The sequence below is a fragment of the Clostridium tunisiense TJ genome, assembly GCF_000300195.1.
Classification (GTDB): Bacteria; Bacillota; Clostridia; order Clostridiales; family Clostridiaceae; genus Clostridium_J; species Clostridium_J tunisiense.
In genome coordinates this window covers 1-57,671 of the sequence record NZ_AMQH01000014.1, presented here as the reverse complement: position 1 = coordinate 57,671, position 57,671 = coordinate 1, and the positions used below count along the sequence as shown (strand labels likewise).

Annotated in this window: 54 protein-coding genes, 3 tRNA genes and 1 pseudogene (1 of these 58 running past the window's edge); 46 read left to right on the top strand and 12 right to left on the bottom strand. The window is 30.6% G+C overall.

The features are described 5' to 3' along the window. The 3 genes from C661_RS0115385 to C661_RS0115375 all read left to right on the top strand — a co-directional run. A protein-coding gene (locus C661_RS0115385; protein WP_017416239.1) for a PDDEXK family nuclease crosses the window boundary here: on the top strand, positions 1 to 60 show its final stretch. 945 nt of this gene lie to the left of the window's left edge; 60 of the gene's 1,005 nt are visible here — the last part of the coding sequence; its start codon lies beyond the left edge, outside the window; the stop codon is at positions 58 to 60. Between the two features lie 264 nt (positions 61 to 324). Continuing rightward, the gene (locus C661_RS0115380) at positions 325 to 588 is read left to right on the top strand and encodes a hypothetical protein (RefSeq protein WP_017416238.1); all 264 of its coding nucleotides are present in this window, start codon (positions 325 to 327) and stop codon (positions 586 to 588) included. 16 nt (positions 589 to 604) lie between these two features. After that, a complete protein-coding gene (locus C661_RS0115375; RefSeq protein ID WP_017416237.1) occupies positions 605 to 2,881 on the top strand; it encodes a putative GTPase in 2,277 nt (758 codons plus the stop codon). Between the two features lie 97 nt (positions 2,882 to 2,978). Here the strand turns inward: C661_RS0115375 and C661_RS22855 are convergent, their stop codons facing one another. Both C661_RS22855 and C661_RS23725 read right to left on the bottom strand, forming a co-directional pair. Further along, a complete protein-coding gene (locus tag C661_RS22855; RefSeq protein WP_017416236.1) occupies positions 2,979 to 3,284 on the bottom strand; it encodes a hypothetical protein in 306 nt (101 codons plus the stop codon). Beyond that, positions 3,259 to 3,423, bottom strand: coding sequence for a hypothetical protein (locus C661_RS23725; protein ID WP_017416235.1), 165 nt, complete (start codon positions 3,421 to 3,423; stop codon positions 3,259 to 3,261). The genes C661_RS22855 and C661_RS23725 overlap by 26 nt, the downstream gene beginning before the upstream one ends. A gap of 319 nt (positions 3,424 to 3,742) precedes the next feature. Here C661_RS23725 and C661_RS0115360 point away from each other — a divergent pair, with 319 nt between their 5' ends. The 4 genes from C661_RS0115360 (at position 3,743) to C661_RS0115335 (ending at position 7,337) form a co-directional block, all read left to right on the top strand. After that, the gene (locus tag C661_RS0115360) at positions 3,743 to 5,221 is read left to right on the top strand and encodes a hypothetical protein (RefSeq protein WP_017416233.1); all 1,479 of its coding nucleotides are present in this window, start codon (positions 3,743 to 3,745) and stop codon (positions 5,219 to 5,221) included. A 265-nt stretch (positions 5,222 to 5,486) separates the two neighbouring features. After that, positions 5,487 to 5,723, top strand: a complete 237-nt coding sequence (locus tag C661_RS0115350; protein ID WP_017416231.1) for a hypothetical protein — start codon at positions 5,487 to 5,489, stop codon at positions 5,721 to 5,723. 366 nt (positions 5,724 to 6,089) lie between these two features. Next, the gene (locus C661_RS0115345) at positions 6,090 to 6,860 is read left to right on the top strand and encodes a hypothetical protein (protein WP_017416230.1); all 771 of its coding nucleotides are present in this window, start codon (positions 6,090 to 6,092) and stop codon (positions 6,858 to 6,860) included. Between the two features lie 243 nt (positions 6,861 to 7,103). Continuing rightward, the gene (locus tag C661_RS0115335; RefSeq protein WP_017416228.1) at positions 7,104 to 7,337 is read left to right on the top strand and encodes a hypothetical protein; all 234 of its coding nucleotides are present in this window, start codon (positions 7,104 to 7,106) and stop codon (positions 7,335 to 7,337) included. Positions 7,338 to 7,707: 370 nt separating this feature from the next. Here C661_RS0115335 and C661_RS24585 read toward each other — a convergent pair. Both C661_RS24585 and C661_RS24580 read right to left on the bottom strand, forming a co-directional pair. Further along, positions 7,708 to 7,899 (bottom strand): annotated as a pseudogene (locus C661_RS24585) (hypothetical protein); the annotation flags it as partial. Positions 7,900 to 7,911: 12 nt separating this feature from the next. After that, the gene (locus C661_RS24580) at positions 7,912 to 8,043 is read right to left on the bottom strand and encodes a hypothetical protein (RefSeq protein WP_017416226.1); all 132 of its coding nucleotides are present in this window, start codon (positions 8,041 to 8,043) and stop codon (positions 7,912 to 7,914) included. A 722-nt stretch (positions 8,044 to 8,765) separates the two neighbouring features. Here C661_RS24580 and C661_RS0115325 point away from each other — a divergent pair. The 5 genes from C661_RS0115325 to C661_RS0115305 all read left to right on the top strand — a co-directional run bounded on the left by C661_RS0115325 (position 8,766) and on the right by C661_RS0115305 (position 15,871). Then, positions 8,766 to 9,836, top strand: a complete 1,071-nt coding sequence (locus tag C661_RS0115325; protein WP_017416225.1) for an endonuclease/exonuclease/phosphatase family protein — start codon at positions 8,766 to 8,768, stop codon at positions 9,834 to 9,836. 629 nt (positions 9,837 to 10,465) lie between these two features. Beyond that, positions 10,466 to 11,386 (top strand): LysR family transcriptional regulator, encoded by a 921-nt coding sequence (locus C661_RS22090; protein ID WP_017416224.1) that lies wholly within the window; start codon positions 10,466 to 10,468, stop codon positions 11,384 to 11,386. Positions 11,387 to 11,506: 120 nt separating this feature from the next. Beyond that, a complete protein-coding gene (locus C661_RS0115315; RefSeq protein WP_017416223.1) occupies positions 11,507 to 12,922 on the top strand; it encodes a YfcC family protein in 1,416 nt (471 codons plus the stop codon). A gap of 13 nt (positions 12,923 to 12,935) precedes the next feature. Continuing rightward, entirely contained in the window at positions 12,936 to 14,108 is a 1,173-nt protein-coding gene (locus C661_RS0115310) for a M20 family metallopeptidase (RefSeq protein WP_017416222.1), read from the top strand. A gap of 383 nt (positions 14,109 to 14,491) precedes the next feature. After that, positions 14,492 to 15,871, top strand: coding sequence for an MATE family efflux transporter (locus tag C661_RS0115305; RefSeq protein WP_017416221.1), 1,380 nt, complete (start codon positions 14,492 to 14,494; stop codon positions 15,869 to 15,871). A gap of 43 nt (positions 15,872 to 15,914) precedes the next feature. Here the strand turns inward: C661_RS0115305 and C661_RS0115300 are convergent, their stop codons facing one another. Beyond that, entirely contained in the window at positions 15,915 to 16,487 is a 573-nt protein-coding gene (locus C661_RS0115300; RefSeq protein WP_017416220.1) for a DUF2238 domain-containing protein, read from the bottom strand. Between the two features lie 172 nt (positions 16,488 to 16,659). Next, positions 16,660 to 16,920 (bottom strand): glutaredoxin family protein, encoded by a 261-nt coding sequence (locus C661_RS0115295; protein ID WP_017416219.1) that lies wholly within the window; start codon positions 16,918 to 16,920, stop codon positions 16,660 to 16,662. A 438-nt stretch (positions 16,921 to 17,358) separates the two neighbouring features. On the opposite strand from C661_RS0115295, the gene C661_RS0115290 reads away from it, so the two are divergent. From C661_RS0115290 to C661_RS0115280, 3 genes are read left to right on the top strand one after another with little or no spacing between them, the layout of a single operon-like run. Further along, entirely contained in the window at positions 17,359 to 18,540 is a 1,182-nt protein-coding gene (locus C661_RS0115290; RefSeq protein ID WP_017416218.1) for a M20 metallopeptidase family protein, read from the top strand. Between the two features lie 28 nt (positions 18,541 to 18,568). Next, positions 18,569 to 19,522 (top strand): RluA family pseudouridine synthase, encoded by a 954-nt coding sequence (locus C661_RS0115285; protein WP_017416217.1) that lies wholly within the window; start codon positions 18,569 to 18,571, stop codon positions 19,520 to 19,522. 12 nt (positions 19,523 to 19,534) lie between these two features. Beyond that, positions 19,535 to 21,163 (top strand): putative polysaccharide biosynthesis protein, encoded by a 1,629-nt coding sequence (locus tag C661_RS0115280; protein WP_017416216.1) that lies wholly within the window; start codon positions 19,535 to 19,537, stop codon positions 21,161 to 21,163. Positions 21,164 to 21,229: 66 nt separating this feature from the next. Here C661_RS0115280 and spoVB read toward each other — a convergent pair whose 3' ends face one another. Together spoVB and C661_RS0115270 are read right to left on the bottom strand one after the other, a co-directional pair. Next, complete coding sequence (gene spoVB / locus C661_RS0115275; protein ID WP_017416215.1) at positions 21,230 to 22,729, bottom strand: stage V sporulation protein B; 1,500 nt, start codon at positions 22,727 to 22,729, stop codon at positions 21,230 to 21,232. Positions 22,730 to 22,788: 59 nt separating this feature from the next. Then, the gene (locus C661_RS0115270) at positions 22,789 to 23,904 is read right to left on the bottom strand and encodes an aminopeptidase (RefSeq protein WP_017416214.1); all 1,116 of its coding nucleotides are present in this window, start codon (positions 23,902 to 23,904) and stop codon (positions 22,789 to 22,791) included. Between the two features lie 187 nt (positions 23,905 to 24,091). Here C661_RS0115270 and C661_RS0115265 point away from each other — a divergent pair, with 187 nt between their 5' ends. The 16 genes from C661_RS0115265 to C661_RS0115190 all read left to right on the top strand — a co-directional run bounded on the left by C661_RS0115265 (position 24,092) and on the right by C661_RS0115190 (position 42,300). Next, entirely contained in the window at positions 24,092 to 25,399 is a 1,308-nt protein-coding gene (locus tag C661_RS0115265) for a PQQ-dependent sugar dehydrogenase family protein (RefSeq protein ID WP_017416213.1), read from the top strand. Positions 25,400 to 25,557: 158 nt separating this feature from the next. Next, on the top strand, positions 25,558 to 26,265 hold the full coding sequence (locus tag C661_RS0115260) for a zinc dependent phospholipase C family protein (protein ID WP_017416212.1): 708 nt from the start codon (positions 25,558 to 25,560) through the stop codon (positions 26,263 to 26,265). 59 nt (positions 26,266 to 26,324) lie between these two features. Next, positions 26,325 to 26,828, top strand: a complete 504-nt coding sequence (locus tag C661_RS0115255; RefSeq protein ID WP_017416211.1) for a hypothetical protein — start codon at positions 26,325 to 26,327, stop codon at positions 26,826 to 26,828. Positions 26,829 to 26,833: 5 nt separating this feature from the next. Then, positions 26,834 to 28,543, top strand: a complete 1,710-nt coding sequence (locus C661_RS0115250) for a B12-binding domain-containing radical SAM protein (RefSeq protein WP_026051080.1) — start codon at positions 26,834 to 26,836, stop codon at positions 28,541 to 28,543. 468 nt (positions 28,544 to 29,011) lie between these two features. Continuing rightward, positions 29,012 to 29,338: a hypothetical protein gene (locus C661_RS0115245; RefSeq protein WP_017416209.1), complete on the top strand. Its 327-nt coding sequence runs from the start codon at positions 29,012 to 29,014 to the stop codon at positions 29,336 to 29,338. 1 nt (position 29,339) lies between these two features. Next, complete coding sequence (locus tag C661_RS0115240) at positions 29,340 to 31,301, top strand: V-type ATP synthase subunit I (RefSeq protein ID WP_242826007.1); 1,962 nt, start codon at positions 29,340 to 29,342, stop codon at positions 31,299 to 31,301. 4 nt (positions 31,302 to 31,305) lie between these two features. Continuing rightward, a complete protein-coding gene (locus C661_RS0115235; RefSeq protein ID WP_017416207.1) occupies positions 31,306 to 31,779 on the top strand; it encodes a V-type ATP synthase subunit K in 474 nt (157 codons plus the stop codon). A gap of 17 nt (positions 31,780 to 31,796) precedes the next feature. Continuing rightward, positions 31,797 to 32,402, top strand: a complete 606-nt coding sequence (locus tag C661_RS0115230; protein ID WP_017416206.1) for a V-type ATP synthase subunit E — start codon at positions 31,797 to 31,799, stop codon at positions 32,400 to 32,402. A gap of 14 nt (positions 32,403 to 32,416) precedes the next feature. Then, a complete protein-coding gene (locus C661_RS0115225; RefSeq protein ID WP_017416205.1) occupies positions 32,417 to 33,418 on the top strand; it encodes a V-type ATP synthase subunit C in 1,002 nt (333 codons plus the stop codon). After that, a complete protein-coding gene (locus tag C661_RS0115220; protein ID WP_017416204.1) occupies positions 33,411 to 33,719 on the top strand; it encodes a V-type ATP synthase subunit F in 309 nt (102 codons plus the stop codon). Before C661_RS0115225 ends, C661_RS0115220 begins: the two co-directional genes overlap by 8 nt. 17 nt (positions 33,720 to 33,736) lie before the next feature. Continuing rightward, positions 33,737 to 35,509, top strand: coding sequence for a V-type ATP synthase subunit A (locus tag C661_RS0115215; protein WP_017416203.1), 1,773 nt, complete (start codon positions 33,737 to 33,739; stop codon positions 35,507 to 35,509). Next, positions 35,502 to 36,884 (top strand): V-type ATP synthase subunit B, encoded by a 1,383-nt coding sequence (locus C661_RS0115210; protein WP_017416202.1) that lies wholly within the window; start codon positions 35,502 to 35,504, stop codon positions 36,882 to 36,884. The genes C661_RS0115215 and C661_RS0115210 overlap by 8 nt, the downstream gene beginning before the upstream one ends. Positions 36,885 to 36,886: 2 nt before the next feature. Then, a complete protein-coding gene (locus tag C661_RS0115205; protein WP_017416201.1) occupies positions 36,887 to 37,540 on the top strand; it encodes a V-type ATP synthase subunit D in 654 nt (217 codons plus the stop codon). Positions 37,541 to 37,827: 287 nt separating this feature from the next. Then, positions 37,828 to 38,304 (top strand): peptide deformylase, encoded by a 477-nt coding sequence (gene def / locus C661_RS0115200; protein ID WP_017416200.1) that lies wholly within the window; start codon positions 37,828 to 37,830, stop codon positions 38,302 to 38,304. A 432-nt stretch (positions 38,305 to 38,736) separates the two neighbouring features. Next, positions 38,737 to 41,025, top strand: coding sequence for an RNA polymerase recycling motor HelD (gene helD / locus C661_RS0115195; protein ID WP_017416199.1), 2,289 nt, complete (start codon positions 38,737 to 38,739; stop codon positions 41,023 to 41,025). A gap of 99 nt (positions 41,026 to 41,124) precedes the next feature. Then, the gene (locus C661_RS0115190; RefSeq protein ID WP_017416198.1) at positions 41,125 to 42,300 is read left to right on the top strand and encodes an FprA family A-type flavoprotein; all 1,176 of its coding nucleotides are present in this window, start codon (positions 41,125 to 41,127) and stop codon (positions 42,298 to 42,300) included. A 57-nt stretch (positions 42,301 to 42,357) separates the two neighbouring features. Here C661_RS0115190 and rocF read toward each other — a convergent pair whose 3' ends face one another. Continuing rightward, positions 42,358 to 43,254: an arginase gene (gene rocF / locus C661_RS0115185; protein ID WP_017416197.1), complete on the bottom strand. Its 897-nt coding sequence runs from the start codon at positions 43,252 to 43,254 to the stop codon at positions 42,358 to 42,360. A gap of 195 nt (positions 43,255 to 43,449) precedes the next feature. On the opposite strand from rocF, the gene C661_RS0115180 reads away from it, so the two are divergent. Then, positions 43,450 to 43,836, top strand: coding sequence for a hypothetical protein (locus C661_RS0115180; protein ID WP_017416196.1), 387 nt, complete (start codon positions 43,450 to 43,452; stop codon positions 43,834 to 43,836). A gap of 69 nt (positions 43,837 to 43,905) precedes the next feature. On the opposite strand, the gene C661_RS24525 is transcribed toward C661_RS0115180, so the two are convergent. Next, complete coding sequence (locus C661_RS24525; RefSeq protein WP_083861702.1) at positions 43,906 to 44,073, bottom strand: Spo0E family sporulation regulatory protein-aspartic acid phosphatase; 168 nt, start codon at positions 44,071 to 44,073, stop codon at positions 43,906 to 43,908. Positions 44,074 to 44,708: 635 nt separating this feature from the next. Here C661_RS24525 and C661_RS0115175 point away from each other — a divergent pair. From C661_RS0115175 to C661_RS0115165, 3 genes are all read left to right on the top strand, one after another. Continuing rightward, positions 44,709 to 44,894, top strand: a complete 186-nt coding sequence (locus tag C661_RS0115175; RefSeq protein WP_017416195.1) for a DUF896 domain-containing protein — start codon at positions 44,709 to 44,711, stop codon at positions 44,892 to 44,894. A 14-nt stretch (positions 44,895 to 44,908) separates the two neighbouring features. Further along, on the top strand, positions 44,909 to 45,817 hold the full coding sequence (gene hprK, locus C661_RS0115170; protein ID WP_017416194.1) for an HPr(Ser) kinase/phosphatase: 909 nt from the start codon (positions 44,909 to 44,911) through the stop codon (positions 45,815 to 45,817). Positions 45,818 to 45,918: 101 nt separating this feature from the next. Next, entirely contained in the window at positions 45,919 to 47,325 is a 1,407-nt protein-coding gene (locus tag C661_RS0115165) for an aminopeptidase (protein WP_017416193.1), read from the top strand. A 138-nt stretch (positions 47,326 to 47,463) separates the two neighbouring features. Here the strand turns inward: C661_RS0115165 and C661_RS0115160 are convergent, their stop codons facing one another. Both C661_RS0115160 and C661_RS0115155 read right to left on the bottom strand, forming a co-directional pair. After that, complete coding sequence (locus tag C661_RS0115160) at positions 47,464 to 47,937, bottom strand: DUF4883 family protein (RefSeq protein ID WP_017416192.1); 474 nt, start codon at positions 47,935 to 47,937, stop codon at positions 47,464 to 47,466. A gap of 278 nt (positions 47,938 to 48,215) precedes the next feature. Further along, a tRNA-Leu gene (locus tag C661_RS0115155) sits at positions 48,216 to 48,297 on the bottom strand. Positions 48,298 to 48,526: 229 nt separating this feature from the next. On the opposite strand from C661_RS0115155, the gene glsA reads away from it, so the two are divergent. From glsA to C661_RS22850, 11 genes are all read left to right on the top strand, one after another. Continuing rightward, positions 48,527 to 49,441 (top strand): glutaminase A, encoded by a 915-nt coding sequence (gene glsA / locus C661_RS0115150; protein ID WP_017416191.1) that lies wholly within the window; start codon positions 48,527 to 48,529, stop codon positions 49,439 to 49,441. 233 nt (positions 49,442 to 49,674) lie between these two features. Beyond that, entirely contained in the window at positions 49,675 to 50,805 is a 1,131-nt protein-coding gene (aroC, locus tag C661_RS0115145; protein WP_017416190.1) for a chorismate synthase, read from the top strand. 4 nt (positions 50,806 to 50,809) lie between these two features. Further along, positions 50,810 to 53,443 (top strand): DNA polymerase I, encoded by a 2,634-nt coding sequence (gene polA / locus C661_RS0115140; protein WP_017416189.1) that lies wholly within the window; start codon positions 50,810 to 50,812, stop codon positions 53,441 to 53,443. Further along, complete coding sequence (gene coaE / locus C661_RS0115135) at positions 53,430 to 54,119, top strand: dephospho-CoA kinase (protein ID WP_017416188.1); 690 nt, start codon at positions 53,430 to 53,432, stop codon at positions 54,117 to 54,119. The genes polA and coaE overlap by 14 nt, the downstream gene beginning before the upstream one ends. After that, entirely contained in the window at positions 54,055 to 54,621 is a 567-nt protein-coding gene (locus tag C661_RS0115130; RefSeq protein ID WP_017416187.1) for a lytic transglycosylase domain-containing protein, read from the top strand. Before coaE ends, C661_RS0115130 begins: the two co-directional genes overlap by 65 nt. A gap of 99 nt (positions 54,622 to 54,720) precedes the next feature. Next, positions 54,721 to 54,806: transfer RNA gene (locus C661_RS0115125), tRNA-Leu, on the top strand. 16 nt (positions 54,807 to 54,822) lie between these two features. Beyond that, positions 54,823 to 54,906: transfer RNA gene (locus C661_RS0115120), tRNA-Leu, on the top strand. A 106-nt stretch (positions 54,907 to 55,012) separates the two neighbouring features. Next, positions 55,013 to 55,606 (top strand): hypothetical protein, encoded by a 594-nt coding sequence (locus C661_RS0115115; protein WP_017416186.1) that lies wholly within the window; start codon positions 55,013 to 55,015, stop codon positions 55,604 to 55,606. 108 nt (positions 55,607 to 55,714) lie between these two features. Further along, on the top strand, positions 55,715 to 56,167 hold the full coding sequence (msrB, locus tag C661_RS0115110; RefSeq protein WP_017416185.1) for a peptide-methionine (R)-S-oxide reductase MsrB: 453 nt from the start codon (positions 55,715 to 55,717) through the stop codon (positions 56,165 to 56,167). A 99-nt stretch (positions 56,168 to 56,266) separates the two neighbouring features. Next, positions 56,267 to 56,533 carry a metal-sensing transcriptional repressor gene (locus C661_RS0115105; RefSeq protein WP_017416184.1) on the top strand — a complete coding sequence of 89 codons (267 nt, stop codon included), beginning with the start codon at positions 56,267 to 56,269 and terminating at the stop codon, positions 56,531 to 56,533. 293 nt (positions 56,534 to 56,826) lie between these two features. After that, positions 56,827 to 57,671: hypothetical protein (locus C661_RS22850; protein WP_017416183.1), on the top strand; the 845-nt coding region annotated here is incomplete at its 3' end.

Below are 57,671 nucleotides of genomic sequence, written 5' to 3'. Positions count from 1 at the left end.
AAAACTTTACATGAGATAAGAAAAGAAAAAATGATATCTATTGAAAGCGAAATACAATAAATTGAGATAATATAAAAACGAGGATGCTAAGTGTAAAATGACACTAGTATCCTTGTTTTTATATATTTAAATTCAAATTTTTGTATTGAATAAAAAAATATATAGCTGCGGTATAATTATGGTTGTTTGTTGAATTTTTTTAAAGTTGTTCCAAGGGTGTAGCAAGAAAAGATTGACAATTGGTAATTCAATATGGTAGTATTAAATTAAAGAATTTTGGAACAACTTTGCTACAGCAATATTAAGGCGAAATGAGGTGAATTCATGTTAGATGAAATAAAACTTAAAGAAGTATCTTCAGTAATTTATGACTATTGTATGCTAGTATATTTTGAACCGTATAATTGTATTGTTTTTAATATGCATATAGATGATTTTTGTGAAGATACTTATCTGACAGGAATAGCCTATGTTGAATTTACAACATGTGATTTTGGAAAAAAGCAAAGTTCTATATTAATTTTAGATTTTAGTTTGAACAATGAAGATTCAAATTTAAATAATATAAATGTTATCGATATTATATAAAAAGGGGTTGGAGTATATGGCTTATAAAGCAACTAAAAGTAGAGATAAAGGAAAAGAATCATATACAATTATATTTAGGCATCCAGTAAAAAAAGATCCGAGAGGCAAATATGGGTTAAGGGTAAGGCGAGGATTAGGAACAAAAGATGAAGAAGAGGCGGAACGATTAGTAGAACAAATGAATCAAATATTATCTGATGAATTTTGGTGGGATATAAATAAAAAAGATTTAGCTTATTCTAAATTTACTAAGAATATTGTAGACGCGTTTTATGATTTACTGGAGAGTGAAGAAATAGATTACGCAAAACTACTAGATAGTTGCATAATTTTACCCAAAAGAAAAGATGGTTATTCTACAGCATCACTTATTGGGCCTTCCGGTGCAGGTAAAACAAGTATATTAAGAAATCTGATGGGAACTGAAAATGATAGATTTCCAACAACATCTACAGGAAGAACTACGACATGTGATATGGAAATTGTTTTTGATAATACTAGTAATGAATATGAATTAGTAGTTACATTTATGTCGAAAGCACTGACTATGCTCTATGTTGAGGAATGTGTTCAGAATGCTATAAGCTATATAGTTGAATATAATGGAGATGTTAATGAAAATGAAGTGACAGATAGATTACTTACCCATAAAGAATTAACTGTAAGATTATCCTATATTTTGGGTTCACCAACTATGATAAAAGAGGAAAATTCAGAGTGGGATGATGAAGAAAATGTTGATGATGCAGATGAATTTGAAGAGATATCAAATAACAAGAATGAAATTATACAAATGATTGACAAAATTAACATGTTTGTTAAGCGAATTTTTGGTATTTCCAAACAAGCTAAAGAGTATATTAGAACTATTAAAGAAGATGAGATAAAAAAAGGAGAGAAAGAAGACTCATTAAGCAATATATTGGAATTGTTTTTAGATAAGAGTGAGGAATATCATAATTTGATAGAGGATATATTAGATGAAATTCAAGATAGATTCCATCAATTAGATAAAAATACCATTGTATCAGAAACTAGAGGGTGGATTAATGTTTGGACATATAAAACTAATAACAAGACCGATTTTATTAAGGTTGCTAGACGTTTTTCTAGTAACAATAAAGCTCATTGGGGTACATTGCTTACACCTCTTGTAAAAGGTATGAGAATAAAAGGACCTTTTAAGCCTGAGTTTTGTAAAGAGTTTCCTAACATTGTTCTTATAGATGGAGTTGGGTTAGGACATAAAACAACATCAACTTCAATTTCTACAGATATTACATCAAGATTTGCTGAGTTAGATACTATAATATTAGTTGATAATGCTACCTCTCCAATTATGGAAAATTCTAAAATAGCAATAAAAACAATAATTGATAGTGGTAATGGTTCTAAATTGGCAATTTGTTTTACACATATGGATCTTGTTAAAGGAGACAATTTTATATCAGGTGAAGATAAGGTGAAACATGTTACAAGCTCTTTAACCAGTTATATTACATCATTAAGAGAACAAGAACCCCCAGTAATTGCAGCAAATATTGAAAATAAAATAGTGAATAATTGTTTTTATTTATGGAATTTACATGATAAAATTAAGAGTTCAACTCAAAAACAAATAATGAGATTAGTTGAATCTATTGAAAAATCAAAAATATCTAATATAACAGTTAAAGATGTAACATTACACTATGATATTCTTATGTTATATCCTTATATTCAAAATGCCATTAAGGGTTTTAGAAATGAGTGGGATGTTAAATTAGGAATACCTATGAGGAGTTCAAATACAGAACATTGGACTAGAATTAAAGCTTTATCAAGACGTTTAGCGTATTTTGATCAGGATCATTACAACAACTCATTGACACCGGTTGCTGATATGTTAAGAGTCTTAACAGCACAGTTAAGTATTTTTATTTCAAATCCAAGCTATTATATACCAAAAGATACACCGAAAGATACAGTTGTTGAAATTACAGAAAATATTAAAAGTAGTATCTATACTAGTATGCATGTGTTCTTTAGAAATAGTTTATGGAAAACAAAGCTAAAGAATTGGGAAATTGCATATGAATATAGGGGGGATGGTTCAACTTATGATAGGGCAAAAGAAATTTATAATATTTTTCAAAAGGGAGCACCTATATTAGATAACTATTCACCCAATATGAATCATGAAGAGAAATTATTTGTTCAAGGGATTGTTACTAATGTTGTAAGAGCAATTGAAGAATCAAAAGGTAAAGTTATAGCATTTAACTACTCTTTGGAAGATACAAGTAACAATTAACAAATCAAAAAAAATATATAAGAGTATAGATTAATAAGCCGCTTATGAAGAGTAAGGTATAAGCGGCTTATTCAAATTGAAATTATCAAACTAAAATTTATGCGAGCTGACAATCTTGTATTATTTTGCCTTCTTCAAGGTCTATTAACATGATTGATATGCTAATAGTTAAATGTTTAGGAATATATTTAATTATGGTGTTAAAAGCACGCTCGCTATTCACCACAAGAGTGAATTTTGATATTGGATTACCATCGTAAATAGCTAGTCTTCCATAAGTTCTCCATAAAATATCTCTTGCCATCATATTATCTCTAAAATACTTGTCATTATCCTCACGATGACGAAAAAAATTAAAATCTAAAAACCATTCAGTTTCATTTTTTTGCCAAAATATCTCCAACTGAAGACCTTCTACAAAGTTCCACTATCCAGCCTTCTTTTATTAATTTTGGTGTTATAATTTCTATAAATTTTTCATCAGCATCTTTTATATCACTCATATATGCAGCTCGACTGTTCAGATATCCTGCTTTGTCCATAAGTTCCTCATATTGCATATTTAAAATATGAGCAATTGCTCTTAATACATCTGGAGATGGTTTTTGTCTTTCGTTTCTTTAGATAAAAATTTACAAGAAGTTATTAATGGAATCTATATTGAAAGGAAGAAAAGAGCTGATATTTGTAAGATTTTATTTGTTAGTGAAAATACTTAAAATAGATACAGGAAAAAAGGAATAGAGGAGATAGCAATTATATTTCAAACTTATAGACTAGCCATATGAGTGGTTAGTTTTTATATATGAAGTTAATTTCAGGTATAGTATAATATTATAAGTATAGGAAGGTGAATCACATATGAGAGAAAATAACATCAATAAGAATATAAATAACATGTTAAATCAAGTAGAAGAACTAAGTGAGAGGTATAATGTAAAATTAGAAAAAAATTTTAGTGAATATTCGACTGGAAATTTAGGAACCACCAGTTTAGAAGATAATCGTTTATTTATAAGTGTAAGCTCTAAATTAAGTTCAAATCAAGAAAAGAAAAATGCAGTGATAATTCATGAATTAGGAGAGGCTTTATATATATTAAATAAGTTTCCTATCATAACAAGAAGCTTAGAGTATTGTGAGTATGAACAAAAATTATTTGAAATATTTACCCACAATTATATAAATCACTTAGTGGATTTATATAATTTAAGGGAGTTTATGAACCCAATCAACTCTAAAAGGGATTATGGAAAAGATAATAAAAATCTTGAATCATGGAAACGTATTATTAACATATGTTGGATAATAATTGCACATCCTATTATGCTAGAAAATAAGGATTTAGTTGAGGGTTATAATGAATTAAGGAGCGAAGTAGATAAGATATTAAATATCTTAAGTAAAGTTAAATATAAAAGAAAGAGTGGATCTTATATGATGGATACCATAAATATACTTAAGGAGAATGGTATGAGCAAGGATATAGAGGTAGTTGAACAAAACTTTTATAAAATTGAATTTGTTAATGATACCATAGGCAAAGAAAAAAATGTAGTAACAGGTTTTAATATTGGACTAAGCGAAAAAGTGTATAATACGATAAAAGAAAATGATAAAAAGTATTATGAAAATATTACAATAAGTGATAATTTTAAAAGAATTATTGTAAAAGACCTGTTTTCTAAGGAGATGGAAGTTAAAGATGTCTATAGATATAACATAGATTTCGAAGATGGTTGTTATCCTAAGTTAATAAGTTTGGATTCTAAAGATGAATGTTATGTAGAATCTAATTTTAATGATCAGATTATAGAAAAAGAAGAAAATAGTATAGAAGATATAAAAAGCATTGTTTTGGTTTTAGAATCACCTCATAAGTATGAGTATATTAAATTACAAAATGAAGAAATAGAATATAAACCTATTTCACCAGCACAAGGAACTACAGGTAAAAATATTGAAAACAATTTAGATATAATTATAAGTGAGCTGTTATATAGATATAAACATATATTTAAAGAAAAAACGTACAAGATTATAATATGTAATCCCGTACCGTATCAAACATCATTATATTGTTTGCATGGTAAAGGATTAAAGAGTAAGATATATTCTAATTTAAGAAATGAGATTTGGAAGGCAATTTTTAAACAACGTGATATAAAAGAAAATTTTAAAAAGAGAATAAGAGATTATAAACCAGAATTAATAATAAATGCGTGCACTATAGAATTACAACCATATATTGATAAATTTATAAAAGATAATTTCCAGGATGTGAAATTAGTTAAAATTAATCACCCAGCTGCTTGGGGTAATTTTAATGTTAAATATTAATGAAATATATAATGAAAAAATAGTAGACTATGGATTTAAGAAGATTAGAACGAGTATTTTGTCAATAGATTTGTTAAAAGTTGGCGGTAAGTTGGTGGTGACATGATAGTTAGTTGTTAGTATTTTTATGATATACTTTAAAATGTAGAAATAGATAGGGCCTCGTAGTTAATTTTAGGAGGCTTTTTAATAAGAAAAATTAAATTAGTTAGATATAGCTTCTGAGGATATTGCCTTGGGAGTTTTTTTGTTTGGAGGAATAGATATGGATATTCATAAATTTAAAAAGTGCATTTGGAGTAATAAAATCAGCAACAGACTTTTGTACTGTATTTTTCAAAGGTGCATCATGAAAGAAGATATACCAGAACAGGTTACTGCTGCAAAGGAAAATGTAGTTGTTCCTAAAGCTAGGACAACTTGTGATGATAGAAGAAAAAGGAGTAAAAGAAATGTGTCCAAGAAAACCAAGAAAGCCTTGAAGTTTCAGAGGGTGTCCTGAGCTAATTCAAGGAAGTCTGAGAGAAACGAAACAAAGAATTCAGGAAATAAAGTTAGATGATACTATAATGAAAAATATACCTGAACACATAGCAGAGATTATAAAGGAGCGGGATTTTGTGAAGAATTGTTTAGAGAAGTGATTAATAGGGTAATGGTACTTTCGATATTGGAAGTGGAGTTCAGTTTAAGTCTGGGTTGAGGGCTAAAGGTATAATATAGGGGAAATAATGGAATTGTGTTTAAAAAAGTAGTATAGTAAGTAAGAATAAATTAATATGCAAAAAAACAAATAACAAAGTTAGCCAATAAAGAATTTAGTAACATTTTAAAAGTGGAATAGGTAGAAATACTGGGAGGAAGAAAAATGGATGTAAATCAGATTAGAGAAAGATTATTAGAAGTTATCAGTGAATATAGTAAGCAAGGTCCGGGATATTTTCAGCAAAGTAATGTACTACGTGAAACAGCGAAAAGTCTTGATATTAAAGGAGACTTAGAATTAGAACAAATTTTGTTAACTGAGTGGAATGAATTATTTAGAATAGGGTACTTAGCATGGGGATATGACATTGCTAATCCAGAGCCACCATTCTGTCACTTAACATTAAAAGCAAAAGAAAATTTAAAAAAATTTAGCAGAGATCCAGCTAATCAAGGGGGGTATTTAAACTATTTAACTAGTAATTCAGGCTTAAATAGTATTGCGATTTCATATATAACAGAAGCATTAGAAACTTATAATAATAACTGTATTAAAGCTACAGCCGTTATGGTTGGCTGTGCATCTGAAAGTGTAATTTTGGAACTAAGAGATGTTTTGGTCGGAAAAATGAATAGTTTAGGAAAAACAGTACCTTCAAAATTGAATGATTGGAGAATTAAGACAGTTATAGATTCTTTGACAGATGAACTTGATAAATGTAAGCCTTTATTTGGTCAAAAACTTAAAGAGCAATATAGTGCATATTGGATGTCATTATCATGTCAAATAAGGATAACACGAAATGATGCTGGTCATCCTACAAGTATAACTCCCGTTGCAACTGATAACGTTTATGCATCTTTGTTAATATTTCCAGAATTGTGCAAATTAGTTTACGATTTAACTCAATGGATAAAGTCTACTTATAAATAGATTTTACTTATAAAAAATTCATACTATAAAACAAAGTCCTATAATATTATATATAGTTTTATAGGACTTTGTTTTTTATTTTTACAGGAAGGTGTGATTATGTGTTAATAATTCTATTTATTTTTGCATGCTTATTCTCCTTTGGAACCTATATAATCTTGGCAAATTATTTAAAACTACCAAGTTATAATGCTTCAAAAGTAGTTTTAAGCATTAATAGAAGAGAAAATAGAAAAGAAAAAAGTGAAGAATTTTAATGTATTTATTTTAGAACTTTCAACTAAGTTTTCTAAGTACATCAAAATAAATGATTATAAAAAGAAAAAGCTGATAGCAGATTTAAAATCAGCAGATATTATATTATCACCAGAAGCATATATAACTAGAGCATATGTTAAAGCAGGAAGGGTACTTTTAAGTATTATCCATGCTTTAATTATTTTGCCAATTATAAGTCCACTAATTTTAGAGAAGTAAAAAGTACTGATGAAGCAGCTCCTACAAGATTTGAAACAAGGCTTGAAAGTTCAACATTATCAGAGATTGTAAGAGGATTAATTAGTGTGCTTTGTGGAGATTACGGCGTAGTGTATTTTCAGGTGTTGTCCCATGATTTGAAACATTTAGAGCTTCAAAGACTTAAAGGAATAGTAGCAAAATAACCTTCCAAAATTTGCAAATATTCCTTTATAACTCTTTTTAGATATTATTTTATCAAAGTCTATAATGTATCTATTAGTTCAAATATTTCAGAGTTTTCAGAAATATCCTTCATAGAGTGTCCGTAGTGAACATATCTCAGCATTCCATCTTTATCTACTAACATCTGTGCTGGCATTTGTCCTAGTTAAAATATATTTATTTTCTGATCATAAAGTTTGAGAACTGATTGTTTACTATTGGGAATACCGTAGAATTTAAGACTATTTTCTTCCCAGTAAGTTTTGAAGCTATTTGCATTTTCAGGTCCGATTGCAACTATTACCGTATCTTTATCAGCGAATTTATTATAATCTTGATGCAACTGCTTCATATGCTTTCTGCAAAAAGGTCAAATAAATACTCTATTCAGTACAATAAGAATATTACTCTTTCCTCTGAAGTTAGAAAGTTTAAAATTATCTCCTGTGAAGTCTTTAATTTCAAAGTCTGGTGCTTCTTTATTTGATTCTATACTAGCCATTTTTACCATCTCATAGTTTCATTATGATTATTTATTGAGTATGATACTTTTTATTTCCTTATCCAAGAAAAGATATATTTCATATACTCAGGTAAATCTAACTTTGGTTGACATGCTGTATGAAAATGAACTTTAAAACCTTTTTCTTTTACGGGAAAATCAAAATGTGTAGCTGAAATTCCCATATCTATTCTTTGGATATCGTATGGTAATGCATCGCTATATCGTGGTTCTTTATATCCATAGAAATGGCAGACATCATCTTTTGTAAGAATTTTTCATGGCTGTTTATTTGATTCTTATGGTGCTAATCTAACCATCTCTAATGGAAAGGCAAGATTGTCGGCTTCTTCAATCGGAAAATTAATATTCATATGATTCTCCTTGTGTAATTTTTTAGATTATTGAAGGAACCCCACAATCCTTTTTTTACTAAAATATTATAAATGTATGATTATCTTAGTAGGTTGGATGATGTAGTTTATTTTTTCTAACAATAAATATAATTGGAAACAATTGTACCGTATACAATTATAGATGTGTTGTCAATGAAAAAAGATGTTGAAATATAAAGTTATGTAAAAAATTCATAATATATGTTAAATGTATTGTAGTATTATATGGTTAAATATATAATCATTGGAGATAAAGTTTTGAAGATGTAAAACAAACATAAACTTACAAAGTATAGATAAATTAATAGAAGTAGAGGGGGGAGTATTATGGGAATATTAAAATCTAAACTTTTTAAAATAATTTTGACAATTATTTTGATACCTGCAATTTTATTTGGTGTATATTTACTTATGATGATTATTACAGATTATCGACCAGACCAAGCAGTTAAATTAGAGGTAGACAATAATAAAAAGGAAATAATAAAAAAGGATAATCCCTTTTCTATAATTACATTTAATATAGGGTATGGAGGAATGGATAAAGAACAAGACTTTTTCATGGATGGGGGAGTAGGTTCTAGATCTAAGAGCAAGGAAAAGACCATAGAAAACATAACTAAGGTGTCTGAATTCTTAAAGTCTAAGAATGCTGATTTTATTATGCTTCAAGAAGTTGATAAGAAATCAACGCGAAGCTTTAAGGTTAATGAAATTGATTTTATGAAGAGTAATTTGAAAGACTATGCTTTAACCTTTGCGCTGAATTACAAGGTGCTTTGGGTTCCAATACCAATCTCAAAGCCACATGGAAGTGTGCAAAGCGGACTATTAACAATGTCTAAATATAATATTGAATCTTCAACCAGATATAGTCTTCCTGGAACAGAAGCTTTTTTAAGACAATTAGCTGACCTAGATAGGTGTATTCAGGAAAATCGAATCCCAGTAGAGGGAGGAAAAGAACTTATTCTAGTAAATGCACATCTGTCTGCCTATGATAAGGGTGGTATTATAAGAAAGCAGCAACTTGGATTTTTAAATGAATATATGCAAAAGGAATTTAAAAAAGGTAATTATGTTGTAGTGGGAGGAGATTGGAATCACGTAATACCAGGTACAGATCCATCAGTATTTAACACTAAGCAGCAGTACCCTCAGTGGCTAAAAACTATTCCTGAAGATTTTACACTAGAGGGATATAAATGGGCTGCTGATAAAACTGTTCCATCAAATAGAACTGTTGATATACCCTATAAAGAAGATGTTAATTTTCTTAGTGTTATCGATGGGTTTCTTATTTCACCAAATGTAGAAATAATTAATACAAAAGGAATAAATCTAGAGTTTAATAATTCAGATCATAATCCTGTTTATACTGAGTTAAAATTGAAGTAATAAATAATTCCAAGCTTAATATTATTCAATTATATCAATCATGAAAATCAAAATAAGCTGAAAGTTTAAAAACATTTAAGAGTACGTTTCTTGTGGGACGAAATTTAAATTAAAAGAGTATAAGGTGAATCGAAGAGGAGAGTTTATCTTGCCTCTTTTCTTTTCTTTTTTTGAAGGGGATTAATGGTGAAGGCATAGGTAATATCTGTTACCTGTTTTTATTTATAGATTTTATTAGAAAGCCGTTTTTAAAAATATTTTCTCTAGGTTTAATCCTTATGCATACCAACGGAATTTAGTTTTTAATTATGAACTTAGAAATTTTACCTCTATTCTAAAATACATGGATATAATATAATATAGAAAATTGTAAGTAGTTTTAAAAGCTGAAATTTACTAAAAAGGTTTAAAGCTTTATTAACTGAAGTAGTAAGAGCTGCTTTTGATTAGGGGCAGTGAGTAGGGTTTATGAAAATATTGTAAGATTTTAATATTTAACTTTAGATTTTATAGCCCATAGAATGAGAAACAACCAAGGTTTCTTAGAATTTAGTAATAAAAGGTGAACATGTTTATATTAGTTTTTATTATACAGTGTATTAGTTTTACTTATATATGGAGGAGTCAATATGAATTTAAAAGAACAACTTTATGTATGTACTTTAGCTGAAGAAGGTAACATGTCAAAGGCAGCAAAAAAATTATTTATTTCTCAACCAGCCTTGAGTCTATATATTAACAATTTGGAAAAGACTTTGGGTGCTAAATTATTTTTAAGGAAGGGCAATTTTTATACATTAACTTATATGGGAGAAAAATATGTTGCAAAGGCTAGAGAAATGCTTTTCCTAGAACGTGAGTTCAATACCGAGTTACATAATTTTTTTAGAGGTGCCACAGGAAGATTAAGAGTAGGAGTACAGCTCCGAAGATCCCCATATATAGTAGCTGAAATTGCAAGTCATTTTAGGGAGACCTATCCAGAAATAGAATTAGTGTTTACTGAGTCTAATACTAGTGTATTAGAGGCTATGGTTGCAAATTACGAATTAGATTTGATTATTTATAGTTGCATGAAAAGAAGAAAAGATTTAAATTATGTACATATTTTTAACGATAATTTATTTTTAGCTGTTAACTCATCTAGTAAACTAAGAAGAAAAGCTAAGTGGCTAGAGGATGGAAATTTTCAATATATTGATTTTAAAGAATTAGAGGAAGAGACTTTTATTTTGCCTCAAAAGGGACAAAGCTTAAGAGAAGCTAGTGATATTTTATTTGAAAAAGCAGAAATAATACCTAAAAAGATTATAGAAATTAGAAATATAGAAACTATAATGAAACTAGTTTCAGCAAATTTTGGCATCGGATTCAATAGAGTAAGCTATATAAAGTACATGTCCCACATAAAAAATGTTGAATATTATAATGTAATACAGGATGAGATAACTTCAGAACTAGTTATTGCATACCCCAATGTTTCAATGGAAATTAAGAATTTTAATAAAATTATTAATTCAATTAAGGGCATATTTAGTGGGGATGTATAAGTTTAACTTATACTAAATATAATATTTAAAACCTTTACATAAATATTTTGAATGTTTACAATTACACTAAGTTATACGGCCGTGTAAGTGATTTGATAAATTTGTAAAGGAGTTTTTCATATGAGTAAAAAGGTTCATAAAGAAAATAAAAAAAGCTTTAAAATGCCGCATTCCTTAGTAATTATTGCTCTTATTGTATTTGTAGCAGCAATTTGCACATGGATAGTTCCAGCAGGACAATATGACAAAATAGTAAATTCAGCTGGAAAAAAAGTTATTGATGCAGAATCATTTAAATTTATAGCTAATACGCCGGTTAGTATTTTTAAACTTGGTAATTATGCTATAAGCGGATATATTGAGACAGCAAGTCTTATATTTGTAATTTTATTTTCAGGAGCTGCTTTTAATGTAATAGTAAGTAGTGGAGCATTACAGTCTCTTATAGCTATGGTTTCAAAAAAGTTATCTTCAAAAGAGACAATATTCATTCCAATTGTTACATTAATATTTGCTTTGATTTGTACAACTCAAGGTGTTAATACTTTTATAGGCTTCGCACCAGTTATGGTAATGTTTGCGAAAGTTTTAGGATTTGACTCTATAGTTGGTGCAGGAATTATACTTTTAGGTGGTGCTGTAGGATTTTCAACAGGAACATTAAATGTAAATACTACTATAGTAGCACAAAATATAGCAGGGTTACCACCTTACTCAGGTATAGGATACAGAGCCATATGTTTTATCGTATTTTATATAGTAACTAATATTTACCTTATTAGGTATGCAAAGAAAGTTAGACTTAATCCAGAATCCAGTTATATGTATGATTTAGATATAGCAAATGAATCAAATAACAGCGAGGCTGCAGAATTTGATAAGCCAATGGATGCAAGAAAATGGCTTGTAATAGTTACACTATTTGCCTTACTGGGTCTTATTGTATATGGTGGAGTAAAGCTTGATTGGGATTTAGAAGAAACTGCTGCGGTGTTTATCTGGATGGGTATAATAGCCGGTGCATGTGCTGGTTTTGGGCCAAGTAAGATTGCAAAGTGTATGGTAGAAGGTGCAAAGAAAATGATAGGAGCAGCGTTGATTATAGGTCTAGCTCGTTCAGTTTCAGGAATACTAACTGCAGGTAAAATAATGGATACATGCATTTATGGAATGGCTCAAGTTTTAGGATTTTTACCAGCTTATGTACAAGGAGCAGCAATGTACATAGCAAATCTAATATTGAACTTATTTATAACATCAGGAAGTGGGCTAGCTAACACTGTTATGCCTTTATTTGTGCCATTAGCAGATTTAGTTGGACTTACTAGACAATCAGCAGTACTTGCATTCAACTTTGGTGATGGCTTCGGAAACTATGTGCTACCAACATCTTCCGCGCTTATGGGAATACTTGGTGCAGCTAATATACCATACGATAGATGGATGAAATTTATGGGGAAATTATTCCTTATATGGGTAGCTGTTGGATGTACCTTAATGGTAATTGCACAAATGATAAAATATGGTCCTATGTAAGGGAGAGATAAAATTGAAAGAAAGCTTATTTAAGAATATAGATGATAGAAGTAGTGATTTAATAGCAATGGCTGACTATATTTTTGATAACCCAGAACTTGCCTTTAAAGAATATAAAGCTAGTAAATTACTTACAGATTACTTAAAGGAACAGGGCTTTACGGTTGAACTAGGGCTTGGAAGCCTAGATACAGCATTTAAAGCTATATTTGAAAATGGAGTTGGTGGACCAAATATAGGACTTTTATGTGAATATGATGCATTGCCTATGGGACATGGATGTGGACACCATATGCAGGGTCCTGCAATTATTGGAGCTGCAACTTCAATTAAAGAATTATACAAGGACAAGCCATATAAATTAACAGTTTATGGAACACCAGCAGAAGAAGGTGGCGGCGGTAAAATAAAGATGATAAAAGAGGGCTATATCAAAGAGCTAGATGTGGCACTTATGATGCATGGTGGCCCCGCTACTCAAGTAGATATTAAATCCTTAGCAGCTAGCAGTATTAAAGTTATTTACCACGGTAAGAGTGCCCATGCAGCCTTAAAACCAGAGCAGGGAAGAAGTGCGTTGGATGCCCTGTTGTTAACCTTCCAAGCAGTTGAATTTTTAAGAGAACACGTTCAAGAAGATACAAAAATGCATTATACAGTTGTTGATGCAGGTGGGCCAAATAATGTAGTACCTAAAATAGCATCTGGTTCTTTTAGCTTGAGATCTTATAATTCTTCCTATTTAAAGTCAGTAGTAGAACGATTTGAAGATATTGTTAAGGGTGCTGCACTTATGACTGGAACCACCTATGAGATTATAAGAGAGAAAGATTTGGATAGTAAGGTACCAGTTTACTGCTTAAATGATGTAGTTATGAATAATGCAAAGTTAATAAATGCACCTAATATTAAGCCTGCAAGAGAAAAAACTGGATCTTCAGATTTTGGTAATGTTATGTACATTATACCAGGGTCATGTATAAGAATATCTTTCGTAGATGAAAATGCTTCATCCCACTCACAAGAGTTTTTAGATGATGGAAAAACTCAAAGGGGACACGATGCAGTAATAAATGCAGCTAAAATAGTTGCTGGAACTGCTTTTGATTTAATTGATAATCCTAGTATTCTCTCTGAGGTAAAGCAAGAATTTAATGATACAAAGGCTAAAATGAGTTTAGTATAATATTTTATCTCCCTCAAACTTAGGTTTGGGGGAGATAAGTTTTTTCTAGAATAATATAAATTTTGATTCTAGTTAAGTATATTGGATATATTTAACTTCTAAGTTTTTATAGTAAGGTTACTTTCTTTAATAGCAAATGTTGTAATCAAAGCTAAGTGAAGATTTAAATTTATTCAAGTAAGTAAGATCTACTTAAAAATTAAAAAACTATTCATTAAATTGTAAGTTTATACCTTTGATTACTACAGTTTTTTGGGTTATAATTTATTAGTACAAGTTATCGATAACTTTATATGATTTATAGAACTTAAAGCAGATGGGCGGCTTATCACCCATTTGCTTTATTTTTTTATGTACAATAACATAGGAAAAGGAGGGGTAGTATGAAAAGGCTTTTTAAAGACAAAGAGTTTTTTACAACTATTCTTACATTGGTTATTCCAATAACACTTCAAAATTTAATTAGTTCCTCATTAAACATGGTGGATAATGTAATGATAGGAAGATTAGGAGAAAATGAAATAGCAGCAGTTGGACTTGTTAATCAGTATTTTTTCATTTTCATGCTTTGCTTATCTGGGATAAATGCTGGAGCCAGTATATTTATGGCTCAATATTGGGGACGAAAAGACAAATCCAGTATTAAAAAAGTACTTGGCTTGGATTTAGTTTTAGGAACTATTGCTTCAGTTATATTTACATTAATTGCGCTATTTATACCCCAATCTATTATGAGAGTATTTACCAATGAAGTTATAATAATTGACTTAGGAGTTCAATACTTAAGAATTATATCAATAACCTTTATGCTTACTAACATAACTCAAGGTTTTTCAACTGCTTTAAGATGTACAGGCATTGCAAAACCACCTATGTTTGCAAGTTTAATTGGAGTATTAACAAATGCTTTTTTAAATTGGATATTTATATTTGGAAACTTTGGCGCACCTGTAATGGGAGTTGCTGGAGCAGCTTTAGCTACTAGTATAGCTAGATTGGTTGAAACAGCTATAGTTTTAGTTTATGCATATAGTCCTCAAAGTGTTATTAGAGGAAAACTTAGGGAATTTTTAAACTTTAATCTGGAATTTATTAAGAATTATTTTAAAACCTCTTATTCAGTTATTTTAAATGAATTAGTTTGGGCTTTAGGTATGACTACTTATTCAGTAATCTATGCAAGAATTGGAATTAAGGAAGTTGCGAGTATGCAAATTGCTACTACGATAAATAACATGTTCATGGTATTATGTATAGGTCTTGCTGTTGCAGCAAGTATAATGGTAGGTAATAAAATTGGAGCAGGTGAAGAAGAGGTTGCTATTAATTACGCAGGAAAACTTGGTGTGCTTGCTCCTATGATTGGAGTAGTAATTGGAGCAGCTTTATGGATTTCTGCACCAGTAGTAACTGGAGCTTTCAAGATTAGTGAGGATACAATAAAACTAACAGTGACTGTACTGAGAACTATGGCTTTTTTTGCACCTTTAAGATTTTTTAATGTACTTATGATCGTAGGTATATTTAGAGGTGGTGGAGATACCACTTATTCCATGCTTGTTCAGCTTGGTACTATCTGGTGCTTCTCTATTCCTGTTGGATTTATTGGAGCAGTGTACTTTAATTTATCTCTTCCAGCTGTTTATTTAATAATTTGTATGGAAGAATTGATAAAAGTAATATTTGAGTGGGCAAGGCTACGATCTAAAAAATGGATTAAAAGCATTATAGATGATAAAGAACCAATTAAAATTAGTGCTTAGGAATATATAATTGAAGGCTACCAGAGAAAATTACTGGTAGCTTTTAATTATATGTCTTAAATTTTCTAAGTTTAAAGTGTATGGCTGCAAGAAAAGCTCCAACAGTATTTGCAATCAAATCTATATCTGTGTCAATCAAGGATTCCTGTGCTGGGTTTGAAGGTTTTAAGAAAATATCAATTGAAAACTCTAAAAGTTCAAAGCATTGTCCTAAAGCCATGCCTAAAACCACAATAAAAACAAAATCATAAATTCGCAGAGGTCCTTTGGTTTTAGTAAGCTTTACAAAAATTGAGTAAATAAGAAGGGTAAAAGCATAAGTTCCCAAAACATGAAGAAATTTATCAAATATAACTGATATAGTGTAAAGCTTAAGGTAATCTCCTACAGAGGTATGGAGAATTAAGGTTAGCATAATAATTAATCTAATATAGTTATTTATGTAAAAATCATATTTTATTTCTAAAAAAGTTCCTAATAATAATAATACAATAATAGCAACTATTTCATATAAATAATCCATTTCATTCTGTTTAAATAGTCCAAACCCAATGATGACTTGAGTAGCTATAAAAATTACTGTCATAAAATTAATTAATTTTATTTTGTATTTCATTTAGATTCCTCCAGTTACATATTGTTTTTAGAGTAACCAATAATTTATTTGTTATGTAGAAAAATAAATGAAAAACGTTAAAAATAATAAAACCTATGAGGTGCATAGGTTTTATTAGGTGGTAAATTCCAAACATATTAAGTAGAGCTAAAAAGCAGCTTTTGGTAGAGTTTTATTTTGAAGCTTCTTCAAAAGCCATACGCACTATATCTTTTGTAGTGCCGCCTTCATAGATTTTATTTTTTTCAACATAGTAGGTTGGAACATAATAGTAGTCATATTCTTTAGAAACTTCAGGATGTTTTTCCTCATCAATAACTTCCACTTTAATATCCTTATACTTTGGATTTTCGGCTTTAACTTCCTCTATCCAAGTAAGTGCTCTTTTGCAGTGAGGACACCAGTCAGTTATAAACATAGTAATATTTTTCATTAATCTTCCACCTTTCATTTAGAATATATTGTTCTATATAAGTTGCAATACTGCTTTGCATTTCAAGTGCTTGCGGAGCAACTTATGCAAAAGAGAATGCAAAATAGAATTTTATATTTTGTTTCTTTATTGCATTCTATACTAATATTATATACCTTTAATAAGTATTTTAAAGATTCATATGGAATTTTATGTTTGACTTATAACTGTAAATATTAAACTTTAATATTGCAATTTATTAGCTTATTTACAAAATAAGCTTAGAAGAACTAATTTCTTTTAGGTTAATTCAATGTTTTAGTGACCTTTATTGTTGAATAATGTTTATTTATGGTATATAATTTAAATAATGTTTTTGGAGTGTTAATAATAAGAATTCCAAATTAAGACTATAATAGACATATAGATGTCTATTATTTTTTTATGGGGGTATTAACTATGGATTTTTTAGTTAAAGCTAATGAAATAAAGGATGAGTTAATTCAAATTAGAAGAGATTTTCACAGAAATCCTGAGCTAGGATTTGAATTACATAGAACTTCACAAAAGGTTAGAGATTTTTTGGAAAGAGAAGAAATAGAATATAGAATCGTTGCTGAAACTGGAATTGAAGCTATTATACGAGGAGGAAAAACTGGTAATGGTAAAACTATTGCTATAAGAGGAGATATGGATGCATTGCCCCTATTAGACAAAAAGAACGCTTCATATTCTTCCAAAGACATGGGTAAAATGCATGCTTGTGGACATGATGCCCATACTACCATGCTCCTTGGAACTGCTAAAATAATGAACGCTATGAAAAAGGAACTTAAAGGAAATATTAAGTTGTTTTTTGAGCCAGCAGAAGAAACTGTTGGTGGAGCTAGATTAATGATCGAACAAGGTGTCCTTGAAAATCCCCATGTTGATGCTATAATCGGATGTCACGTGGATGAAGGGTTGCCAGTTGGTGCCATTGGTATAAAAAATGATGTAGTATATGCGGCTTCTAATCCTTTTAAAATAACCATTTATGGAAAAGGTGCTCATGGTGCTAGTCCCCATAAGGCAGTAGACCCAATAATTATAGGAAGCAATGTAATAGTTGCTATACAAACTTTAGTAAGCAGAGAAGTTAGCCCCACATCACCAGCAGTGGTTACAGTTGGTACATTTAATGGAGGCACTGCTCAAAATATAATACCAGAAGAGGTAACCATTAGCGGAATTATTAGAACTATGAAACTAGAAGATAGGGAATATTTTAAATCAAGGTTGAAAGAAATAGTTGAATCAGTAGTTAAGGCTTTTCGAGGAACCTGTGAAATAGAAATTCAGGAAAGTTATCCTTGTCTTTATAATAATAATGAAATGTATAAATTTTTTCAAAGGGTAACTACTGATGTTTTAAGTGATAAAAATGTAAACATAGTAAAAGAGCCAACTATGGGAGTTGAAAGCTTTGCATATTTTTCTCTTGAAAGACCAGCTATGTTTTACTGGTTGGGATGTGGAAATAAGGAAAAAGGAATTATATATCCTGCACACAGTAGTTTGTTTGATATTGACGAAGAGTGTATTCCAATTGGTGTAGCATTACATTGTGCTGCAGCTTTTGAGTTTTTAAATAATAACTAAAGCAACATTTAGTAATTTGGAGGAAGAAATGAAAATAGATATAGGAATAAATGAAGCAGGTCAAAGAAGCGATAAATTTGTAAGGAAATTATTAAAGGATGTACCATTAAGTGCTATTTATAGAGCCTTTAGAAAAGGTGATGTTAAAGTAAATGGAAAGAAAATTAAAGAAAAATATTCTCTAGTAGAAGGGGATGTTTTGGAAATAAGAGAAATACAAAGTAATAGTGAAAAGAAGCATTTTGAAAGAATTGAAAACAAACTTAAAATTACCTATGAAGATGAAAATATATTAATGGTTGAGAAATGGCCAGGTGTTTTAGTACATAGTGATAAAAAAAATGGAGAGGCTACGCTTACTGATTATGTGCTATCTTATCTTTATGACAAAGGTGACTATGAACCTGAAAAAGAAATAACTTTTACACCAGCTCCCTGTAATCGACTAGACAGAAATACATCTGGAATAGTTATTTTTGGGAAAAATTTTTCTTCTTTAAAGCTTTTAAATGAAATGATTAGAGAAAGAAAAATAAAGAAACATTATATGGCTCTAGTAAAAGATCGTATAAAAGATGGAATTTACGAAGCATATATATTGAAAAATGAGGAAAATAACGTATCTAAAATATATGATAATGAAGTTAAGGATTCTAAAAAAATAGCTATGGAAGTAACAAATATTCAAAGCTGCGGAACTTTTTCATTAATTGAAATCGATCTTATAACTGGCAGAAGCCATCAATTAAGAGCACATTTAAAACATCTGGGAAATCCAATAATCGGAGATCCAAAGTATGGAGATAAAAAGGTCAATAACTTCTTTGTAAACAGGTATGGGTTAGATTATCAATACCTATATGCATTTAAGGTATTATTTAAGGATACTCCACAAGAGTTAGCTTACATGGAAAATAAAACTATAGCTGAATCACTACCACCAGTATTAAAAAAGATTAAGAATGATGTTTTTAAATTTTAGTGGAGGTTTTGTATGGAAGAAGGTTCAAAGTTAACACAGCAATCAGCAGCAAAAGGCTTTGCTGTGCTTACAGCTTCTATGCTGCTTGTAAAAGTATTATCTCTTTTATACGTACCAGTGTTAAGAGGAATTTTAGGAAAACAAGGATTAGGTGTATATTACTCAGCTTATTCTATATTTTCCTTTATCTATGTTCTTGCTAATGCAGGAATTCCAGTAGCAATATCTAAAATGGTAGCTGAGTTAGATGCATTAGGTAATTATAAGGATGCCTTAAAGACTTTTAAGATTGCCAGGTCTTTGTTAGTAGGATTCGGATTAACTATATCCCTACTTATGTTTATTTTTGCAGGACCTTTATCTAGGAGCTTAGAAAGCTCAGAGTCTACTCTTGCAATTCAAGCACTATGTCCAACTATCTTTATTACTGCAATTTTATGCTCTTATAAGGGATATTTTCAAGGGAAAAGTAATATGACTCCCACGGCAATATCGCAAGTGGTAGAACAAATATTTAACATAGTATTTAGTTTGTTGTTTGCTTATATTCTCATATCCTTTGGGGATAGTTATGGAGCAGCAGGAGGAACTGTTGGTACTACCTTAGGTGCTCTTGGAGCTGCACTATATTTAATTTATGCTTACAATAAAAGCAAGAGATTTAATATCCCTAAGGGGGGAAATAATCCAGAGGTTAAAAGGCTTTCAAATGAAGAGATAATAAAAAGAGTATTGGCATATGCAGTACCTATAACAATTGGTGTAGCTCTTCAGAATTCAGGTATGATTGTAGACTTAAAGATAGTTAAGTCTAGATTGTTAATCGCAGGTTTTGGTAGTAACATTGTTGAGGAGTTATGGGGAGTACTTAGCCAATATAATACCTTAGTGTCAGTTCCTATGGCCATTATTGGTTCTTTATCAATATCCATATTAACAATAATATCAAGGCATAATGCTATTAAAGATAAGAAGGCTCTAAAATCTAGTGTGAGTTCCACTTATAGAGTTACCTATATCATTGCTGCGCCTTGCGCTTTTGGACTTGCAGCACTTAGCACTCAGATTCTAACACTTATTGGTTATGATATCCAAGCAGCGCCTTTATTTACTTATGGGCCATTAGTTATAATTCTAACAGGAATATCACTAGTACAAACCTCCATTTTACAAGGTTTGGGAAAAGTAAAAATGGTAACAGTGTACTCCTTAATGGGACTTTTAGGGAAAATAGTTGCAAACTATATTTTTGTTGCTATTCCCTCAATAAACATTTTAGGAGCAGTGATAGGAAATGGTGTGGGCTTTTTAATTATGGTTACACTTAGCCAGAGATTAATAAACAACTCGTTAAAGATAAGAATAAAATTAATTCAGCCTAGTATTAAACCTATATTTGCAAGTTTAGCTATGTGGATTGCAACTGTATTGGCTTATAAGGTGGTAAATATAGTGTTTTCTATATTTCTATCGGGATACATTTTAAATGCTCTTTGTACAATGATAGCTATAATTATAGCAGTGCTTGTTTATATTGTTGTACTATTTAGTATTGGAGGAGTAAGAAGAAAAGATTTAGACTCTTTGCCGAGAAAAATAGTAAGATTTATACCAACTAAGCTTTTGAATAAAATAAAATAGAATAAAATTATATAATTAAAAAATAAAATGACTTTTAATTAATTAAAGTCATTTTATTTTTTTCTTTTAAGAGGATTTTCTCACTAAAAATGTTGAAACTAAAAATAATGAAAAACCGGTGAAAATTATAATAATGTTCTTTATTAGAAAAATGTTATCTGGAATTGTAGAGTTTAAAATCAATATTAACATAATTACCAATACTGTAAGAAGACTCATTATGAGAAATTCTCCTAAGGAAAATCTTAATGTGACTACTTTTGAGATTTCATATAAATTCATTAGAAGGCCAATAAGGGCTGAGGCCGCCATGGAAATCCCATATCCCATAATATTAATTGAAGGAATTCCAATTAATATAAATATTAAAACTAACTGAATTAGGGATGTGATTATAGAGTTTATGAGAATAACCTTTTGTTTTCCAAGTCCATTGAGAATTCCGTAGGAGCAAGCAGAAGCATAAAGAAAAGGTGCGCATATTGCAGCAATTTTAATAAAAGACCCTAAATCAGTTCGATTAAAAAATAATTTACCTAAGGAATCAGGAATGAGATAACAAATTAAAAGAGTTGAAACTCCTAGCAAAAAGCACATTTTAATTACTTCACTAACTCTAGCTTCTAAGTTACTATAATCCTTTTGGGTTATACTTCTTGAAATATCTGGAATTAATACTGTAGACATTGAAGCTACGATAACTATAGGGAAGAACACTATTGCTAGAGCCATACCATTAAATTTACCAATAAGCTCTAAAGCTGTTACATGATCAAAACCTGCAACCATTAATCTTAAAGGAACTAACAATGTAGATACACTGTGAATGGCTGTTGAAAGAAATCCATTGATAGCTAAGGGTAATGCCATCACTAATACATTAAATAATAACTGAGCACGGTTCTCACCTTTTTCACCACTAGAAATAAATTTACGTTTGCTTCTTTTAAAAAACATATAAAGAAAAACAAAACTAATTATTTCCCCTACGGTAAAAGAAAAATAAGTAGCTGCCACGGTAGATTTAATATCTTTTAGGGCAAAATAATTAATTACTCCTACCATTAAAAACATCCTCACTGCTTTTTCTACAATGTCAATTACTGATGGAGTAATCACCTCTGAAACACCATAAAAATACCCTTTATATACAGAGGAGAGAGCAATAAAGATTAACGCTGGGCAAATGATCCAAAGTGAATAAAGTGAACGACTATCTCTAATTATATAAGTGCTTAGTAAAGGTGAGATTAAAAAAATAATAAGTGTTATGGTGATAGACCAAAGCAAAGTAAAAGCAAAGGTAATACTAACACTTTTATTTAAGTTGCCGTAGTGGTTTGTCCCATAATAAGCTGAGGCTTCCTTCGATAAAGCAGCAACTAAACCACCACAAACAAGGCAAGTGAATAAATCATATATAGGCATTATTAAGCCATATAGGCCTACTCCTTCTGGACCAAGCTGTCTAGATAAAATAATTGAAAACATGAATCTTAAAATACCCATGGCTAAATTAGATATAGTTAATACAAATGTATCTCTATAAAAAGTATCTTTTCCCATAAAAACCCCCACATAAATAATATATTAATACTTATGTAGGGGTTCTGGTTATTATTCTATTATTTTAAGTTTTCAGGGTTTAAGCATTTTAGCTCGTCTATAACAAATAATCCATCTTTTCTTATTAGTACATCATCAAAATAGATTTCTCCGCCACCATATTCTGGTCTTTGAATATAAACAAGATCCCAGTGTATTGCAGATTTGTTACCATTAAATGCATCATCATAAGAACTTCCAGGAGTAAAGTGGATTGAACCTGCTATTTTCTCATCGAATAATGTGTCTTTCATAGGTGTTAAGATATAAGGATTTACGCCTATTGCAAATTCACCAACATATCTTGCACCTTCATCTGTATCAAAGATGTTATTAATTTTTTCAGTGTTATTAGCAGTGGCATTAACTATTTTACCATCTTTAAATTCTAACTTTATGTTTTCGTAAGTATATCCTTGGTAAACAGCTGGTGCATTGTAGCTTAAACATCCATTTACAGAATCTTTAATTGGAGCTGTATAAACTTCTCCATCAGGTATATTAAGCTCTCCAGCACATTTAATAGCATTCATTCCCTTAATAGAGAAAGATAAGTCAGTACCTTCACCCTTAATATGAACTTTATCAGTTCTTTCCATTAGGTTGACTAAGTTATCCATAGCTTCTGACATCTTGCTATAATCTAAATTACATACATTAAAATAGAAGTCCTCAAATCCTTCAGTACTCATATTAGCTGATTGAGCCATAGAGTAGTTTGGATATCTTAAAACAACCCATCTAGTTTTTGGAACTCTTATTCCACCATGAACTGGAGCCCATAAATACTTAGAGTATATGGACATCTTTTCAGAAGGTACATCAGATTGTTCAGTAATGTTGTTGCCAGCTCTTATACCTATGTATGCATCCATATCAGACATTCTTTCAGCCTCATACTTTGCCATCATTTCCATTTGCTCTTGAGAGCAACCCATAAGTAAAGCTCTGTCTACCTCTTTATCTTTAATAGTAACAAAAGGTAGAGCACCTACAGCGTAAGTTTGTTTAACTAATTCTGTTACTAGTGGTGTTTCAAGACCTACAGCCTCAATAAGCACCTTTTCTCCTGCTTTTAATTTGCATGAGTAATTAATTAAGTTTTTCGCCAAAGTTTCAATTCTAGGATCCTTCAAAATAATTCCTCCTTCGTTTTAAGTTGCAATACATATTATATGTATCCTAAAAAATATAATAACAGTTTATATTCAATTGGTAAATATTATTAGTAAAACTTTTCAGTGGATTTTAATTAAACTAATAATTCTATATTTTCTTTCTTTCAAATATATATAAACTAAGAAATATATAGTGGGGGATTTTATGAAGAAATTAGTTGGTTGGATAATAATAATTATATTTTCAATATCTATATTGTTTTTAGTAAGCAAAAATAACAATCAATATAGTATTAGTTGCAACGATAAAAAGATAGAAGTACAATTAAAGTACAAGGGGTTAGAAAACTCAGTAGATTTTACTAAGGATAATAAGGGAACTTATTTCATAGCTTTCACAAATAAGGTTGTAGCTATAGAGAAGAATGGAAAAAGTTATGTTCTAATGGAAGATAATGATTTTAATATTTGGAGCATGGAATACTATAACAATAAGTTATATATTGCAACTAAGGATAAGCTAGTGTTATATGACATTGAAAGTAGGCAAATGGAAAACTGCATAGAAAATATCCCAAACTATGGAGACTTTCCTAGAATTTTAATGAAAGTGAAGGGTGATTATCTATTTATAACAGTAGGTGCAGCTACCAATGCTGGTGTGGTTGGACCTGATAATAATTGGATATCTAGTTATCCTAGTCATCATGATTATACTCCTAAAAAAATAACTCTAAAGGGAACTAAGTTTGGTGAAAATAACAATGGGGCCTTTGTCCCAAATAATACGGAAAATATAAAAGGTCAAATTATAGAAGGCAGTAAAATTGGAACATCAACAGTTCTAATATATAATCTTAACACGAAGGCCTACGAAACCTTTGCATGGGGAGTTAGGAACATTTCTGGCTTAGATTTTTCAAGTGAAGGAAAAATCTATGGAACTATAGGTGGAATGGAAGATAGAGGGTTAAGACCTATTGTAAATGATTCTGACTATATTTATGAAATTAAAAAAGGGGTTTGGCATGGCTTTCCAGACTTTTCTGGTGGAGACCCAGTTACCTCACCAAGATTTTCTAATAAAGATAATGTAACTAATTCTTTTTTATTAGAAAAGCATCCTAGCAATAATCCACCCGCACCTGTTTACCAACATAATGATGTGAAAACTCTTGGTAGCCTTTGTATAGATACTAAGGGAATATTGACAGGTAAGGATAACATGATTTTTTATGATAAAAAAAATAATGAAATTTTATCATACAATACAAAAGAAAGACCAGTGACCTTCATAAGTTTAGGAGATAAAAGCAATATAACAAGTATGAAAATTATAGAGGATCAGTTATTATTATTAGAAAATAGTGAGGGTATACTATATAGTGTTAGTTCTAAAATAGACAGTGATTCAACTTATTTTAACAATAATATGTATCTAAGTTTATTAGTTATAACTTTAACTTCCATTGTATCTATTATTTTATTGCTATTAAGAGTAAAACATAAATAATATTAATATAAAATTTATATACTAACATAGTAAATAAGTTTTATAAAATAACTAAAGTACTAGATATTTAGAAGTATTTCTAATAAAATGTATTAGGCGTCTTCAAAAAATAAATTTCTTATCATATTTGTAAAATATTATAAACTGAAGGTGAAATCATGAAAAAACGAATAGAAAGCACTTACAGTAATACAATGAAAGTATTTCTTTATATGGTTAATCCCATAAAGAAAAAAGTGAAAAGGACAGATTGTGTAGTTCATAAATTCATTAATTTAGAAGCTTTAGACATGCTAAAAAGTGAAGGTTATGATAAAGAATACAGTTTTTTTAAGAAGTATGAGGAGTCATTAAATAAAGGGGTGGTTTGGGCAGATTCAGATTTTAAAAGTACTAATCACTTTTATCATCATGAAGAAGGAAATGGTCTTTATGGTTTTTCTAATGCATCTACAGAGTGTACTAGGTATTACAATACAGCAATATGTTATGCCAAAAATAAGGAGTATGAAAAATCTATGTTTTTTCTGGGGGCAGCATGTCATTTAATTCAAGATTCCACGGTACCTGCCCATGCCAAGAGAAAGTTAAGAAATCACAAGGGGTTTGAAACCTATGTGATAAGTGAAGTAGCAAATGGGTATAAGCATCACATAAGGCATGGAGTTTTGAGATTCAAAAGCCATGAAGAATTTATAATGGAAAACACTAAGTATGCTGTTGCTGTAGAGAAAAGATTTCAAAATTTAAGAAATAAGGATGAAAGATTTAGTAAGATTGCTGAAAAAGTTTTATTAAGAGCAAATCAAACCACTGCTGGATTCCTATTGATATTCTATGATAATTTTAAAAATTTATATAGCTAAGAAGGAATTTTCACCTCTTTGGAGAAATATATGGTAAAATATTCCAAAGAGGTGAAATTATGAATAATATTTTTATAAGCTTAGAAAAGGAAATATTTAGAGGTAACATTTTAGATGTTGGATTAGATAATAGTGGAGTCATTTATAATGTTTATAAATACTATGATGAGGATTTAGATGTAGATTATTTAGAAGGACAACAAAGTAATGAAACTCTGAAGAATAATTATTATGATTCTTGCATATTATTTTTTTCTTTGCACAATATAGTCAATAGTAAAGAAAAGAAAAGGTTATTTGAAAGTATAAATGGTTCTCTAAAGAGTAATGGATATGTTTATATTTGGGATGTAGACAAAAGGCCATTAAAACTGTTTAAGGGAAATATTAAGGTTTCTTTGCCTGATAAATCCTTAAAAGATTTCAAAATAAATTGTTATAACCCATTTACAAATAATTCAAAAGAAAAGATAATAAATGTATTAAAGGAGTTTTTTGAAGTGTTAGATATAAAGCACTCTGATAATATATTTAGTATTGTTTGCAAAAAGAGAGGAATTTGAAGAGTATGAAAGTAGTTTTAGTTGGTGTTAATTCCAAGTTTGTTCACAGTAACTTAGCAATTAGGTATTTAGAGGCATACACTAGAGACTTAAGATATAGCTGTGAACTAATGGAGTTTTCCATTAATGATAGGCCCGAAAGAGTTGTAGAGGATATTTTAGCTGAAAAACCTAGCATACTAGGTTTTTCCTGTTATATATGGAATGTTGAATTTATTAATAGATTAACCACTTTAATTCGATTAATTAAACCAGAGATAGAAATATTTTATGGAGGACCTGAATCAAGTTTTGATGCTGAGGACTTTTTAAGCAGAAATGTGGGGGAGTACGTTATTGAAGGAGAAGGTGAAGAAACTTTTAGAGAATTTATTCAGGGAAAAATATATGAATATGAACACAAAGAGTCGATTAACTTTCAGCAAGTAAAGGGACTATATATAAGAAAAGATAATAAGATAACTTACGGTGGAAAAAGACAACTAATGGATATGAATAAAATAGTTTTTCCATATACAGAACATGAAGACTTAAATAATAAGATTGTATATTATGAAGGTTCAAGAGGCTGTCCCTTTAACTGTAAGTATTGTTTATCATCCACTACTCATGGAGTTAGATTTTTAGATATCGAGAGGGTAAAAAGAGATTTAAAGTTTTTTATTGAAAAAGGGGTAAGGTTAGTTAAATTTGTAGATAGAACCTTTAACTGTAATAAAAAATTTGCTAATGAAATATGGGAGTTCTTGGTGAAAGAAGGTAGAGATTGCAGTTTTCATTTTGAGATTTCTGCTGATTTATTAAGTAAGGAGTCCTTAATAATTTTATCCTGTGCAAAACCAAATACTATCCAATTTGAAATAGGAGTTCAAAGCACAAATAAGCAGGTATTAAAGAATATAAATAGGGAAATTGACTTTTCAAACATTAAAGAGGAAGTAGAAGAATTAAAGAAAATAAAAAATGTTAAGCAGCATTTAGATTTAATCGCAGGGCTTCCAGGAGAAGATTATAAGTCTTTCAGAAACTCTTTTAATGAAGTGTATGAAATAGAGCCTGACGAACTCCAACTGGGTTTTTTAAAACTTTTAAAAGGATCCTCTATGCGAGAAGAAGCTGAAAAGTGGGGAATGGTTTATTCGCCTTATCCACCTTATGAAATTTTAAAGACAAAGGATATATCTTACGAAGAACTAATTGTTTTAAAGAAAATAGAGCATGTAGTAGATAAATATTTAAATAGTGGTAAATTTAATAATATTCTAAAGTGCTTTATTAATAGTACTTGTTTTGGAACACCTTTTGATTTCTATTATGAACTTGCTCAATTTTTTGAGAATATGGGGTATTTCAAAAGAAACATTTCTTCATCAGATTACTATAAGGTTTTCATTGAATTCAATGAAAACATGAGTATAAAAAATACTGAACTAGTTAAGGATATAGTTAAATTTGATTATTTAAGATTTAATAAGAAGAAAGGACTTCCTACTTTCTTGGAAAATAAGATAGATAAAACTGTGGAAAGAGCTATTAAAGATGAGTTAATTGGGGAGAGGAAAATAGATAACCCTAATGATGTTACAATACATAAATTTAACTTTAATATAGAAACTTTTATAGTTGAAAAATTAGAGATTTTCGAAGAAACCTATATTGCCTTTTCAAACACTGATGATGATTATATTTTCACTAGTAAAAATAAGAAAAAATAGCTATTAGATTAAATTTAATTAAATATAAATCAAAAATGTTAGGGAGCCAAAGTTAGAGAATATCTAATTGGTTCCCTATTTAAGGAAAAAATATCAATTATAATTGGAAAAGCGTTAAAGTATTAAGAATTATTATCGATATTATTAACATATACATTTAATAAATGCGTTTATGATATTTTGAAATAAAAAACTATATGTTAATAGCATAATGAATTATCATAGATAAATAAATAATAAACTATTAATAAATAATATAAATATTAATATAACATTAATATATTATTAACAAAATATGTACTAAATATTAAATATATATTTCAGAATACTTGAAATATTTGGATTAGAAAATAAATTTTAATGAAAAAATACCAATTAACACTTTTAAAAGTTGGCAATTTGATGTAATATAGTATCATATACTATATTTTATTAATAACACAAAGTTATGTCGAAGGTGGTGATATTTTGGCAATGGATGCAATTAATAAAATTAAAGAGGCAGAATGTAATGCTTCAGCTATTTTGGAAAAGGCAATAGAAGATAGTAAGAACATTATTAAGAACGCTGAGCTTAAAGGGGAAAATCAATACGGTACACTTATCAGCAAGGCGGAGGAAGACACAAAACTTATAAAGGAAAGAGCTTTATTAGAAGGTAATATTAAAGCAGAACCTATCTTAAAAATAGGAGAAGAACAAATTAACAAAATAATTAATATTCAAGAAGACAAATTCAATTTAGCTGTAAATTTAGTAATTGAGAGGATAGTGAATTTCAATGGCAATAGTTAAGATGAATAAATTTACACTCTTAGCCTTTGAATCACAAAAATATTCTTTGCTTGAAAAACTACAAACATTTGAAAATGTTGAGTTTGCATATCTTGAAGACCTAGAAGAAAGTGGGTTTAGTGAACTTAAAAGAGATAATGAGAGCATTGAAATATCTGAAATCGAAGGTGAATTATCAAAAATTAATTTTGTAATTGAGCTTTTAAGTAGTCATAGTAAAAAGATAGGTATGTTAAAGGGTTTAAAAGAAGGTAAAAAAGAGATAGGCTATAATAGTTTATCAGAAATGGCATCTAAATCTAATTGGAGCATCATTTATAATGAGTTAAAAGAAAAAGAAAATCTAATTAATAAAAGTAAAAGTGAGATATCTAAGCTTTCAAATAGTATTGAAGAACTTAGAGCTTGGGAGAACTTAGATGCATCTTTTTCACAACTTAGTAGTAAATCTACAGTCAGCTTTTTAGGAGTTATTCCACAAGTTTTCATGGAAACTCTTAGAAAAGATTTACAAGATGGATTTGCTGGACACTACTTAGAGGTTATTGGTGAAGATACACGTGAAGCTAATGTTCTTATGATTTTCCATAAGGATGAAGAAGAGTTAGCTAGCGGGCTACTAAAAAAATATTCCTTTAGCAAAATAATTTTAAATTATGATGGAATTCCTAAAAAGATTATAGAAGATTACAGACGAAAGATAGCTGAATTAAATCACTCTATTAACAATATTATTGAAGAAATTAAAAACTATGTAATACACCTAGAGGAATTCAAAATGGTATATGAGTACTATGAAAATAAAGCAATAAGACTTAAGTCTGCGGGTTTGTTTTTAAAGAGCGAAAATATTATTGCCGTAGAAGGTCATTACCCAACGGAGAACCATGATAGGTTTTTAAAGGTTTTAAATAGTGCTTTAGGTGAGGAATATTACATTGAATTCTCAGAGGCCCAGGGGGAAGATGTACCAATACTGTTAAAGAATAATAGTGTGTTTTCAGCTTTCGAGCCTATTACAGCAATGTATAGTATGCCAAGATACAAGGAAATAGATCCTACACCCTTGTTCGCACCCTTTTATATACTGTTTTTTGGAATGATGCTATCTGATGCTGGATATGGAGTCCTAATGCTATTAGCAACTGGTATTGCCCTAGCAAGGTTCAATTTAGATAGTGATATGAGAAAGACTGTTAGAATGTTCTTTTATTTAAGTATATCAACAATTGTATGGGGAGTTCTCTATGGAAGTTATTTTGGAGGTGCAATTAAAATACCTCCGGTATGGATGACTCCTGATAGTGATGTAGGGTTATTAATGATTGTCTCTATAGCTATGGGACTAATTCAAATATTTGTTGGATTAGGAATTAAAGCTTATATACTTATTAGAGACGGAAACCCCCTAGCAGCATTCTTTGATGCAGGATTATGGTATTTTACTCTAACAGGAGCAATTATTTGGGCAGTAAATGCATTAGGTGCAGGAGAAACTCTTGGTCTCAGTCCTCAAGTTGTAAAAGTTGCAGGAATAATTACTGTAATTTCTATGATTTTAATAGTACTTACTCACGGAAGAGGGGAAAAATCTATTGGAGGAAAACTTGGAACCGGCTTCTACTCATTATATGGAATCACAGGATATGTAGGAGATTTAGTATCTTATACAAGACTTGCTGCCCTTGGACTAGCTACTGGCTTTATAGGTTCAGCATTTAATATTATGGTTGATATGCTAGGAAAATCATTTTTCGCTATTATATTTGCAACCATAATCTTTACCTTTGGACATATATTTAATTTACTAATAAATGCCCTAGGGTCATATGTTCATACAAGTAGATTACAGTATCTTGAATTCTTTGGTAAATTCTATGAGGGCGGAGGCAAAGCCTTTAACCCACTTAAGTTTACTTCACAATACTATAATATATTAAAAACAGGAAATGAGGAGGAATAAAATTATGATGGAATTATTTAATGGTCTTGGAGGTATTTTCTTTGGAGCTGTGGGAGTTGCATTAGCAGCTGCAATGCCAGGGATTGGTTCGGCAAGAGGTGTTGGTATGGTGGGTGAAGCTGCCTCAGGGTTATTAACAGAAGAGCCAGAAAAGTTTGGTAAAGCTCTAATTCTTCAATTATTGCCAGGTACACAAGGTCTATATGGGTTCGTTATTGCCTTGTTAGTATCACTTCAATTATCACCAGATATGAGCCTTGCAAATGGTGCTTATTTAATGATAGCTTGTTTACCTATAGCTTTCGCAGGTTGGAAATCAGCTATTGCACAGGCAAGAACAGCAGCTTCAGCGGTGCAAATTCTTGCAAAGAGACCAGAACACAATACTAAGGGTATTATATTAACAGTAATGGTTGAGACATATGCTTTATTAGGTTTCGTTATGTCATTACTACTAGTAACTAGTGCTAACTTTTAATTAAGGGTGTGAAGTACATGTCTAATTTAGAGAACTTAACTTCTAAAATAATAGAGGATGCGGAATTAAAAGCAGAAAATATAATTAAAGAAGCTAAAAGTAAAGAAGTAGAAATAATAAGTAAAAGGGTTGAAGCTGCAAAAAAAGCGGCAGCTACAATGACTGAAAATGCTAATATGGAAGCTAAGTCTATGATAGATAGAGCGTTATCAAAAGCTGAGCTTGAAGTTAGAAATAGAAAGCTATTTGCTAAGCAACAAGTTATGGATAAAGTTTTTGAGGAAGCTGAAAAGAGACTTAGTAAAGTTAATTTGGAAACATTTCAAGAATTTGTAAAAACCTCAATTTTAGCTTTAGATATTGATGGAGATGAAAAAATAATAATGTCTCTTGATGACAAAGCAAAGCTACCACAGGATTTTTTAGAAAAGCTAAATAAAGCACTTGTTAGTGCTGGCAAAAAAGGAAATATGGAGTTTAGCGATGAAACAAGAAATTTAAATGGTGGATACATTTTAGCTAAAGGTGGAATTGAAATAAACAACTCTTTTAAATCGATGATTTCCTCCTTACGAGATGAACTTGAATATGGGGTTAATAAAATATTATTTGATGAAAACTAAGGAGGTTACGTAAAATGGACAGAATGGATTTTACCCATGCTGTAGCTCGCTTAAGAGTTATTGAAAAGAGACTCCTTGATAAAGTAAAAGTTGAAAGATTGCTAGAGGCTGAAACCCCAGAAGATGTTCTTAAAATCCTTCAAGAAACACAGTATGGGGAAAGCATTGCTGATATTAATGATGTTCATAACTACGAAGATATGTTAAGACAGGAGTTAAAGGATTTATACCTGAATATGTATAAATTAACTCCTGACAAATCAATAGTAGATATCATGAGTATAAAGTATGATTATCATAATATAAAGGTTCTAGAGAAAAGCAAGTTAGGTGATAAAGATTTCACCAATCTTTTAATTCCAATTGGTACAATTCCAATTGATACATTAAAAAATATGATTTTTTCAGGTGAAATTAAAGATTTGAGTCCCCTGATGAGGGAGGGGATTAATAAGGTTGAAGAAGACTTTTCCAAAAGCAAAGATCCTCAGAATATAGATATAATACTAGATAAGTTTATGTATAGTGATATTCTTCAAAGAGCTTTAGCTACAGAAATAGAGTTTATTATAGAGTTTGTTAAAGCAACTATTGATATTGCAAATATTAAAGCCATGTTAAGAGTTAAAAAACAAAATAAAGATGGTAAATTCCTTGAGAGTATATTAATACCTGGTGGGGAAATAGAAAAAAATATATTTATTTATGGTCTTAATGATACTTTAGAAAACTTTATTAATAATATTTCGAAATCTTCTTATGCAAAGATATTGACATCAATTTTAGAAGAGTACAATAACACAGGAAACTTTTCCTCTATAGAGGTTCTTTTCGATAATAACATTATTGATAGAGCTAAATATGCAAAGAGAGTTAACTTTGGACCTGAACCATTAATTTCATTTATCTTAGCAAAGGAAAATGAAATTAAAATAGTAAGAATTATTATGGTTGGAAAAATAAATAAAGTGCCAACTGAAATAATTAGAGAAAGGTTGCGTGACATATATGCATAAAATAGGTGTAGTTGGTGACAAGGACTCTATTTTGGCCTTTAAAGCAATTGGTATAGATGTTTATCCTGTGATTGATGTTGAAGAAGCAAGAAAAAGAATAGATAGAATGGCCTTCGAAAATTATGCAGTAATTTTTGTCACTGAACAACTAGCTCAGCATTTAGAAGAAACAATTCAAAGATATAACAATAAGATGATTCCTGCAATTATTTTAATACCGAGTAATCAAGGAACTTTAAATATTGGAAAGAAACGAATTAGTGATAATGTTGAGAAAGCTGTAGGTGTGAATATCTTATAGAAAGGCAGGTAAGAAACTTGAAGATTGGTAAAATAGTAAAAGTTTCAGGTCCTTTAGTTGTAGCTAAAGACATGGATGAAGCTAATATATATGACGTTGTTAAAGTTGGAGATAAAGGTCTTATTGGTGAAATAATTGAAATGAGGGGAGATAGGGCTTCTATTCAAGTTTATGAAGAAACTACTGGATTAGGACCGGGAGCACCAGTAATAACAACCGGAGAACCTTTAAGTGTAGAGCTTGGACCTGGATTAATGGAAGCTATGTTTGATGGAATACAAAGACCACTAGATGCAATAAGAGCTAAAGCTGGAAACTTCCTAACAAAAGGAGTGAGCGTATTTCCATTAGATAGAGAAAGAATATGGAGTTTTGTGCCTTCAGTAACTGAGGGTCAATTGGTATACAGTGGTCACACTATAGGAACAGTAAAAGAAACTTCAATTATTACTCAAAAAATAATGGTTCCTTATGGTGTTGAGGGAAAAGTAAAGTCTATAAAATCTGGAGATTTTACTGTTGATACTGTAGTATGTGAAATTGAAACTGCAAGTGGAATTAAAGAATTGACTTTAATGCAAAAATGGCCTGTTAGAAAAGGAAGACCTTATAAGCAAAAGTTAAACCCGGCAGAACCTCTTACTACAGGACAAAGAGTAATAGATACCTTTTTTCCAGTAACAAAGGGCGGAACAGCTTGTGTTCCTGGGCCTTTCGGAAGTGGGAAAACTGTAGTTCAGCATCAATTAGCTAAATGGGGAGATGCAGAAATAGTGGTATACGTTGGTTGTGGAGAACGTGGTAATGAAATGACAGACGTACTTAATGAGTTTCCAGAATTAAAAGATCCTAAAACTGGAGAGTCTTTAATGAAGAGAACAGTACTTATTGCTAATACCTCTAACATGCCCGTGGCAGCAAGGGAAGCATCTATTTATACAGGAATAACTATTGCTGAATATTTTAGAGATATGGGATACTCTGTAGCCATAATGGCAGACTCTACTTCAAGATGGGCTGAAGCATTGAGAGAAATGTCAGGGAGACTTGAAGAAATGCCTGGTGATGAGGGATATCCTGCTTATCTGGGGTCAAGAGCAGCTGACTTTTATGAAAGAGCTGGAAAAGTGGTGTGCTTAGGAGAAGATGAAAGAGAAGGAGCACTGACTGTTATTGGTGCAGTTTCCCCACCAGGAGGAGACCTTTCGGAACCGGTTACTCAAGCAACCCTTAGAATTGTTAAGGTATTCTGGGGGCTAGATGCAAATTTAGCTTATAGAAGACACTTCCCAGCAATAAACTGGCTTAATTCTTATTCTCTTTATTTAGAAAAAATAGGTACATGGATGAATGAAAATGTAGCTAAGGACTGGACTGATTTGAGAATTGAAGCTATGGCATTGTTACAAGAAGAAGCGAATCTTGAAGAAATAGTTCGTCTAGTTGGTATTGATGCTCTTTCAGAGGGAGATAGATTGAAACTTGAGGCTGCAAAGTCTATTAGAGAAGATTACCTTCAGCAAAATGCCTTCCACGAAGTAGATACTTATGCTTCTTTAAGTAAGCAATATAAAATGCTGAAATTAGTTCTTAATTTCTATAAGTTAGGAGTTAATGCATTAAATAACGGTGTTTATCTAGAGAGAATATTAGACCTTCCTTTAAGAGATAAGATAGCAAGGTCAAAATATATAGATGAGAGTAAAATAGACACAATTGATGAAATTGAAGAAGAATTGAATAAAGAAATCCAAAGATTAATTGTAGAGGGAGGTGTAGTTGATGTTTAAAGAGTACAGGACGGTATCAGAAGTAGTAGGACCATTGATGGTTGTTGAAAAGGTAAAAGATGTAACTTACGATGAACTGGTAGAGATTGAACTTCAAACTGGAGAGAAAAGAAGAGGAAGAGTTTTAGAAATTAGTGAAGATAAAGCAATGGTTCAGCTCTTCGAAGGATCCGCTGGTATAAACTTAAAAGGTAGCAAAGCTACATTTCTAGGAAGACCTCTTGAATTAGGAGTTTCTGAAGATATGTTAGGAAGAGTATTTGATGGGCTAGGCAGACCAAAAGATGGTGGACCTAAAATTATACCTGAAAAAAGAATGGATATTAGTGGTGAACCAATAAATCCTGTTGCTAGAAACTATCCATCTGAGTTTATTCAGACGGGGATTTCAGCAATAGATGGACTTAACACCCTAGTTAGAGGTCAAAAACTTCCAGTATTCTCAGGATCAGGACTTCCACATGCTGAACTAGCAGCTCAAATTGCAAGGCAATCAAGAGTTCTAAGCTCAGATTCAAAATTTGCTGTTGTTTTTGCTGCAATAGGTATTACCTTTGAAGAAGCTCAGTTCTTCGTAGATGATTTTACTAAAACAGGAGCTATTGATAGAACAGTTTTGTTTATGAACTTAGCAAATGACCCTGCTGTAGAGAGAATAGCTACCCCTAGAATGGCACTAACAACCGCTGAATACTTAGCATATGAAAAAGGTATGCATGTGCTTGTTATTATGACAGACATAACAAATTATTGTGAGGCTCTACGTGAAGTTTCGGCTGCAAGAAAAGAGGTTCCAGGCAGAAGAGGTTATCCGGGATACTTGTATACAGACCTTGCAATGTTATATGAAAGAGCTGGAAGAATAAAAGATAAACCAGGTTCCATTACACAAATTCCAATACTTACTATGCCAGAGGATGATAAAACTCATCCAATCCCAGACCTTACAGGTTATATCACAGAAGGCCAAATAATTCTAAGCAGAGAATTATACAAAAAAGGTATTATGCCACCTATAGATGTATTGCCTTCTCTATCAAGATTAAAAGATAAGGGAATTGGAAAAAATAAAACAAGAGAAGATCATGCAGATACAATGAATCAGTTATTTGCTGCATACGCTCAAGGTAAACAAGCGAAAGAACTTGCAGTAATTCTAGGAGAATCTGCACTTTCTGATACAGATAAACAATATGCAAAATTTGCAGAAGCCTTTGAAAGGAAATATGTATCTCAAGGATTCACGTCTAATAGAACTATTGAAGAAACAATAAATTTAGGTTGGGAACTATTAACCATACTACCTAGAACAGAGCTAAAGAGAATTAGAGATGAGTATTTGGAGAAGTATTTACCTCAAAGAGGGGATGAGTAGTAATGGCTAGGCTTAATGTTAATCCTACTAGAATGGAGCTCACCAAGCTTAAAAAGAGATTAGTAACTGCAACAAGAGGCCATAAGCTATTAAAGGATAAACAAGATGAGCTTATGAGAAGATTTATAGAACTCATAAAATACAATAATAAGCTTAGAAATGAGGTTGAAGACAAGCTTCAATTATCTTTTAAGGAATTTGTCATGGCATCGGCTGCTATATCTCCAGAGTTTCTTGAAGAAGCAATAGCTTATCCAAAAGAGAGTATTTCTGTGCAGGTAGAACAAAAAAATGTTATGAGTGTTAATGTACCAGTTATGAAGTTTATTAGAAAGCTAGAAAATGATCCTGGTAGTATCTATCCCTATGGATTTGCTACAACATCTTCTGAGCTAGATGATTCTATTGAGCATCTATATTCAATTTTACCAAAGCTTCTAGAATTAGCAGAGGTTGAAAAGTCTTGTCAGCTAATGGCTGATGAAATAGAAAAAACAAGAAGAAGAGTTAATGCTCTTGAATACATGACCATTCCTCAGCTAAATGAAACTATTAAATATATAAAAATGAAGCTGGATGAAAATGAAAGAAGTGCATTGACAAGGCTTATGAAAGTTAAAGATATGATGGAAAAGCAAAATAGGAGAGCGGAGTAATTTACTTCGCTCTCCTATTTTGGAAATAGTATTTTAAGGATATATAAATAAGTATAAATAAACCAGTTCTCTTTAATAAAAAAATATTATATAATGGAGTTAACAAAGTGAGGGAACAATTTCAATAAAGAAACTCAACTAATAGAAATCCCAAGCTATGAAACTTTAAAACAAGTAATTTTTTGTAGCTTTTTTTATGAAATCCCAATATAATGTTTAAGAATAAATATATAATATTTTTGGTTATAATTTATGGAGAAATTTCAGATAGAATAGGGGGACTAACAATGGCAGTAAGAGAAATTTTACAATATGGTGACAATAGACTGAATACTATTTGTGAACCAATAAAGGAATTTAATGAAGAAGTTTTGGATATAATACAAGACTTAAAGGACACCTTATATGATGGTACCGGAATCGGTTTAGCAGCACCACAAATTGGAATATTAAAAAGAGCAATTCTTATCGACTTAAGAATGGGTGGTGAACCAATTATATTAATAAATCCTGAAATAGTAGAAAGTAGCGGAAGTGAATGTGATTATGAGGGTTGCTTAAGCTATGTAGGATATGAAGGTGAAGTTGTAAGGCCAACTAGGGTTGTAGTCGAAGGTTTAAATGAGAATGGTGAAGGAATTAGATATAGTGCTAAAGGATTATTGGCAAGAGCTTTTTGCCATGAAATTGATCATTTAGATGGAATACTCTACATGTCTAAAGCAGATTCAATGTATGAACTTGTAGAAGAAGAAGAAGAATAAAGAGAGCTAAAAGCTCTCTTTATTTATGGGCTTAAATTATGCTAATTCCTTCAAAGCATAGTTTGTTGCCTAATATGGAAGGGGTTTTCTTTAATTTTATTACTGCATTATCCGAAACAATAAGTTTAGTGTCTACGTAAATTTTTATACCTTCATATTCATACAAATCTATATCATCGGTGGGAGTAAATGATTTCCTAACCTCAATCCATGGGGTTTTAGTAGGAGTTGTACCTCAACATAAATTGGTATTTATTATTTTTAATATTACTATATAGTTGTTTTTTCTTAAATAATTCAAAGCACTACCGCAAATTTTTATCATAAATTACTCCTAAAAATTATTTTTATGTAGACTAAATCATTATAATATATTATTATAATATTCTTGCAATGAAATACAATACCCAATTTTAAGTGAGGTGAAGTTATATGGCAATTGAAAAAAATGAAACTATTAAGGAAAGATATAAGTTTTCAAAAACCAAAGAATGGATAGATGAAGAATTTATAAAGTTAGAAAATAAGTTTAACCACTATGAGGAAAAAATATCTTCATTGAAGAAATCATCTGGGGGAACCTATAGTGATGATTTACTTCTAGCACAAAAAGTTTTTGAGTTTGTGACAAAAAACCTTCACAAATATAAGGAGGCTAAGGAACAACCATACTTTGCTAGAATAGATTTTAGGGAAAAGCGTAGAGAAGCGGAAAGCTTCTATATAGGAAAGTTTGGACTAAATGATGAGGAACAAAGTGAAGAAGTAGTAATTGATTGGAGAGCGCCTCTTGCAAATTTATACTATAGTGGAACTTTTGGACAATCATACTATAACTCTCCTGCTGGAATTGTCGAGGGAGAACTTTCACTTAAAAGGAAATTTCTTGTGAAAGATGGAAATATTGCAGAAATGTTTGATGAGGGCATTAATGAGTTAATTGTAAAAACTTCTGCTGAAGGTGATGGACTTGTAGATGAGTTTTTAAAAGTTACCTTAGAGCAAAGTATGAGTAAAAAGTTAAAGGATGTTGTAGCCACCATTCAAAAGGAGCAAAATGAGATTATTAGAGCTTATAAAAACAAGCCTATAATAATACAGGGTTCAGCTGGATCTGGAAAAACTACTGTTGCACTTCATAGACTTGCTTATTTAATTTATACTTATAGCAATGAAGAGAAAAATGGTAATATATTAGTTGTTGCACCAAATAAATTGTTTTTGGATTATATTTCCGATGTGCTGCCTAATTTAGGAGTATACAATGTGAAACAAAATACTTATGAAGAACTTTGCGTAGAAATTATGAAAGTCAAGGGGAAAATAATTACTAAGGATGAAAAACTATCGCAAATCATAGAATGTGAAGATTCCAACAAAATAAAGTATATAACCTCATCTAGTAAAGTAAAGGGCTCATTAGTTTTCAAATCTATTTTAGATAGATATATTAAATACTTGGAAGCAAAGGATACTGAAGTAGAGGATATAGAAGTTGAAGGGTATATACTTTTTACTTCCAAGGAAGTGAAGAGACTTTATATAAGGGATTTAGCTCATTTGCCAGCAAAAAAAAGAAAAGATGAAATTAAAAAGTATTTTGAATCCAAAATGAAGTATAAAATTTCGGATTTAGAAGAATTAATCGATAAGGATTATGGCTTAAAAATTAGAGATATAAAATCCAATAATAGTTTTTCAGAAGAGAAAAAACGGGAAATAATAATTAATATTTATGACGAAAGAGATGAAAAGAAGAAGTCTTTAAAAAGCCATAGTACTAAAGCTTTAAAAGAGTTTTTTACAAATTGGAAGTCTTTAGATTTATATAAGAGTTATAGTGATTTATTTAATGATGAAAATGTTTTTAAAGACATAGCCAAGGACATTATACCAGATAAATTATACCAATATATGAGGGAAGAGTTAAATCATAATCATGAGAAGAAAGTGATAGATAGTGATGATCTTACTCCATTAACCTATTTAAAGCTAAAATTTGAAGGGAATACAGTTGATAAATTTATGCATATTGTGGTGGACGAGGCTCAAGACTATAGCTATTTTCAAATGTATTTATTAAATGAAATATCACAAAATAATTCTATGACAATAGTTGGAGATTTAGGACAGGGAATTTATAATTATAAGGGCATTGGGTCATGGAACAAACTTATTGAAAGTGTATTTAGGGAAGATGGGACATATATATCCTTATCTCAAAGTTATCGCTCTACAGTTGAGATAATAAATTTGGCAAATAAGGTGCTTGAAAAGCAAAAACTCCATTTAACTCCTGCAATACCTGTATTAAGACATGGAGATAATCCCAAGATTATAAAGGTTCCTAGCAAAGATCATGAAGTTTCTATAATTGATTCAATTATTCAAGAAGTTCATGAGAAGAAAAAACACTCTGTAGCAGTTATTTGCAAAAACTATTCTCAATGTAAGGAATTATACAAAGTTTTGAGCAAGAAATCTTCTTATTCTTGGATTTTAGTTAATAATAGTGAGAAGAATATTAATATGGAAAGACTTATAATTCCAAGTTATATGACTAAAGGATTAGAGTTTGATGCGACAATTATTTATGAATGTGAAGAAGAAAATTATAATGATAATGACTTAGATAAAAGGTTATTATATGTGGCATTGACAAGAGCTTTGCATCTTGAATACATTATGTATAGTAATTCGCTAACTAAATTGTTAGAATAATTAATAATTAATATTAATTATTCCTATAATATGAAATATGTTATATAATAGTACTGTTATATAATTTGGTAAAATATTTCTCAAATGGAGGTTTGATTAATGAAGTCAGTTGAGTTAAAGAATAAAATTTATTGGATTGGTGTTGAAAACCCAGAGTTAAGAGTTTTCGATATAATTATGGAAACAAAAAGAGGAACTACATATAATTCCTATTTAATAGATGATGAGAAAGTTGCAATTATTGATACTGTAAAAGATGGATATTTTGAAACTTATTTAGAAAACATAAAAAGCATTATTGGTGATAGAAAAGTTGATTACATAGTAGTTCAACATACAGAGTTGGATCATAGTGGTTCTCTGATTAAATTATTAGAAGTATATCCTGAGGCAAAGGTTGTAGGTTCAAGAGCAGCTATTAAATATTTAGGTGGTATATTAAACTCAAGTTTTCATAATATAGTTGCAGATGGTGAGATTAATTTAGGAAATAGAAGTTTAGAGTTTATATCAGCCCCAAATCTACATTGGCCAGATACTATATTTACTTATGTTAAACAAGATAAAGTTTTATTTACTTGTGATGTAATGGGGTGTCATTACTGTCCAAACAATTGCATAACTGATTCCTGTTCAGGTGATTATGAAACAGAAATGAAATATTATTTTGATGTAATCATGGGACCTTTTAAAAAGTTTGTTAATGCAGGATTGGATAAAATTGAAAATCTAGATAAGGAAATTATTGCTCCAAGTCATGGACCAGTGCATATTAGTGATTTAGAGCACTATTTCAACTTATATAGACAATGGGCTAAGGAAGATGCCCCTGAGGACAAGAATATTCAAATATTCTATATATCAGCTTATGGAAATACAGAAGCAATGGCAAAGTTTATAGCCAACACAATTAGTGAAAAAGGAATTAGAGCTGAAGCTCATGAGATAACATCTATGAATATGGGTGATATGATTAATTTAATTGAGAAATCTTCTGGAATATTAATTGGTTCTCCAACCATAAACCAAGATGCAGTAGAACCAGCATGGAATCTATTAGCTCATGTTAGTGCAATCACTAACAGAGGAAAAATTGGGGGAGCTTTTGGATCTTATGGATGGAGCGGTGAAGGCGTTCCTATGATAAACTCTAGATTAAAGGATCTAAAGTTTAAGGTTTTAGAGGAAGGGTTTAAGTTTAACTTTGTTCCAAGTCAGAATGATTTCGAAGCAGCAAAATCCTACGTAGAAAATTTCTTGCAACTAAATAAGTAAATAAATAAATCCTGCTGTAACTTAGTTGTTACAGCAGGATTTTTGTTTATAAAGTCTTTATAGGTATTTTGAAATATAATCTATTAACTCCATGCAAATGGAAATAGTACTATCTCCTTCTTCTAACTTAGTATTTAATTCTACAAAATCCATAGACTTAACTAAACGAGTTTCTATTAAGTGTTTTAGCATGTATTTACATTCATCTACGGATAGGCCATCAGCCACTGGTGTGCCTGTGCCTGGAACTAAGGTTGAATCAAGAGAATCTATGTCATAGCTTAAATGGATAGCATCAATCTTTTTTTCTATTAAAGTATTTTGAACTCTCCTCATTACTTCTTCTAAACCTAATTTTCTTATATCTTCTGTTGTATACACATTCAGATTATAGTCTTCAATTAATTTTAACTCGCCTTCATCTAAATCCCTAGCTCCTAAAATAAACACATTTTCTGGTTTTACCTTTTGACCTTGGTAATACAAGTCAGTCAGTGTGTCGTGACCAATACCCATAGCTGCCGCAAGTGGCATACCATGGACATTTCCTGATGGAGAGGTTTCATGAGTATTTATATCTCCATGAGCATCTATCCAAATAACTGCCATATTATCATGATACTTGCTACAACCAGATATAGATCCTAGCCCGAGGGAATGATCTCCACCTATCACAAGTGGAAAAGATTTAGACTCTAGGCTGCTATAAACTTGATGAGCTAAATTTTTATTAACATTCAATATAGCATTTAAATATTTCATTTTATTGTGGTGAGTATATTTATCGCACTCAAGAATTTCAGGCACATGCAAGTTTCCTAAATCATATACCTCATGATTGTTTCTCTCTAGCAATTCAATAACACCTTTTTCTCTAAGATCATTTGGACCTAGGTTTACACCTTCTCTATCACAACCATAGAAAAGTGGTACTCCTATAAAGTTTATTTTCATTTAACAATCCTCCTTTGTAATTCAAGTGACAAGCAATTATATAACAAAGTGACAAATTTTATAAGTAGTTTTTAAATTTACAGTAAATTAAAAATATTAAAATAACCAACTATATGTGTTAATATTAGGATACGAGGAAATAATACTTTCTATGTAGAATAATTAAAATAATAATTTAGTATTGGAGGAATAAACTTGAATAAACATAAAATTCTTAACATGCTTGAAGATAATGGGCTCGATGACATGAAGGAAATTAAGAAAAATGAAGATGTGCTAGTAGTAAGCTTTAAATATGCTTTTGACGATTTAGAAGTTTCAGGAGCAGAAAGTTATGCAGCTGAAGAATATGATGGAACTGAAAAGGACGACACATGGTACGAAGATTATTTCTTTCCTTATTTAAATGATACAGCAATAGATAATGTAGAAGATATAATAGATGAAATTAGTGAGGAAGAAGATTTAGATTATGAGTTTATAGCCTATGAAGTTTCAAAGGAGCAATCAAACTACGTAGAGTTTATTGCCGTATTCTATAAAGGTGAACTTAATTTTGAATTGGATGAGTTGGATTTTTAGATAAATTAAATTTGCGTACAGGGTTAAGAAACTCCTTTTAGGAGTTTCTTAAAATTTTAAGCTAAAAACTTAGCTTGCTTTTTTATGTAGCTTTTGGTATTGAACTATATATTGATCTAACTGTTGTGAACAAAACACAACTATTCTGTCAGTTGGCTTTCTAAATGTCAGTAAAAAATGTAGCAGCTTCTTAAAGGAATTAATCTTATGTTTTAGTATACGAATTTTTAAGATCATAATTGTTCCTCGCTAAACTTATAATTTGTACTTCATATTATAAGTTTAACAAAGAACAAAATAAATGTTAAATACTTTCTTCAGTCAAAATAGTTTGTTATTTTACAAATTTTACATAGCTTCGAATGAAAATCAAGGTTAATTACAAAAATTACCATTATACAATTCAGGAAAACTAAGTTATTTCAACATATGTAAATAAATGTAAAAAGGGAACTGTGTCGTAAAGTTAATTTATTCCAAATTATATTTTATACAATTATAGTTATTTATAAATTATCATTAGGTTAATTAGTAGTTGAAATTAAAAATACATAGCAATCATAAAGAATTTATTGTATATTTAATTATTTCTATTTCACAGATGATAAAGTGTATTTATTAGCAAAAATAACAGAACAATAAAGGTATAGATATTATTAAATATACTTTAGTGACTACCTTTGCTTTTAATCATAATTAATAAGTTAATTTTATATACAATACTTTATTAATAGCCATATTAATAGTAAAATAGTTAAGGAATTATTTTCTGTATGCTTAGGCAGTTTAGCATACTATATTTTATAATTATACTAGCAATAATATAATTGCTTAAGCCCAATAAACTATTGGAAAAAGAAAGGATGAATATAATGAACATAGAAGAAATGATTGAAAGAATAAATTATTTGTATAGGAAAAGTCAGAATGAAGGTCTTACTGTAGAGGAAAAAAAAGAGCAAGAAGAATTAAGAAAAAAGTACATAGAAAATGTTAAGTCCAACTTCAGGCAACAATTAAATGGAATAAAAAGAGTTCCTGCTAAAAAAATACATTAGATGTAGGTGAGAGTATGTCTGTTTATGTTAAAGATTTAATTAGAAATTTTGACCTAGAAATTTTAGTTGAGGGAAACTTAAATGTTGATATCTCTGTTAGTGATATTAATAGACCAGGATTACAATTTGCAGGTTTCTATGACTATTATGATAATAAAAGGGTTCAAATCGTAGGAAAGACCGAGTGGAGTTATTTAGAGTCTTTAAGCACAGAACTTAGAAAACAAAGATTGGATAAGTTTTTTTCTTTTGAAAATCCATGCATTATAGTAACAAGGGGGCTTGAGCTCCAAGAAGAATTTATTCAAGCTGCAAAAAAGTATAAGGTTAATATTTTTAGAAGTAATATTAAATCTACAAGATTTGTAAGTAGAATTACAAACTACTTAGATAGTGAACTAGCACCTGAAACTAGGATTCATGGGGTACTAGTAGATGTTTATGGTATAGGTATTCTTATTACAGGTGAAAGTGGTATCGGTAAAAGTGAAGCAGCTTTAGAATTAATTAAGCGAGGACACAGATTAATTGCTGATGATGCAGTAGACATAAAGGAAATTGATGGATTCTTGTATGGTAATTGTCCTTATGTAACAAGAGGAATGTTAGAAGTAAGAGGTATGGGTATTATAGATGTATCGGCAATTTATGGTAGTAGTTCTATTGTAACAAATAAAAAAATTAGCCTTATCATATCTTTAGTTAATTGGGATGATAAACAGGATTTTGACAGACTTGGAGTAGATAAAGAATATACAGAAATTTTAGGAGTATCTGTAGAAAAGATGTTGCTACCAATTAGGCCAGGTCGTAATATTGCAGTGATAATCGAAGCGGCAGCAGCAAACTTTAGATATCATGCTACCTCTAATAGTACTCCAGTTGAGACTATTGAAAAAAGAATAAGTGAAATGAATTATTAGAAAGTATAATAAACTTTGGCAATTCATGAAATTTTAATTGTAATTCATTCAAATATTTAGTAGAATGAAAGAGATAAATCATATTTTAGGAGGATAAAGCCATGGGAGATTTAAGTAAGCTAGTAAAAAAATATGAATTAGCTTGGGACAAATATACTAAAGAGGATTTAGATAAAGTTTTTGCGTTATCAGAAAGATATATAGATTTTATGTCAAAATGCAAAACTGAAAGAGAATGTGTAAACGAGTTCATAGTTCTTGCAGAAAAAGAAGGATATAAAGATATAAACTCCTTTATTGCTGAAGGAAAAAAACTTCAAGCTGGAGATAAAGTATATGCAAACTGCATGGGAAAAACTTTAGCTTTATTTTTAATTGGTTCAGAACCAGTAGAAAAAGGTTTTAAAATTTTAGGTGCACACGTTGATTCACCAAGATTAGACCTTAAGCAAAATCCATTATACGAGGATTCAGATTTTGCTTTGCTAAAAACTCACTATTATGGTGGAGTAAAGAAATATCAATGGGTTACTATTCCACTAGCAATTCACGGAGTTGTAATTAAAAAGGATGGAACTACTGTTGATGTAGTTATTGGTGAAGATGATAAAGAGCCAGTAGTAGGTATTTCAGATTTATTAATACATCTTGCTGCAGATCAAATGGCTAAAACTTTAGCAAAGGGTATTGAAGGTGAGAGCTTAAATGTGTGCATAGGAAGTATGCCAATTGAAGATAAAGAAGCTAAAAATAGAGTTAAGTTAAATACTTTAAGATTACTTAACGAAAAATATGGAATAGATGAAGAAGATTTCGTTTCTGCTGAATTAGAAGTTGTGCCAGCAGGAAGAGCAAGAAGCTACGGATTAGATAGCTCAATGGTTATGGCTTATGGCCATGATGACAGAATCTGCTCTTATACATCTTTCGAAGCTATGATGAATATTAAAGAAACTGATAAAACTTGTATAACTTTACTTGTTGATAAGGAAGAAGTAGGAAGCATAGGAGCTACAGGAATGCAATCAAGATTCTTTGAAAACACTGTAGCAGAAATAGTGAACTTAATGGGAGATTATAGCGACTTAAAAGTTAGAAGAGCATTAGCAAATTCTAAAATGTTATCTTCTGATGTAAGTGCTGCTTTCGATCCAAATTATCCATCAGTAAGTGAAAAACAAAACAATGCATTCTTTGGTAAAGGTATAGTATTTAACAAATATACTGGAGCTAGAGGAAAAGGTGGATGTAACGATGCAAATCCAGAGTTCATTGCTGAGTTAAGAAGAATAATGGATAAACATAACGTATCATGGCAGACTTCTGAACTTGGAAAAGTTGACCAAGGCGGCGGTGGTACAATCGCTTATATCTTAGCTGAGTATGGAATGGAAGTTATTGACTCAGGCGTTGCTCTTCATAATATGCACGCACCATGGGAAATTGCAAGTAAAGCTGATATATACGAAGCATGCAGAGGTTATGAAGCATTCTTATTAGAAGCTTAAAATAATTTCAAATAAATATTGAGGGTAGACTATTTTATTATAGTCTACCCTTTTGAATTGTGATATTAATTTACCTATAACTTTGCCTATAGATAAAGATGTAATTTAGTAGTAAATATTGCTTTTATTAAATATATGTTACTTATCAGGTAGATGAAATTTGCAAACTCCGTAAAGATTATAGGCTATAGGAATAGTTGACATGTCTACAAAATCCATATCATATTTTCCATCCCAGGGATAAATTGAGACGTACTTTTCGTTGTAAACATTTAAAACATACTTTATTTTTTCAAATTCTATATAAATCTTATATAATGGTACTTCTGGCAAATTTGAAGGCCTTTCTACAAAGTTTTCAGTTTTTAAAGAGTTTAAAAAGTTATCCATATCTACATAATTAGCTTTATCTAAAGTTTTTTCCTTATATAAGTCTGCATAAAACACCACCATTGATTGTGGAACTTCATTTTTGTAGAAGGTAAGAAGCCCATTAGTATAATAATAGTTTGTAGGCTTTTCGTCATGAGAAACTTTACTAATCATACTACAACCAGTGAAGTTTATTAAGGTGAAAACTAATAAAAATATGATTATGACTTTTCTTTTCAATATATCAACCCCTTTTTCCATATAACATTATGAAAAATAATACAAGATTATTACTTATTTTATAACTTTTCAAAATAAATTCAGAATTTATTATTTAAGCCTTTGGGGTATATTCAATATGGATAAAAAATTAGTAAGTTTATATTTTGTATAAATTTAGATCATCTTTGAGAAAATATTTTGACGACCCAAATCCTACAGCACCAGCTTTTGAAAATCCAAGAAAATAAATGCTATAATAACATAAAAAAACCATATTCATTTGAATATGGTTTTTTTGGTGCCGATGGTGGGATTCGAACCCACATGGTTTCCCGTTCGATTTTGAGTCGAATGCGTCTGCCATTCCGCCACATCGGCATATATGTTTTACAAAATTAATTATCTTAAAAATTGATGATAAAATAACCAACAAATTCATATTACCATAAACGCTTACTCATTTCAATATATATAAGAAAAAAATAGCAAAAAAGTTGAAGAGTTATCCTTTAATAAAGTTGAAAAACTAGTTTTATACGTATATAATTAGTTTGTAATTGTAATGTTTATAATTATAATGTTTATATTTAGATTGGAGAGTATCATAATGAAGAAAGTCCTAGAAAATATTATTGAAAAAAACAAGGAATGGTCGAAAAGGGGAGAAGTTGCAGCATATATTCCTGAACTTGCTAAAGCTAATCCCAATGCACTTGGAATTTGTGTTACCACTCTTGATGGTGAAGAATACTTTGCCGGTGATTATGATACCAAGTTTACTATTCAAAGTATTTCTAAGGTAGTTACTTTGATGCTTGCTATTTTAGATAATGGGACTGAATACGTATTTTCTCAAATAGGAATGGAACCAACAGAGTCAGCTTTTAATTCAATTGTAAACCTAGAAAATAACAAGCAAAAAAAGCCTCTAAACCCTATGATAAATGCAGGTGCTATAGCCACTGTTTCCCTAATTAGTGGTGACACTGCAGAAGAAAAGTTTAATAGAATACTAAAGTTTACAAGGAAAATAACAGGGAATGATAGCATTGATGTGAATAATAATGTCTATTTATGTGAAAAAGCTACTGGTGATAGAAATAGAGCTTTGGCATATTATATGAAAGGCAATGGAATAATCCAAGGTGATGTTGAAGATACCTTAGATGTATATTTCAAAGCTTGTTCTATGGAAGTAACTTGTAAAGATATTGCAAGGATTGGAGCACTGCTTGCAAACGCAGGAGTACTTTTAAATAATGAGAGAGTTATATCAAGAGAAGCTTGTAGAATTATTAAAACAATAATGGTAACTTGCGGCATGTATGATGCCTCAGGAAAATTTGCTGTACATATAGGAATCCCAGCTAAGAGTGGAGTTGGTGGAGGTATTATGGCAGCAGTACCAAGAAGAATGGGAATTGGCGTCATTGGACCAGCATTAGATCATAAGGGGAATAGTATTGCTGGAATAAAAGTTCTTGAAAGCTTGTCACATGAGTTTGATTTAAGTATTTTTTAAAATAATTTTAAATTTGTTCTTTTTAAACACGGTCTAATTCATAATTAGAGCGTGTTTTCATTAATTATAAAATCTTATTGATATGCAATGTATTAGATGTATGTCCTTAGGTAGCTAAAGTGTAAAACCGCGTAGGAACTGGATAATTTGTTTCTATAAGGGAATTATTGTTATGGATAGTTGGTAATGCTATAATTAAATAATAACTTTATCTAAGAAGTGAGGAAAAATATATGTTAAGATTTCTAGATGCAGGTGAATCTCATGGAAAAGCCTTGGTAGCAATTCTTGAGGGTGTGCCATCAAATATTAAAATAAATGTAGACAATATTAACTATGAACTCAGCAGAAGACAAAAGGGGTATGGCAGAGGAAATAGAATGAAAATAGAGAAGGATAGAGTTGAAATTTGGTCTGGATTAAGAGGGGGATTTACTACTGGAAATCCTATAACTTTAGTGATTTTTAATAAAGATTATGATAATTGGCAGAATACTATTCTTGATGAACCTGAAGATACTGAAAAAATAGGTATTGCAAGACCTGGCCACGGAGATTTTGTGGGTTTTATGAAATATAAAACGGGGGATATTAGAAATACTATAGAAAGAACCTCTGCAAGAGAAACTGCAATAAGGACAGCTGTTGGGGCGATTTGTAAAGAAGTTCTTCAATTTCTACATATAGATATTAGGAGCAGAGTAAAAAGCATAGGACATATAATTGATAAAGAAGTAGATATTTTTGATGATACAATATATAGAGTTATTGAGGAAAGTGAACTCCGAGTTTTTGACAAAGAAGTTGAGAGTAAAGCTAAAAAAGAAATTGATAAACTAACTCTTGAGGGAGATACTATAGGTGGTAGAGTTAAAGTTGAAGTAAAAGGATTACCCATTGGAATAGGTAGTTATAGTCATTACGATAGAAAGCTAGATGGAATATTAGCCCAGGGTATTATGTCAATTCAAGGTATAAAAGCCTTAGAGTTTGGAAATATAATAGACTCATCTATGATTGGAAGTAGTTTTCATGATGAGATGTATTTAAATAATGACAGAGTTTACAGAAATACTAATAATAGTGGGGGAATAGATGCAGGTATTTCAAATGGCAATAATATTGCTATTACAGCCTATATGAAACCCATACCAACAGTAAGGAAGAACCTTAAAACTATTAATTTAATCACAAAGCAAAATACAACTACAAGATATGAAAGATCTGATGTTTGTGCAGTGGTGCCCGTTTCAATTGTTATTGAAAATATTGTGGCATTTGAAATATTAAAAGAAGTATTAAAAGTTTATCCTTGTGATGAATTTAACACCTTATTAAAATATATAGAAGAAGATAGGAAGTGACTTAATGGAGAAAAAGAGATTACTCATTTTAGATGGTAACAGTTTACTATATAGAGCTTTTTATGCTATACCTGAGCTAACAACTTCAGATGGAATACATACTAATGCAGTTTATGGATTTACAAGTATGCTCTTAAGAATGATTGATGAATTAACACCAGATTATATTGTTACAGCTTTTGATAGAGCAGCACCAACATTTCGACATGTAGAGTATGGAGATTATAAATTAGGAAGAAAAAAAACACCTGATGAACTGTCTATGCAGTTTCCAATAGTTAGGGATTTACTATCTAAACTAGCTATCAACATTTTTGAACTTGATGGCTATGAAGCAGATGATTTAATTGGTACCTTATCTGTATTTGCTGAAAATAATGGTATAGAATCCTATATAGTAACTGGAGATAAAGATGCACTTCAATTAGCTACAGATAATGTAAAAGTAGTAATAAATAAAAAAGGGATGACAGAAAAAGAAATATATGATAAGGAAAGAATGATTACAGAACTTGGAGTAACACCAAAGCAATTTATTGATGTAAAAGGGTTAATGGGTGATAAATCAGACAATATACCAGGGGTTCCGGGTATAGGAGAAAAAACTGCATATAAGTTAGTTAAGGAATATGGAAATATAGAAAATTTACTTAACAATTTAGATAAAGTAAGTGGGAAAAAGCTTAAGGAGTCTCTTATTGAGTACAGTGAACAAGCAATTTTCAGTAAGAAACTAGCAACTATAATAACAGATGTACCAGTAGATATTAATTTAGAATCCATTAAATCTAAAGAAGAGTTTGACATAAAAGGTATAAGGGAGCTCTTCTATAAACTTCAGTTTAAATCTCTTTTAGAAAAAGTAGAAAAAATTAATGGAAATGCTAATGAAGCCAAAGATGAACCTATAGTTAATGCAGAGTACACAGATATACATAAAGTTTCAGATTTAAATGAGTTAATTATAGATTTAGAAAAGAGTCCTGTTTATGCGCTTTTTGATGTGAAAGATACCAATGTATTTTCAAAATTATATCTTAACAAACTCTATTTACATTATGAAGGTAATAATTATTCTATCCATATACAAAAGCTCATAAATGAAAATATGGAAGAGACTATTCAATGGTTAAAAAAAATATTTCAAGTATCTCAAGGAAAGATTATAAGTCATAGTGTTAAAAATGCTTATAGTGCTATGTTAAAGTTAGGAGTAGACCTATCACTTATAAAATTTGATACTGAAATCGCAGCCTATTTAATTGAGTCATCCAAATCTGAATATAGTTTAAAGACTTTAGTAGAGGAATATTTAAGAGAAAGTTTTCAAGGTGAAGAGGAAAACTTGTTCGTCAATGGACTATCCTTCCTTCCAAAGTTATATGAAGTTCAGAAAACACGTATTGAAGGATTAAATATGGAAAATTTACTATATAATATAGAGCAGCCATTAACTAAGGCAATAGCACTTATGGAATGTGAAGGCTTCAATATTGATAATATTACTTTAGATACTTTAGGAAAAAAATTCAAAGAAGAAATAGATAGCCTTACAAAAGAAATATATGAATTAGCGGATGAAAGTTTTAACATTAATTCTCCAAAGCAATTAGGAAAAATATTGTTTGAAAAATTAGATCTTCCTGTTATAAAGAAAACAAAGACGGGATATTCAACTAATGCAGAAGTGCTAGAAGCACTTAAGGGAAAGCATCCTATTTTAGAAAAGATTCTTTATTATAGACAAATAACAAAACTTTATTCCACATATATTGAAGGGTTAAAAGCTGTAATAGATGTGGATGGAAGAATACACTCCAATTTCACACAAACAGTAACTACTACAGGAAGGTTATCAAGTACAGAACCTAATTTGCAAAATATACCTATTAAATATGAAAATGGAAGAGCAATTAGGAAGGTTTTTATTCCTTTTAATGAGGACTCTGTGATTTTATCAGCTGACTATTCTCAAATTGAACTGAGAGTATTGGCTCATATATCTGGTGATGATAACTTAATAAGTGCTTTTACACATAGTAGTGATATCCATACTAAAACTGCTTCGGAGGTTTTTGGAGTACCAGTAGAAGAAGTTACAAAAACTATGAGAAGTAATGCAAAAGCAGTTAACTTCGGAATAGTTTACGGAATAGGAGATTTTAGCTTAGCCCAGGATTTAGGGATTTCTAAGGCACAAGCTAAGGAATACATTGATACCTACTTAGAAAGATATCCAAAAGTAAAAGAATACATGGATAAAGTAGTAGAAGAAGCAGAAGGTAGTTCTTATGTAACAACTATTTTAAATCGTAGAAGGTTTATACCTGAAGTTAATTCATCTAATAAAGTAGTTAAGGCTCTAGGGAAAAGATTGGCAATGAATGCACCAATTCAGGGAAGTGCAGCAGATATTATAAAAATTGCAATGGTTAATGTTCACAAAAAGCTTTTAGAAAAACAGCTAAAAAGTAAATTGATTTTACAGGTTCACGATGAATTAATTTTAAATGTATATAAGGATGAATTAGAACAAGTTAGTGCTCTTGTAAAAGAAGAAATGGAAAATGTATTGTCCTTATCTGTTCCTTTAGTTGCAGATGTGAGTGTTGGAGAAAATTGGTATGAAGCAAAGTGATGGTAGGATTTTTGTTGTAGGATTAACAGGCAACATAGGAAGCGGGAAAAGTACCATATCTAATTTCTTAAAAGAAAAGCAAATTCCTTTAATAGATGCTGATATTATATCTAGGGAAGTAATGATAAAGCATCCAAGTATACTAAAGGAAATAGAAGATAATTTTGGGAATGATTTCTTCGATGAAAATGGTAACTTAATAAGAAAAAAGTTAGGGAATGCCATATTTTTAGATATCACAAAGAAAATTAAACTTGAGGAGATCATTATCCCTTATATTATTAAAGACATATTTCAAAAGGTTAAGGAGTATGATGATAATGGGGATAAAATTTGTGTTGTAGATGCCCCAACTCTTATAGAAAACAATTTGCATTTTTATATGAATGCCATTATACTTGTTATGGTAGATAAGAATCTTCAACTTAAAAGAGTAATGGAAAGAGATTCACTAAATTTACAAGAAGCAATAAGTAGAATAGATAACCAAATGCCACAAGAAGAAAAATTAAAATATGCAGACTTTGTAATAAGCAATAATGATTCTAAAGATAACGCTAAGAAGCAACTTGATGAAATATTAATATTATTAAATAATTTTAGGGGGAAAGATGGCAAAAAGAAAGAAGAGTGTAATGTTAATCATACTAATCATATTATTGCTAATGGGGATTAACTTTAAAACAATCGTAAAATTTGCATATCCACTAAAATATGAGGAGTATGTGATTAGATACAGTAGTAAATATAATGTTGATCCTTATTTAGTAATATCTGTGATAAATACTGAAAGTAAATTTAATGAAAGAGCTATTTCTTCGAAAGGTGCTTATGGGCTAATGCAAATAATGCCTGAAACGGGTCAATGGATTTCACAGTATGTGGGAATTAGTCCATTCAATGTTGATATGATGTATGACCCAGAAATTAGTATCAAAATGGGGTGTTGGTATTTAAATAATTTAAGTAAAGAATTTAATGGAAATACTGAACTTATTTTAGCAGCGTACAATGGCGGAAGAGGAAATGTAAACAAGTGGCTTTCTAATGAGGAATATTCAAAGGATGGAAAAACCTTGCATAATATTCCATTTAAAGAGACTGAAGAATATGTAAGAAAAGTTAACTTTAGTTATAAGATTTATAAGTTGTTATATAATTTAAATGAGAATCCATAGTTTCATTGGATTCTCATTTAAATACTAAGCAAAAATTGTTATTTAATATTGAATTTATTCTTTTTTAGTGTTATAATGTTTAAGAAAGTTAAAGTTTAAGCAGGTGTGCTGGAATCGGCAGACAGGCACGTTTGAGGGGCGTGTGTACATCGTACGTATGGGTTCAAGTCCCATTACCTGCACCAATTTTCATACTGTCATGCAGATGTGGCGGAATTGGCAGACGCACTAGACTTAGGATCTAGCGCCTTCGGCGTGGGGGTTCGACTCCCTTCATCTGCACCAAAAAACACCTACAATAATGTAGGTGTTTTTTTATTTAAATAAACTATATTATTAACTCAACATAAAGCATATAATGTATTAGATAATAATGTTTTGGAGGAATTATGTGTCAAGGCATTTTACTAATCCAATTTATCTAAGTGAAAGAATAGAGAACATAATCAAAAATTCTGAGTTTTTAGGTAAAGGAAATAATGGAGTTGTATATAGAATTGACGAACATACTATAATTAAGATTTTTAACGAAGAAGAAGTATGTAAAAAAGAATATGAAGTTTTAAGACGGTCAAGAAAATCCTCCTCATTTCCTAAAGTCTATGGGCATGGAAGATATTATATTATTAGAGACTATGTTGAAGGAATACGATTGGATAAATACTTAAATAAAAACAACTTTAATTTAAAACTAGCTAAAAGTGTAGTGGAACTAATAAGGGATTTTAAGAAAATGCAGTATAAAAAGCTAGATATAAGATGCAAGGATTTATATGTACAACCTGATTTTTCTCTTAAAGTTATTGATCCTAAAAATAATTTTCAAAGAGAAATGCCTTATCCAAGGCACTTAATGAAGGGGATGCATAAGCGAAAGAGACTAGAGGAATTTTTAGATTATGTAAAGTTTATTGACCCTAAACTTTATAAGTATTGGAGTGAAAATGTTTATTTGTATTTGAAAAAAAATCAAAATGATAAATAAAACTTTCAGGGGAATAATATTTAAGATGTTATTCCCTTTTACTATATATGTAATTTAAACCAAATAAATAGGATTATTAATAGGTATAAAGAAAGGAACATAAAAGTTATGAAAAATAGAGATTTTAATAAGCCAACAAAAGAAGAATTAAAGAAGAGTCTTACATTAATACAATTTTCTGTGACCCAGGAAAATGGAACAGAAAAGCCTTTTAACAATGAGTACTATAAAAATAAAGAACCAGGTATTTATGTAGATATAGTATCTGGCGAACCACTTTTTAGTTCTATTGATAAATTTGATTCAGAATGTGGCTGGCCATCTTTTACAAAACCATTAGTAAAAAGTAATATATATGAAAAGGCAGATTTTAGTTATGGAATGCACAGGATAGAAGTAAGAAGTACATTAGGTGATTCTCATTTAGGGCATGTTTTTTCAGATGGACCTTTAGATAAAGGTGGCTTAAGGTACTGTATTAATAGTGCGTCGTTGAAATTTGTTAATGCAAATGACCTAGAAGAACAAGGTTATGGACAGTTTAGTAACTTATTCCACTAGAATCACTAGTGGAATAAATTGCTCTGTTGATTTTTAAAGAGTAATGTTATACTATAGATGTGCACCCCAGGGGGGACTCTTTTTAAGGAGGAATATATTATGAATAAAGAAAAAAAGGATGCAATTAAATATTTAAATATAGCTAGAGGTCAAATTGAGGGGATAGTTAGAATGATTGAAGAAGAAAGATATTGTATAGATATATCTAATCAAATTATATCTTCAGTTTCTCTTCTGAAGAAAGCTAATGGTGTAATTATTAAGCAACATCTTCAGCATTGTATTAAAGATGCATGTTGTGAAGGAGATTTAGATAATAAGTTAGATGAAATTTCAACTTTATTAGAGAAATTAATTAACAAATGATTATTTTAAGTTAAAATGAATCTATAAAAGTTTTACATAGTAAAATGAAAAATATAAAATTTTAATAAAAATATTTATTATAGAGCTGTAATAAATTTAAGCTGAGTGTGCCGTAATCCTAAATAGCACTTTAATTTATTTATAAATAAAAACCTTAAAGTATGTAGTTGTATTTTCAAATTTCACCAAGTGTATTAGCAAAGCTCATATTTTGTAACATTAATATAATATATTCATAAAATATAGTAGAGTATTAAATACTCTACTATATTTTTATAAAGGTGGCATAAGACATGTATTATTACAACTGTAGCTTATTAACAAAGCTCAAGCTGTTAATTATATTACTAATATTATGTGAATTAGAAAAACATCCATGTCCCAACCCATGTCCATGTCCATGCCCAAGACCTTGCCCAACAGGGCCAACCGGACCAAGAGGTGAAAGAGGAATAGCAGGGCAGACCGGAGCAACTGGACCTACCGGACCATGTTGTACCGGACCAACAGGGCCAACTGGACCAAGAGGTGAAAGAGGAATAGCAGGGCAGACCGGAGCAACTGGACCTACCGGACCATGTTGTACCGGACCAACAGGGCCAACTGGACCAAGAGGTGAAAGAGGAATAGCAGGGCAGACCGGAGCAACTGGACCTACAGGACCATGCTGTACCGGACCAACGGGGCCAACCGGACCAAGAGGTGAAAGAGGAATAGCAGGACAGACCGGAGCAACCGGACCAACAGGACCATGCTGTACCGGACCAACGGGGCCAACCGGACCAAGAGGTGAAAGAGGAATAGCAGGACAGACCGGAGCAACCGGACCAACAGGACCATGCTGTACCGGACCAACGGGGCCAACCGGACCAAGAGGTGAAAGAGGAATAGCAGGACAGACCGGAGCAACTGGACCTACAGGACCATGCTGTACCGGACCAACAGGGCCAACTGGACCAAGAGGTGAAAGAGGAATAGCAGGACAGACCGGAGCAACTGGACCTACAGGACCATGCTGTACCGGACCAACAGGGCCAACTGGACCAAGAGGTGAAAGAGGAATAGCAGGACAGACCGGAGCAACCGGACCTACAGGACCATGCTGCACTGGACCAACAGGACCAACCGGACCAAGAGG

Coding starts and splice junctions, on each gene's coding strand:
- C661_RS0115380 (WP_017416238.1), top strand. CDS start 325: ATGTTAGATGAAATAAAACTTAAAGAAGTATCTTCAGTAATTTATGAC.
- C661_RS0115375 (WP_017416237.1), top strand. CDS start 605: ATGGCTTATAAAGCAACTAAAAGTAGAGATAAAGGAAAAGAATCATAT.
- C661_RS23725 (WP_017416235.1), bottom strand. CDS start 3,423: ATGGACAAAGCAGGATATCTGAACAGTCGAGCTGCATATATGAGTGAT.
- C661_RS0115360 (WP_017416233.1), top strand. CDS start 3,743: ATGAGAGAAAATAACATCAATAAGAATATAAATAACATGTTAAATCAA.
- C661_RS0115350 (WP_017416231.1), top strand. CDS start 5,487: ATGGATATTCATAAATTTAAAAAGTGCATTTGGAGTAATAAAATCAGC.
- C661_RS0115345 (WP_017416230.1), top strand. CDS start 6,090: ATGGATGTAAATCAGATTAGAGAAAGATTATTAGAAGTTATCAGTGAA.
- C661_RS24580 (WP_017416226.1), bottom strand. CDS start 8,043: ATGGCTAGTATAGAATCAAATAAAGAAGCACCAGACTTTGAAATTAAA.
- C661_RS0115325 (WP_017416225.1), top strand. CDS start 8,766: ATGGGAATATTAAAATCTAAACTTTTTAAAATAATTTTGACAATTATT.
- C661_RS22090 (WP_017416224.1), top strand. CDS start 10,466: ATGAATTTAAAAGAACAACTTTATGTATGTACTTTAGCTGAAGAAGGT.
- C661_RS0115315 (WP_017416223.1), top strand. CDS start 11,507: ATGAGTAAAAAGGTTCATAAAGAAAATAAAAAAAGCTTTAAAATGCCG.
- C661_RS0115305 (WP_017416221.1), top strand. CDS start 14,492: ATGAAAAGGCTTTTTAAAGACAAAGAGTTTTTTACAACTATTCTTACA.
- C661_RS0115300 (WP_017416220.1), bottom strand. CDS start 16,487: ATGAAATACAAAATAAAATTAATTAATTTTATGACAGTAATTTTTATA.
- C661_RS0115295 (WP_017416219.1), bottom strand. CDS start 16,920: ATGAAAAATATTACTATGTTTATAACTGACTGGTGTCCTCACTGCAAA.
- C661_RS0115290 (WP_017416218.1), top strand. CDS start 17,359: ATGGATTTTTTAGTTAAAGCTAATGAAATAAAGGATGAGTTAATTCAA.
- C661_RS0115285 (WP_017416217.1), top strand. CDS start 18,569: ATGAAAATAGATATAGGAATAAATGAAGCAGGTCAAAGAAGCGATAAA.
- C661_RS0115280 (WP_017416216.1), top strand. CDS start 19,535: ATGGAAGAAGGTTCAAAGTTAACACAGCAATCAGCAGCAAAAGGCTTT.
- spoVB (WP_017416215.1), bottom strand. CDS start 22,729: ATGGGAAAAGATACTTTTTATAGAGATACATTTGTATTAACTATATCT.
- C661_RS0115265 (WP_017416213.1), top strand. CDS start 24,092: ATGAAGAAATTAGTTGGTTGGATAATAATAATTATATTTTCAATATCT.
- C661_RS0115260 (WP_017416212.1), top strand. CDS start 25,558: ATGAAAAAACGAATAGAAAGCACTTACAGTAATACAATGAAAGTATTT.
- C661_RS0115255 (WP_017416211.1), top strand. CDS start 26,325: ATGAATAATATTTTTATAAGCTTAGAAAAGGAAATATTTAGAGGTAAC.
- C661_RS0115250 (WP_026051080.1), top strand. CDS start 26,834: ATGAAAGTAGTTTTAGTTGGTGTTAATTCCAAGTTTGTTCACAGTAAC.
- C661_RS0115240 (WP_242826007.1), top strand. CDS start 29,340: ATGAATAAATTTACACTCTTAGCCTTTGAATCACAAAAATATTCTTTG.
- C661_RS0115235 (WP_017416207.1), top strand. CDS start 31,306: ATGATGGAATTATTTAATGGTCTTGGAGGTATTTTCTTTGGAGCTGTG.
- C661_RS0115230 (WP_017416206.1), top strand. CDS start 31,797: ATGTCTAATTTAGAGAACTTAACTTCTAAAATAATAGAGGATGCGGAA.
- C661_RS0115225 (WP_017416205.1), top strand. CDS start 32,417: ATGGACAGAATGGATTTTACCCATGCTGTAGCTCGCTTAAGAGTTATT.
- C661_RS0115220 (WP_017416204.1), top strand. CDS start 33,411: ATGCATAAAATAGGTGTAGTTGGTGACAAGGACTCTATTTTGGCCTTT.
- C661_RS0115210 (WP_017416202.1), top strand. CDS start 35,502: ATGTTTAAAGAGTACAGGACGGTATCAGAAGTAGTAGGACCATTGATG.
- C661_RS0115205 (WP_017416201.1), top strand. CDS start 36,887: ATGGCTAGGCTTAATGTTAATCCTACTAGAATGGAGCTCACCAAGCTT.
- def (WP_017416200.1), top strand. CDS start 37,828: ATGGCAGTAAGAGAAATTTTACAATATGGTGACAATAGACTGAATACT.
- helD (WP_017416199.1), top strand. CDS start 38,737: ATGGCAATTGAAAAAAATGAAACTATTAAGGAAAGATATAAGTTTTCA.
- C661_RS0115190 (WP_017416198.1), top strand. CDS start 41,125: ATGAAGTCAGTTGAGTTAAAGAATAAAATTTATTGGATTGGTGTTGAA.
- rocF (WP_017416197.1), bottom strand. CDS start 43,254: ATGAAAATAAACTTTATAGGAGTACCACTTTTCTATGGTTGTGATAGA.
- C661_RS24525 (WP_083861702.1), bottom strand. CDS start 44,073: ATGATCTTAAAAATTCGTATACTAAAACATAAGATTAATTCCTTTAAG.
- C661_RS0115175 (WP_017416195.1), top strand. CDS start 44,709: ATGAACATAGAAGAAATGATTGAAAGAATAAATTATTTGTATAGGAAA.
- hprK (WP_017416194.1), top strand. CDS start 44,909: ATGTCTGTTTATGTTAAAGATTTAATTAGAAATTTTGACCTAGAAATT.
- C661_RS0115165 (WP_017416193.1), top strand. CDS start 45,919: ATGGGAGATTTAAGTAAGCTAGTAAAAAAATATGAATTAGCTTGGGAC.
- glsA (WP_017416191.1), top strand. CDS start 48,527: ATGAAGAAAGTCCTAGAAAATATTATTGAAAAAAACAAGGAATGGTCG.
- aroC (WP_017416190.1), top strand. CDS start 49,675: ATGTTAAGATTTCTAGATGCAGGTGAATCTCATGGAAAAGCCTTGGTA.
- polA (WP_017416189.1), top strand. CDS start 50,810: ATGGAGAAAAAGAGATTACTCATTTTAGATGGTAACAGTTTACTATAT.
- coaE (WP_017416188.1), top strand. CDS start 53,430: ATGAAGCAAAGTGATGGTAGGATTTTTGTTGTAGGATTAACAGGCAAC.
- C661_RS0115130 (WP_017416187.1), top strand. CDS start 54,055: ATGGCAAAAAGAAAGAAGAGTGTAATGTTAATCATACTAATCATATTA.
- msrB (WP_017416185.1), top strand. CDS start 55,715: ATGAAAAATAGAGATTTTAATAAGCCAACAAAAGAAGAATTAAAGAAG.
- C661_RS0115105 (WP_017416184.1), top strand. CDS start 56,267: ATGAATAAAGAAAAAAAGGATGCAATTAAATATTTAAATATAGCTAGA.